The sequence below is a fragment of the Algoriphagus sp. AGSA1 genome (assembly GCF_021390545.1).
Taxonomy (GTDB): domain Bacteria; phylum Bacteroidota; class Bacteroidia; order Cytophagales; family Cyclobacteriaceae; genus Algoriphagus.
On the sequence record NZ_JAJUWR010000031.1, the window covers coordinates 1 to 57,671 of the forward strand.

The window sequence follows — 57,671 nt, forward strand, 5'->3', positions numbered from 1 at the left end:
GGCAGGCAGGAGGGGCTTGATTCACGAGGGGTTGTGCGGCATGGCAGCGGGTACGAGTAATTGAACTAGGACTTTGAATTGTATGTATGTCTCTGACTCTCAATCGCACCATACAGGAATTGAAATTCTGCTAGATAGAAATTCATCCTTCCGGCAAATTCACTCTCAATCGCACCATACAGGAATTGAAATATTCAAACCCTAGCCAAAAACGGGCTTTGGTCAATCCTCTCAATCGCACCATACAGGAATTGAAATAAGTCAAAGTAATTTGCTCCCCAGATGATTTGGTTGCTCTCAATCGCACCATACAGGAATTGAAATCTTGAAGGCTTCCAGAGCGAGATCCAGCGTTCCGCTCTCAATCGCACCATACAGGAAATCAAGCTTGGCGATGTGCGGCAGGCAGGAGGGGCTTGATTCACGAGGGGTTGTGCGGCATGGCAGCGGGTACGAGTAATTGAACTAGGACTTTGAATTGTATGTATGTCTCTGACTCTCAATCGCACCATACAGGAATTGAAATTAGATGAAGACCAGTCTGTTTGGCTTGTGCTTGTAGCTCTCAATCGCACCATACAGGAATTGAAATTGCCCTCACATCTATCTTAGTCATGACCACAGCAGGCTCTCAATCGCACCATACAGGAATTGAAATTGTAGATCATTTGATCGATATGCTTAAATGGGTTTCTCTCAATCGCACCATACAGGAAATCAAGCTTGGCGATGTGCGGCAGACAGGAGGGGCTTGATTCACGAGGGGTTGTGCGGCATGGCAGCGGGTACGAGTAATTGAACTAGGATTTTGAATTGTACGTGTATTTCTACCTCTCAATCGCACCATACAGGAATTGAAATACGATTTCAACCCATCTGTTGCCGTGAAATTCAAAGCTCTCAATCGCACCATACAGGAATTGAAATTCAAAGAGCCATGGGCGGGGACACTTGGAAAAGTGCCTCTCAATCGCACCATACAGGAAATCAAGCTTGGCGATGTGCGGCAGACAGGAGGGGCTTGATTCACGAGGGGTTGTGCGGCATGGCAGCGGGTACGAGTAATTAAATTAGGATTTTGAATTGTATGTATGTCTCTACTCTCAATCGCACCATACAGGAATTGAAATTTCCATCTAAGCAATTGCCCTACTGTCTGTCCTGTTCTCTCAATCGCACCATACAGGAATTGAAATTCAAGTTTAAGTGACTTAGTATCAGAGGTACAGCTTACTCTCAATCGCACCATACAGGAATTGAAATAAATGTACTTTAAGTCAATACTCAGATCAAAAACAACTCTCAATCGCACCATACAGGAATTGAAATGCCATTTGGCAATTTCCTCCATAGCCCAAACCTACACTCTCAATCGCACCATACAGGAATTGAAATATGCCAAGTGGGTAATCGACGGTACGCCACTGCACACTCTCAATCGCACCATACAGGAATTGAAATTCTACTTCCCCTCCCGGACTATCCATATAGACCATGCTCTCAATCGCACCATACAGGAAATCAAGCTTGGAGATGTGCGGCTGACAGGAGGGGCTTGATTCACGAGGGGTTGTGCGGCATGGCAGCGGGTACGAGTAATTGAACTAGGATTTTGAATTGTATGTATGTCTCTGCTCTCAATCGCACCATACAGGAAATCAAGCTTGGCGATGTGCGGCAGACAGGAGGGGCTTGATTCACGAGGGGTTGTGCGGCATGGCAGCGGGTACAAGTAATTGAATTAGTATTTTGAATTGTACGTGTATTTCTACCTCTCAATCGCACCATACAGGAAATCAAGCTTGGCGATGTGCGGCTGACAGGAGGGGCTTGATTCACGAGGGGTAGTGCGGCATGGCAGCGGGTACGAGTAATTAAATTAGGATTTTGAATTGTACGTGTATTTCTACCCCTCAATCGCACCATACAGGAAATCAAGCTAGGCGATGTGTGGCTGACAGGAGGGGCTTGATTCACGAGGGGTTGTGCGGCATGGCAGCGGGTACGAGTAATTGAACTAGGATTTTGAATTGTATGTATGTCTCTGCTCTCAATCGCACCATACAGGAAATCAAGCTAGGCGATGTGCGGCAGACAGGAGGGGCTTGATTCACGAGGGGTTGTGCGGCATGGCAGCGGGTACGAGTAATTGAATTAGTATTTTGAATTGTACGTGTATTTCTACCCCTCAATCGCACCGTTCTGGAGTTGGAATATCCTTGGAACAGGATCATACGATTCCCTTTCCATTTTTCATCCTAGGGGAGAATTTTTGAAAGGTGTCATATGCCTGACAATTGAATTCTGAGGAATCCCGGAGCTTGTAGCAAAATTCCCATTTATGCACTTTAACAAAAAATTCGGAACGCACGGTTTGCGCCTTTTCTTGGCTTGGTCCTGCATTGGAATAGACTATCAAGACGACGCTTTTTTGGATCCTGTCATCGAACTGGCTGCGGAACAAACGGAAACAGCGCTCCGGGTGCTTCATTTTCATCTTTTGGCGACATGGATTTGGGCGTGAAATATGGCTGGTTCCAGGATAAACCTGTTGTACTCGCTGCCTCATTGATTTTCGGAATCCCGTCAGGAAAAACTGGTGGAGGTGAGACCGGAATTCTTCAGACGGGAGACTCTGAGTTCAATCAGAAGTTGCGCACTGACCTGGGTTTTTCCCTCCCAATTTCCATTTACTTTTCAGCTTTCGGAGCTATCAACAATCGCACAAGAGACTTTTCGGACGAAATCTGGTATGGGTTTGACCTGGGCTATGTTGAGAAAAAAGTTCTGGTTGCCTTTCACTTCATAGCCATCCAATCGCTCGAAAATGGAAATGCCGAAAATGTAAACATCGGAATCTTTTCCAACAACCTTGAATACTTGCTTCCTTCCCTGGAAATAGGTTGGTTTTTCCCAAATAACCTTGGGATTTCTGCCTACGTCAATCATGTCCCCCAAGCTCAAAATATACTAAACGGCCCCGGTTACGGTATGGGTCTTTTCTATCAACTTAAAAAAACACCTTAAATTAAATCCAATTCTTATGAAAACGTTCTTACTCCTGGCTTTCGCCTTTTTTATCCAAACAGTAGCTTTCGCCCAAAAATCCGAAGTTTACCTCGCTGATGGTAAGGCAATCGGAGGCTATGATCCTGTTGCCTATTTTACTGAAAAGAAGCCTGTCAAAGGCAAAGAAGAATTCAAATCGGTTTACATGAATGCCAATTGGTTCTTTTCAAGTGCTGCCAACAAAAAGCTTTTTGACGCAAATCCCCAGACTTATGCGCCTCAATATGGCGGCTATTGTGCCTTTGGCGTGGCAGGTGGATACAAAGCAAAAATTTCTCCGGATGCATGGACTGTGGTGGACAACAAACTTTATTTAAATTATAACTTGAATGTCCAAAAAGACTGGCTTAAAGACCAAAATGGGATGATCAAAAAAGCCGATCATAACTGGACTACCGTCAAAAAACAGTAAAATGAACATCATAGAGGTAACTAATCCAAGCTTCCCGATCAACGCAAAAACCAAGGATCAGGCTTTCTTCGACCCAACTACTGAGACCAATCCTTTTGAGTTTTGGCCTGCCTGGACAATTCACCTTCCGATGTATGTGCTTGGGATCTACTGGGGATTCCGACTTCAGAATCTCAATTACTTTCAGGCCCTGAACCCGGCTATTGAGAATGGAGGGCTTTTCAACTATTCAAAATTCGACTCGATGCTTGACCTTGCTGAGGAAAATATACCCAAAAGCATTCTCAGTAATCCACCCCATGACTTAAATGGATTGTTGGAAAAAGCGTTGAAAAACGGAATTCACTTCCCTTTGATCCTCAAACCTAATATAGGAGAGCGAGGCCGAGGGGTACGGAAAATCACAAATCAAACCGATGTAGGGCATTACCTCGAAGCATTCGAAAACGAATCCTTGATATTGCAGGAGTTCATTTCCAAAAAAGAAGAATATGGAATTTTTATCGTAAAAAATCCTGAAACAGGTCAGCTGAGCATTCCGTCCATCACTCAAAAAATCCCGCTCCAAGTCATCGGAAACGGAGTGGATTCTGTACGAATGCTCGCAGAAAACCACCCAAGAGTGAGGCGGTATTTACATGAAATACAGAAGGAGCTTTTAGAAATCATCCCGGCAAAAAATGAAATCTTCCAACTCAGTCATAGTGGGAACCATTGCAGAGGCGCACTGTTTTTGGATAGATCGGAGCTGATTTCCCCAAAAACATTACTGGCTTTTGAGCAAATCTGTCGACCGCTATCAGGCTTCTACTATGGTAGATTTGATGTGAAAGTGGAATCTTCGGCAGATCTCGAAGATGCCTTTGCAATTTCTATTCTGGAAGTGAATGGTGCCAATGCAGAGCCGATTCACATCTATTCGCCGGGAAACTCCTATGTCGCTTCGCTAAAAATCATTGCAACATTCTTCAGGGAGATGGCAAAAATCGCCAAATTTAACCTGAAGTCCATGCCAACCAAGCCTGGTCTTTCAACCTTGAAACACAGTTTCCAATCTTATAAACGCCTCACAAGGGACACCAATGAGTGATGAGATTAAATTTTGGCACTTGAGAAATCATCAGCTGTTTTGGGTGCTGAACAACTCGCAGGTGAAGCAACTTTGCATCATCACCAATTTCAAGCGCGCCAAGAAGGGCGAAATGATAGATTTTGGAGACAATGAAAGCTCCAGAATCTTCCTGCTCAAGCGTGGTAATCTGAAGATTGTCCAAGTCGATGAGGAAGGGAATGAATTGATCGTGGATATTATCCAAAAGGGGGAATTGTTTGGTTCTCTCAATCTTGATAAAGACGAAAGCATTTATGAATATGCGCAGGTTTTGACCGATAGCGTGGTGCTATGCAGCTTTAACACCGCGGACTTTGAACGCTTGCTGGCAGAGAACCCAACCTTGGCTATATCTTACACCAAGCTCATCGGCTTTCGGCTGAAGCGGGTCAAAAACAATTATTCCAATCTCTTTTTCAAAAACACGAAAGGGCGACTTATCGCTTTTCTTACAGATTGGGCGAAGCGTGAGGGCCGGTTCACTGGCAATCAGGTCAGCATCGACAACTTTCTCACCCATAAGGAAATCTCCCAAATCATCTGCAGCTCCCGGCAAACCACCACCAAACTTTTCAACGAATGGGAACAGCAAGGTTTGATCACCTACTCTAGGAAAGAAATTAGGATAAAAAACCTGCGCGAGCTCGATTAAAATTGCTCAAAGTGTAAGTTTTATGACAATTGGAGCCAGTTGGACACTGCATCTTTGAGGCATAGAACCATGAAATCTTAAGACTATGCTGCATGGACCGGGCTTTCCGCCCAAATCATTTATAAATGCCAAACGCCTCAGTTGGGGACTGCGGATTTTGGCGGCAATAATTCTGATTCAATCACTGATTTTTAAGTTTGGTGCGCATTCGGATTCTGTTATGCTATTTACTACTTTGGGTCTCGAGCCTTTCGGGAGAATAGGTCTAGGGGTGATTGAATTAATTGTGGCCATCTTAATTCTAACACCAAAAGCCACACTTCTTGGAGCAATTTTGGGGACTATAATTATGGTTGGAGCGCTCGGAGCGCATATCTTCCAACTGGGAATTATATTCAATAATGATGGAGGAAAGCTATTCGGACTTGCATTGGTCTGTTTTCTGGCTTGTGTGGGGCAGGTGATTATCCTAAAAAATCAATTGATCAGTTTTATCAAACATCGGTATGCTATATAACTCATGCGCTAATCAGCTCGAGGAGCTCAATGATCTTCTGCTGCAACTTTCTCCCCAGGATTATTCCCAATTTTCTCCAGTATTTCGAACCTCCTCAATTGGTCAGCATGTACGGCATATTTTGGAACTTTTCGAATGCTTGGTTTCTCAGTATGACTCCGGCGAAATCAATTATGATCTCCGAAAAAGAGACTTAAGGATGGAGCAGGATCCTATCTTTGCTTTGGAGAAGATCAGGCTAATCCAACATCAAATCATTCTTCCGGACAAGGATCTGCTATTGTATCGGGATCAAAATCAGGAAACTGAGGGAATCAATACAACCTATTTCCGGGAGCTTTTGTATAATCTGGAGCATTGTGTCCATCACCAGGCATTGATAAGGTTAGCTTGTCATGCTATTCCCGGAATATCGATTTCTGAATATTTCGGAGTAGCAAAATCGACCCTTACTTTTAATTCCAGAGGAACTGTGAACTATCATTAAACCCGAAATAGGCATTAGCAATTCTACGCCACGGCGCACAAATTATTACCGCCATTACATTGCTGTTTTCAACCCTGCCTACCGGCAGGTTCACCATATCCGCCGACGGGCTCAGTCTCCAAACAACTTGATTTTCTTGCAATTAATGCCTTTTCCGATAAATCGGGAAAACCTAATGCATAATTCGGGTTGAACCTCATACCATGACTTTGCAAGAGTATTTTCACAAATACAACTGGTTCCTTTTCACTCTTGACATAGGGCTGCCACTGACCGGATTTAAGTTTGCGTCACATCAAATTTTAAACGGCAATAAAATGACAGGCGTAACCGGCAAAGGGTTTAATCCAATCCAATTCCCAGTCCCCACGATGATTTCAGTGAATGCTGTGAACTGGAAGTAGTTATTGCTGGCCGCATAATGGACAGAAAGCGATATAACCAATTGAAAATTGGTAGGGATATATGGGTAGGGCAGGGCGGGAGGAAATCTTCCAGAGAAGGGCCTAGCGTTAAGAATCTTTCCATTGAAAGATTTAGCTAGAGCCTGTCCCGTAGCGCAGCGTATCGGGAAGCCAGTCTGCAGGGAGGGGAGCCTTGGGCCAGCTTGTGGGGCAGGCAAACTTCACCCAGTGCCACGAGCTAAATGACTGCGCCGAGTGGGTGTATGCAAATCACGCTCAGTTCCAGTAGCAATGTAAATACGCCGAGAAGGGAAAGATAATTTTTTAATAATAGAACAAAAATTTATATTTGATGAATGTACGATACTAGAGAAAAAATCCGGTTTATTGACCTTTTTTGCGGAATAGGAGGCTTCAGGATAGCGTTTGAAGAAGCTTGTAAAGAAACTGACTTAAATGCCGCGTGTGTCTTTTCCTCTGATATTGACAAATTCTGTCAGGATTCTTACGAAGCGAATTTTGGAGAGCGTCCTTATGGAGATATCACCAAAGTAAATGAAAAGGACATACCTGATCATGATATTCTATTTGCCGGATTCCCTTGTCAGCCGTTCAGCATAATTGGCCAGATGAAGGGGTTGAGTGATACCCGAGGCACTTTATTTTTTGATATTGCCAGAATTATCAAGGAAAAGGAGCCTAAGGCCTTCATTCTTGAAAACGTCAAGCAGCTAGTAGGACATGACCAAGGGAATACGTTAAAGGTGATTTTAAAGACCCTGAAAGAGCTTGGTTATCATGTGCAGTATAGTGTTCTTAATGCACTAGACTATGGTCTTCCCCAGAAAAGGGAAAGAATAGTAATAGTAGGCCATAAGGAATCAATTATGTTTACTTATCCTGACCCCATCCGACCTTATAAGCCTCTGACTGAAATTCTGGAAAAGGGAGTAGATGAAAAGCATTATGCTTCCCAATACATCCGAGAAAAAAGAGAGGAAAGTCACAAATCTTCATTCTATCCTTCAATTTGGCATGAAAACAAATCAGGGAATATTTGTTCTTATCCGTTTTCATGTGCGCTAAGAGCAGGGGCTTCATATAATTACCTTCTTGTGAATGGGGAAAGAAGGTTGACACCTCGTGAAATGTTTAGATTGCAGGGGTTCCCTGATTGGTATAAAATCGTGGTAAGTGACGGGCAAGCCAGGAGACAAGCCGGAAATGCAGTTCCGGTTAATATGATAAAAGCAGTCGTACAAAAGCTTCTTCCCTACGTTGCCAATTCGCTGGATCAATCTGCCGTTTTAAGAGAATATGATTTAAAATATAATCCTAGTTAATGGCTAAGTTATCCCCAAGACTCAGGACAGTAAACAAATCCCTTCCTCCATATACGCTCAATGAATTTGGTCCTGATTTCCCGTATATTCTGGGAAGGGAAATTGTTTATTTATTGGCTTCAAAAGGAAAAGGAGTTCTAGAAGGATCTGAATGGGAAGAGATTTTCGCACATTGTATCGGAGCGGACTGGAAACCTTCAAATGTAGGTCTTGATGATGTTGTGTTGGGCAATACTGCATGGGGAGCGAAAACGGTGAAATCAGGAGTCAAGGATTTTAGAGAGTTAAAAAAGATTCGTCTGATATCAGGTAGAAACTCCATAGTGTACTCTTATGGCGGAATTATTGATACTTCGGCCGACCCAAACGAAGTTGGCGGACAAGTGCTGGAAATTTGGAACGAACGGGTGTCATCGATAAGGGAAAAGTATAAGCATCTAAGAACTGTGGTACTTGTCAAATCCAATGACTTATCCCAAGTTGCTGTTTTTGAATTTGACACTATTCGCTATGATCCTGAACTATTCGACTTTTCATGGAATACAAATGGGAATCTGGTAGGGTTTGACCGAGGTACTGACAATAAGCGTTTCGTTTGGCAGCCACACGGCTCTCAGTTCACAATCATAGAGGAAGTGCCTAAGTGCAGTTTGATTTTAAAACTGAAACAGCCTGAAGTTCTTGATAAAGCAAAAATCTTAGATGCAATCGGTTTTGATAAGTCGTGGGTAACAGTAGAGAAAAGAGAATAGAACAACAGGCTCAAACTAGACGTGCTTGATCTTTGTCTCCTGCTTAGCGATCAGTCTTGATCCATCTAGGTAAGTGCTACCATCCATCCTGACTGACCACCTGTATTTTTTCAGTTATCGATTGCTTAGGGCTTGATCCATGAGAAAGTTATCGAGTCAAGCCGATCACCCGCATTCCAGATCTTCAACAGGGTCCAATGATCCGCTCTCTGTTTATGCCTGCCACAGAGCGATGCAGATAATTCCGCTGATCCACCGAAAAACACCGCAATTTCCTCCCATTTTCCCAAAAAATACCCAGTACATGGTATGTTTTCATATCATTTTTTTTCGTTTCTTGCTCATGCCTTTTAATTATTGAAAACAACCAACCTACTTCTTATCTCTGAATAACCTCTGGAGCAGGATCGATCGCCTCCTCTTTAAGAAGGAGGTAGGGAAGAGGTAGGTACAACAGCCAACTTTTAGCACACCTTCTGGGCTTAAATCCGGAAACCATCAAATACCTTTTGAAACTGAAATAATAAGGTATACCAAACGTAACCCCCCTCTTCAAGGAAGGTTAAGGTTATTATTAACTTGGTCTCAGAAGAACTCGGAGGCCTGTGGGCAATGGCGATTGCGGGAGTGTTATACAATTATTTGCAATAAAATAAAACCAGAAAATTATGAGTGACACGCCTGAAGAAAAGAAAGAACAACCAATTGTAAAAACATCTAGCTCCTTGGTTTTTATAAGTCACGACACCAGAGATGCAGAGATTGCAGAAGCTTTTAGCACCTTACTCAAACGAGTGAGTGCTGGAGTACTGAAGTCATTTAGATCATCTGATAAAAAAGGTAATCAAGGTATTGAATATGGTGTTGAATGGTATCCAGAAATAATCAAAAATATTCAGGGTGCAACAGATGTCGTTTGTTTGCTGACCCCTAATAGTGTCGACCGACCTTGGATACTCTTCGAAGCAGGAATGGCAAAAGGGAAATTAAACACACCTATTTTAGGAGTTGCCCTTGGATTACCACTAACTAAAGCTTCAAGCGGTCCATTCGCCCAGTTTCAAAATTGCAGTGGAGATGAAGATTCTCTATGCAAGTTGGTTTTTCAATTGGTTGATAGAATACCGAATTCTGAACCTGATGAAGAGACTATTAAATTTCATGTTCAAAAATTCATTACTTCAATCGAAGAAATATTTACAAAAAGGAAAGAGAGTCCTGAAAATGAGAGCATTGTAGAGTACAATGAAAATGAAACACCTAAGCTTTTCGAGGAAATCAAAGTTATGTTTCAGGATCTGCCATCAAGGATTGAAAGTAGAATAGACCCGGAATTCAGAGATAGAAAGAGGAGAAGACGAATCCATCCAATAATGATTGAAGAATTAATGCACCTGACTCCGAATCCCATGATTGGAATGCTAATGGCTTTAGGATTAATAAGAGATAAAATGCCCTGGTTGTATGAACTTGGAACTGATACAATCAAAACTTTGAAATCAGATTTTTCTATAAAAGAGAAAGAAAAGGCGGTGATGCAATTTGAAGAAATGGTTGAAATAACAACTCATCATCCTATGATGGAAGAGATGTTCATGTCGAATTCTAAAGAGGATTACATATTATATAGAGAATTACCAAGGATGTTGCGGAAAAGCATGCAACGTCTAATAAATGAAGAATAGAGCAAATCGAGATGGCAGTTAGCTATAAGCCTAGGGCGAGATGTGCCGCTCAATACTACCTTCCTTTCAAAACCCCAGCTATCACAGACTATTTCTTTTATAATTTGGATAACTTTCTGGCTTTCACCAAAAATCTACCCTGTCTCTAAATTCGGAAACACATTTAATTCTGAATCAGATAGTAAAATGATAGCAGGATCGATCACCTTCTCCTAGAGTGCCTGTCCCGATGAGCATCGCGATATCGGGAAGAGGGAGGGGTGAGGTAGAACAGCCAATTGTAAATTGGTAAGGATATAATGGTGGAATTACAAATCCCACCCAGTCAAAATGACTATTCGACTACAGCCTGACAGGGGTAATCTGGTTACATCCAGAGAAGGAGCGATTTAACTACACTTGGATGGTTGGCATTTATTCCTAATAGCATAAAAAAATAATCAACTTTATGTTCCAAAACTTTAATTTTATAGATTGTGAGAGCAGATAGTTTATATAGAAGAAATATTATTGATTCTTTAAAAATTCGCTTTAATCATGTTGAAGATTCATTACATCAAATTCAATCCAGAACTGTAAGTATTCCTAATGCGAATCTTAACCTGTATTATGAAATTTCCTATTTTGTCGAATCTATTTTTCAAGATGAGTTAACTCAGAAACTATTTTTAGGGTTACTTGCATATGAAAAGTCAATTCAAAATAGCGAGGTGTACATGAAGGCAATAAATGAGATTAATATAATTGTGCTTGATATAGTGACTAATCTTTCTGGTCATATAGGGTTAAAGGAATTTTCTAGTGCATCTAATACTTGGAAGAATCCATTCTACGGAATTAATGGGCAATCCTTGACCTGTGAATTTAGTGATCTTCTTGGTAAATTGAGAGAGCATTTTGAGGTACACAATAATTATAAGATATCAGATGAAACTTATGGCGTATTGTCAGAAGCAGTAGATCGTTGGTCTCGTCATTTACATTCTAAATTTGAGCAGGTGTTACTTGATGATTTGAACAGGTTTTACAGAATTCTCAAAGAATTGGAATATCATATTAATTTCAGAAATAGATTTTTGTATGCACAGTCAGCTCAAAATATTTATAGTATTTACTTTGCTTTAAATCCCAAGTTGATAAGCGAGGATCTCATTACATTAATGTCAATTGAGAACCTTAAAAAAGGGGAATGGCATGTTAATAATCAGGAATTAGGCCTAGACTGTAAGAAAATTCTCAATTTTATAGAACTAGAGTTGAACAATAATCTTTCTCTTGAACTGGTTGTATTGAGGTTTAAAGCATTCATGGAATTGTACCAACTAGGTGATCAAGCAAATGAAAGAGAATGCCAAAATGAATTTGAAAGATTTTTATTTCTCAATGGATACTATCCAGTTACTGAAGCTCGGTTAGGATCGGGAAGATTAGACTCATTGGCTTTTGATATTGAAAATGCCTTTCTATATGAACACAAGTTTGTTAAGAATGTAAAGGATCTAATTAGAAAATTGAAATCTTCAGCTATTCAAGCCAGTATATATCATTCAAGACTAAGAGGACTCCCTCGAATTTCAAATATTGTTTATATAATTATATTTACACTTAAATCATTTGAAATTGATGGCTCAAATTCAGTTTTAATTAATGGAGTGACCTTTAATGTTGCAGTGGTAAGTTTAGATAAGACGTCTCCATCTAGTTTTAAAACTATGCCGAGAATTGCTGTGAAGGATGTTATAGAAGCTACTTAAACCGAGCCCGACATGACAAAATTGGCGGATAATGAAATCGTGCTAACAACAACTAGCCTTTTGTTGTATTTGCCAAATTCAACGTCCTCATTTAAAAATTCAGAATCAGATCATGAACCCCACTTTCTATTTTCATCTGCAAAAGTGCACAGAGGGATACTGATAATTCTGCTGATCCACCGAAAAACACCGCAATTCCTTCACATTTCCTCCCATTTCCCAAAAATTACCCTAGGATCGACTGTTAAGAAAATGTCCGGTGGACATTTTTAAGGAGAGGCCAGCTTGCAGGGCAGGAGGATCGAGCGTAAAGAAAATGCCCGCCGCGGCGGGCATTTTTAGCGAAGGGGCCAGCCTGCGGGCTGGGATGGTGTCATTTTTTTTCGTTTCTTGCTCATGCCTTTTAATTATTGAAATCGAAGATCCCGAGAGCAAAGCGATTCGGGAACAACCAACCTACTTCTTATCTCTGAATAACCTCTGGAGCAGGATCGATCGCCTCCTCTTTAAGGAGAGCCTGTCCCGATAACGCAGTGTATCGGGAAGGACGGGAGGAGGTAGGTAGAACAGCCAACTTTTAACACACATCTGGGCTTAAATCCGGAGACCCACTTAATTCTGAATCTGATAGTAAAATGATAGCCGATCGCTCCCGATAGCGCAGCGTATCGGGAGAGGGGAGAGGTAAATAAGCCAATTGCAAATTGGCAAGAATAGTAGGGTTGAATTACAAATTCAACCCAGTGCCAGGAGCTATATGACTACACCGAGCGGGGGAGTAGAGATGAAAGAATTTTAACTAGGTGGATTTACAAATCCCACCAAGTCAGAACGAGCATTTTGACTACACCTAGAGGATTTAATTCAATCACCGAACAACAGATCATGAACCTCACCTTCTGTTTTTGTCTGAAAATGGATGCGGTGGGATGCAGATAATTCTGCTGACCAACCGAAAAACAGCGCATTTCTTTCATTTTTTATCGCATTTTCACAAAATATACCCTGTACATGGTATGTTTTCATATCATTTTTTTCCTTTTCTTGCGTACAGCCTTTTAGTTTTTGAAAACGACCAACCTACTTCTTACTTTTCAGCCCATCTGGAGCAGGACCATGCTCCCTCTCCTAAAGGAGAGGGCTGGGGTGAGGTAGAACATCCTTCCGGGCATAAATCCGGAAACCCACTTAATTCTGAAGCAGATAGTAAAATGATAGCAGAGCCAAGCGCCCTCTCTTTAAGGGCAGGGTAAGGGGTGAGGTGGGAAAGCCAATTGCAAATTGGTAAGAATATTAGGGTGTAGTTGCAAACTCACCCATTGACGCGAGCAATTTGACTACACCGATTGGAACGAATTCAAAAAAGATTTCTCGGCTGTGATGTTCGGTGTGGTGAAAGAAATTAAAGAAAGGATTAAACTTGAATCCTTAAAATTAGCTTAGTGATTAGGCTAAAAGGGGAAGAGAACAATCTGGGGAATTTTCGACTATTTCTAGGATTTGTTTAGCTATTGATAAATATCCCGACATTTTCTGTCAAAGATGTTGGCTGTTAATAGGCTGTAAATAATATTCTGCTAGATTTATCCCATGTTAACTTTAACTGTTAATTATGATACAATGGAAAATATGATATTCAATATCTACTATATAAATTTCGATAAAGTTTATGAAATAAAGATGATGCTAAGTAATATTGTGTCTCTTGGTAAAGAAAAACAAACTGAGTCTTCTGATGGAAACGATTTTGAAATGAGAAGTAGACTTGGGGCAAGATTTCTTAATTTCTTTGGTGCAGAATTGGAGGGCAAAGCAAAAAGCACAGGATCTGACTCCCAAAAAGTTTTAGAGACATTTGAAATTAAAACCACAAAATCAATAATACTAAATGAGGTTATAGAGAAGAGTAGAATTATTTCGACTCTGGAAAGCATCAAAGAAGGAGAATTAATTCAAATAAATAATGTTAATTTATCGCTTGAAAATGAAGCTGAATTAAGAATAGTGAAAATGTTTACAAGCGGTTCATTCAAGGGACTTACTGTTCCTGGAGCCAATGGCCTTGATTTTACAAATCTCTTCAATTCTATGTTTAAAGATTATGCTTACAAAATGAAAGGTGATCTTGATGGAATCGAAGAAGAATTACTAGTTAAGATACCGGTTACATTTGAGAGTGAATTTGAAAGTTCTTATAGTGTTGATGATCTGTTTATAGGAAAAGTGACCATAGTTGGCTTATATAAGGGGAAAATTAAGATTGATTCCTTACGTAATTCTTTCGAGTTCTACAAAGATTTGGGTGAATTTGCAAATTTTCAAAATAATGTAAATCACCCAGATGATGAAATTCAGGATAGCCAATATAGTAAGGATACTCAAACACACTCATTTAGAAGCTCAAAATTCAACGATAAAGAGTATCATTATATTGATCTTTTGGCAATAGTTCAAAATGTGAACATTCCATCTTAAAAATGGTGCAAATATTATGAAAGATAAATTGCTTTTTTATGAAAGAGAAAACTTTTATGAACTAAAAGAAAGTAAGGGAGTTGAAGGGTACGAAATTTTGAGCATTACTGATTTTATCAGGGAGAACGATTTGGCTCAAGTACTTGATTATAATACAAAGATAATTGACTTGACAGCTTTAGCAACATATGTCCAAATACAATATATTGCTGAAGGACTATTAAGGCTTTTTGATGATTCAACAATATTCATTTCAGATAAAAAACATAAAGAAGTTTTCAAATATGAATTAAGATATTGTTTCCAAGAATTTAAGGATATTGATGCCCTTGGATTTAAAGATCACTTAGAAGATGATATTAATTTGGAGAAATCGTCTAGTGAAAAAATAAAACATAGAAAGATAATTGATCTTACAGAGGAAGAATTAGGTGATTTTTTTGTAAAGTTGCGAGACAGTTTATATGGACATGAAAAGTTTAAAGATGAGTTTTATGAGTTAGTTAAAACTTTTAGGATTTTCAACAGAATAAAAGAGCATAAGATTCTATCTTTGTTTTTACTGGGAGAATCTGGGGTTGGGAAGACCGAAGTTGCGAGAACTATATATAGATGTCTTGGAGGCCAGAAAAAGATAGCGCAGGTGAACTTTGGGAATTATAGCAGTGAATTTTCTTTAAGCTCTTTGATAGGTAGTTCAAGAGGATACATCGGAAGTGAAGATGGTGAGATTTTTATTCGAGTTAGAGATACCGATATTGGTGTTATATTAATAGATGAATTTGAAAAATCAAATGCCTCTCTTTTTAATTATTTTCTAGATGTATTAGAGAGTGGTAAGATTATAAGTTCCTTAGCTGAGGAGATTAACTTAAATGGCTTTATTATAATATTTACTTCAAATATCAGTAAGCAAGATTTTCCACTAAAAATATCACCTGAGTTAAGATCTAGATTTGATTATAAAGGCCAATTTACATTGCTGTACGATGAAGATAAGGAAAAATATGTTGAGTTTAGAGTCAATAATATTATGAGTAAAGTAAATATGGAATATGAGATTCAATTACCAGACAATCTATTAGAGTACTTCTTGAATGAAATTGATGTGTCAAAATTTACAAATATGAGAGATTTAAATAAGAAGATAAAAAGAACATTTGTTGATTATATTGCTGATTTGAAAAGTTCAACAACAGAGTATGAAGATATAACATCTCAATCAAAAGTCAGTATTGGTCGCAAGCTATTAAATGCATTTAAACTTTAACTGCTATTTCCATTGTTCATGAAGCAAATAGAAAATAACAGTAGGTGGAATGCTTTGAAATGGATGGAGGATTAGTAAGGACCATTAGCCAGATCCTGCGCTGGCCCTAGAAGTTTCAGGAGAGCAGCTATAGTATCCATCTCCAATAAAAACATCCAAAGCCCTCTTGACGGTATTGACGGAATCCTTACTTTAGTCATAGTAGAACCCCGATGCCCTGTGGACAATGGAGATATGAACGCAATAAGGAAGTAGAAATACTGTAACCACAAGCGTTAGTTGCAAGCGTGCGGGACAGATTAAACAAAAGACAAGTGATGTGTGACAAATTAAAAGAATTCAGTTCAGAGGACTTTGATAACGTTGACACACCAATAATTTTCATTCGAAAGTTTGATGAATACGGGCTGAAAATTTGGGACGGAGGGAGTTCTTCAATTGTAATTGACTTCTGTCCGTGGTGTGGGGAAAAACTCCCTACTTCAAAAAGAGATCAATGGTTTGAAGAGATTGAAAAACTTGGAATAGATCCTTGGACAGAGGATGTACCTGACAAGTATAGCACTGACGCATGGTATCGAAAATGATAATAAAAAGTCCATTAGACTGTAAAACAGAAGAACTAGAGAATTTTCGGAATCTTGTTCTGGGGGGATGACAGGTTATTTCAAACGGACTGGAAACTAGAATAAGGAACTGCCAAACCTTAGCCTTTTACTACGAGGACAACGAATTAGTAGGAATTTCGGCAATCAAAAGAAAGAGTAGCGAAGTAGTAAAGCGGACTCAACTCAAGGCAAACATTAAAAGTGAGAGTATTCCGACTCTTGAGTTAGGATACTCCTACACAAAACAAAAATTCAGAGGACAGGGGATTAATAAAAAACTAAACGATCAACTTCTTCAACTAATCAATGGGGAGAAGGTCTACGCGACAACTGACAACGATACTATGAGAAAGTATTTGATAGATAAAGGATTCAAAAAACAAGGCGATTCGTTCAAGGGTCAATTTAACGGGAAATTGGATTATTTTGAAAAGTGAGGTAGCGCGCCAGCAGCTACCCATGATCGAGGTACTGTCATAAGTCCACAGCCTGTCCCGCTCAAGTGGGAGTGCCCTACGTCACGCTGCCCAGGTCTCACGCTACTGGATCCTTACATCTGCTACGGCTATTCAACAAGAAATGTGGATAACTTTCTGGCTTTCACCCAAAAAATACCTTGTACAGGGTATGTTCTGGTATCATTTTTTTCCTTTTCTTGTCCCTGTTCTTTATCTCTTGCGGCTCTCAAGTACCGAGACTGACAGGATCTGGGGACTACGCCAACTTTTATAGCATCCTTCTGGGCTTAAATCCGGAACGCACTTAATTCTGAATCAGATAGTAAAATGATAGCAGAGCCTATCGCTCCCGGAAGCGCAGCGTATCGGGAGGGGGGTGAGGTAGAAAAGCCAATTGCAAATTGGTTAGAATATTAGGGTGTAGTTGCAAACTCACAGAGGGGAGAGGATTTTAGCTAATTGTTATTTTAAATTGAACTAATGTAATATGGTTGATAAACTATTTTCAAAAAAAGGAATAATAATTATAGTTATACCCTTATTTGCAATTTTTTTGCAGCTGTTCCTTAGGTATATATTGGGTAAGGATTTTAATACTATTGGTATCACACTTGGAGCACTAGGTTTGGGACAAATTCTTCCATTTTTTTATTTTGATCATTTTGTGGCAAATAAAATTTTGGGAATTACTCCAAATTATGAGTATAGTAATGGTAAACTTTGTGTTACATATGACGTTACAACTAATATACCAAAGGAGGATATTGATAAGTTGAAGAATCTTTTTATTATTGCTATTTTCCTGAACCTTGGCTTATTTTTAATTACGGTATACTTTGGACTTACTGACAAAATATTGTTGCATACAATTTTTGGAACTATTAGTTGTTTTGTGTCATGGTTTCTTTTAATTTTTAAATAATGATAGATAATGTTTTAATTTTCCTTGGGGCGTCGCTGTCCGTTGGTTTAATATATATTAGCTGTTTAATATATTATTATTCTTCAAAATTAAGAAACAGTCATGATTATTACAATGATGATTTAGGGTTAACAATGCTTAATACATCACCGCATTATTCATTTAGTCCTACTTTGAAATTTATGTTTGAAAAAATTAGTACAAATAGGCATACTTTTTCAATCAATAAGGAGAGTTATATGAAAACAATGCTGATGACAATGTTTAATTTAGTTAATAAGGAAGATGAAATGTATTCATTTCCTAGTCTACCTGTTTGGTATAAGGATCAAGAATATTTACTTAGGTCTAAATTTAATGATAAACTGAAAATTAATCAAATAGTAATTCTTGATAAAGATATTATTTCAAGGCCTAAAAGTCATGAACATGAAATTAGTTTAATTAAAAATAAGGTTAATGATATCAATGATAGTGTTTATTTTCATTCTCAAAAATTTTTAATTTCTGATAAATTCTACAATTACATGAATAAGGATTATTTGACTTATGTAGTATGTGATAATAGGCTCACACCTAAAGTATCTTTCCGTTTGCTGTTTGATGGGGCTAATGTAAGATATATATATATTAATTATATTTCTATTAATTCAAAAGAAGTTCAAAATGACTTGCCTTCATTTGACGATTTAATTAGTGAATTGGATAACTTAAAAACAAATATGGAATTTAAAAAAATCATAAAGAAATTAAATATATCTGATACAAATGACTAGTTTTTTCTTGTCAATTTTATAATAATTTTTTGATTGATTAATAAGTCTCATCCAATACAGCAAGTTATCTGACTAAACCAAGAAGGGGGGAATCATTAAGCAAATTGCAAATTTGAATGATCGTATGGTTGAATTTTGAATTCAACCCAGTACTTCGAATATTATGACTACACCCAGACGGGGGAAGTTTTCTGCAATTTGATTGTAAGATGATTCGTAAGTCTAAAGTGCGTATCAATGGGGAACTTCCAAAGCTTGATTTCCACAACAAAATCCAACGAGGTATTCAAGATTTGGCTAATACAATGCTGAATCCAAAGATTCGAGGATGGGTAAATTATTATGGGAAAATCAGTAGATGAAGTTCAAGACCTGTGTTTTATTACCTGCACAACCGAATGATCAGATGGATCCTGAACAAGTACAAAAGCTTCAAAGGAAGCAAGGTCAAAGCAATTAAGTGGCTTAGGCAAGTGACGGTTTCTTATCCAAACCTGTTTTATCACTGGGAACTGGGGTACAAATTAGTCTAACAAAATGGACTATCCGACTGCCTAATAAGAGTCGTATGAATCGAGAGATTCACGTACGGTTCTGTGAGAGGTTTAGGGGTGGAATTCCCTTTACCTCGATTATGCGCTGAATTTTTTAAGATACTTTTTGTAGTCATCTGTAATGTCAGGTCTTAATTTTAGGCTCAACAAATTAATTTTACTTGGTTCAAAGTCTCTAATTATTCTTATTTCAGTCTTTTCGTCTATAAATAATTCAAATAAAACATCTTCGAAAATGATAAATAGGTATTGTCCAATTTTCCAATTTTCTTGACTTAGTTTATGATTTAAATGCAATTCATAATGTTGAAAATTTAATTTTTTCATTTCGTGAATGTTTACTTCATCATCAAGCCAATACATCTCATCAAAAATTCCAGCACCGCCTAATTCATCATAATTTTCTTTGAATTCTTGGAATGAAGTCAGTTCTACATTTGTTACCATATCCTTTAAATGCTCTAATACTCGATTAATAATCTTATCGTCAAAGTCTCCATAGTAATCATTCCTTGTTTCAAAATATTGATATTGACCAAAGAAATTCATAAGAATAAACCCTATATCTTCTGTGTCAAGTTTTTTCAGGTCAATATTTTCAATGATTTCTTTCAATATTTCATAACTAGGGTTTATGTTGAATTTACTTCTATAATCCTTAATGTCTTTTAGCATTTGGTCATATCGACTAAGAGAAAAATATCTTTCTACTAGGTCTGGGTAGTTTAGTAGTCTTTCTTTTAATTCTTCGCCTTCAATGCAGATTATATCGTATTGTTTTTGCGCTATTATTTTATCAAGCCAAGTTCGAGCACCATTACTCAAATAAGAACTTAAAAATAGTACAAGTGAATTGGGTAATTCTGCGTCTGCCCAAACTATTTTTGAGTTAAGGCGTTCAGGAGGAACACCACCTGAAGTGTAGTGTTTACATTCTATGAACCACTTTGTTTCCTTATTTCTAATCGTGTTGTTAAATGTAAAACTAGCTTCAATATCTCGCCCACTGTCAGCCCCACCTTCTCTCCATATCAGATTATGGAAATTATATTTTACTAGTAAGTCATAGCAGAGATTCTCAAAACTTCTAGGACTTATTTTGTCAAAATTTATATCTTCTTTAGTGTACTTCATGTCTTTCTAATTTTGCGCATAACTTTTTTATTGTTACATATTTGTTGTGACTAGCTGACCATTTTGGCTGGATAGTCTGAGGTTTTGTCTCTTTTATAGATCATCGAATTACGATCTGATAGCACTAAGGCTTTTCTGACCAATTATTCTTCTATTGATTCCAGTCTACTCCACTTTGCTTCTAGCTTTTTCATGTATCGGGAATCTTCCTTGCCTCCCCGTTGCTCATCCGTCAGTCCTTCCCATTTGACTTCTGGTGTATCCATTCCGATCAAACGGATTTTCTCGTTTTTCCCGGCACCCATCTTCACCCAGAAAGTATCGCCATCTACAAATTTATGAATCTTGTATGGGCCATGTCGTTCTTGGGCAAAGAGTAGTGCGAATGTGGTGAATAAGAAGATTAGAGTTAAAAGAAATTTCCTCATGACAGTAAAGCAGGTTGTACTATCAATTTAAGAAGAAAGTTTGAATACTTTTTTCTGTGAATCATTTGGGGAAGCAAGGCGGTAATTGTTTACCCCTCCCCGCCAGATTTCTGCCAGCTTTTTCAACCATTCATTGAAGCTGTATGATTTGGTTTTCTTGGTAAGCTGTTTAAACTTGCGTTTGAACTCTACATCAACATCTGCACTCACTTCTATCCACATAGGTTTTATTCCCATTGCTGTTAATATAATAACATCCGCCCTTCGGTCCCACATGTAAAGCATTTCCATTATGGTAGCAAGAAATTGATGGGAGAGCATCTTCTTCATCTCCTCCGCAACTAAAGCATGTCAGCATTAAGGCGAAGGCCAATATTTTAATTTTCATTTTATCTATTAGTTAAGTACCAATTATTTATTTTTTCTCATTTGAAAGCACTTCACCTGTTCTAAATTTTAGGGCTACAAGCCTTACCTCTTCATTTAACTTTACCTCGACTGTAATAGTATCCTCAATCTGGTTAAGCAGCTTAATAGAACTACTACATCCAGGACAGGTGGTTACACCATAAAAGTCTAATATATTTTTGGTCCAGGATTGGCAGATTAAGTAATCAAAGCCTTCCACTGAATTCTCCCATACGGCTAAAAAGAAATCTACTTCAAAATACAATACTCCCAGCGGAGGAGAGTAGGGCGCTCTGCATTCCCAACGAATGCTTTCTGAAAAATCGCTGCTTATAAATTGAGTATAGGATACGCCATAGTCATTAATCTCTCCGTTATACTCTAATAAAAAACCACCTTTCCAGGGTCTTACATAATCGAGAAAGGGAAACGCATTTCTAGGGATATATTCAGTTGTGGATTTAAGCTCCCAATTATCATGGCTAATCCTTAAAAGGCTTTTAGAGCTGATAGCATCCTCATTTAGGACTGTATTGGAAAAACCGTAAATTTCGAAGAATTCAAAGTCCCAAACCATATGGGAATGTAGAATGGGATTATAGATTGCTTCTGGGATAAGAGAATCCGGATCCAGGTCTATAGTATATTCAGTTATTTTTTTATCTGGTGATTCAAAAATACCCAACCAGAACTCTCCATTAGCACCTCCATAGAGATAAGTATGTTTTGTGGCTCCATACTCATATAATCCCAAGTAATCCAAGTCCTGTACATCAATTAGGGAACCATAGATGGCAATTAAACTGTCTCTAAATGCAAGTTGTGGATCGATTGGACTGCTAGGTTCATGAGATTCCTTACATGCTGTGCAAAGTACTGCAAACGCAAAAAGGAACAGGATTTTATTGGTAAAAATCTTCATAGACCGATTTCTCCATAATATTTACTATTCGATACTATTTCCCTGCACCTGCCTAAAAAACTCCACATACCTCACATTCGGAGGATAAGTCGCCAGTCTCGCCAGTCCCATTTCCAGCAGATGCGCATTTAGGAATGTACTGTCCTCCAGATACACATAAGCCAGAGTCCTTCCATACCTGTCATATTTTTGCACATCATATTCCAGCAGTACTTTCTTCCCCTTCAGCAGGTTCTTCACATATTCAGAGGCTTCCTTTCCTCCCGGCTGCTCGTCTGTCAGTCCTTCCCATTTCACTTCTGGTGTATCCACACCGATCAATCGGATTTTCTCGTTTTTCCCGGCACCAATCTTCACCCAAAAAGTGTCTCCATCCACGAACTTGTGAATCTTGTATGGACCATATCGTTCTTGGGCAAAGAGTAGTGTGAATGTGGAAAATAAGAAGATTAGAACTAAAAGAAATTTCCTCATGGCAGTAAAACAGGTTACACTATCAATTTAAGAAGAAAATTCGAATCATTATTGGTCAAACTACCATTTTTGTTACTTTTAGGATATGGATAGTAAAGGGAAACTTACATTTCTACCGGAAGGTAAAAGACAGCAAATTTTTGAAGCACGGGATCTAATTATTGAAAAAGTTCCAGAGGTTGAAAAGATTTTTTTATTTGGTAGTTATGCAAAGGGTAAATGGGTGGAAGACAGATATTTTGAAAATGGGATTCTTTATGAATATTTGAGCGATTATGATTTTTTAGTGGTTACAAATAGACCTCTTGGTTTAGTAAATGAATATTTCTATCAAGACAAAATTGTAAACAGTTGGAAGCATAAAATCCCTATTAACCCACATGTTCAGGATTTTGGTAGTGTAAATGAAGGCCTCGAGCTGGGGCAATATTTCTTTGTGGAAATTTTGAATGATGGAATTCTTCTTTTTGATTCTACCCTTCATCAATTTTCGAAACCTAAGCTGTTAACTGAGGAACAAATAAGAGCCTTGGCATTAGAAAAGTATAAAAAATGGTATAAAGGCGGATTAAGAATTTTGAAATATGCCAAAGTAGGTATGAGTGTTTCCATTTCTGAAAAGGAGGAATTAAAGGATATAGCTTTTCTCCTTCATCAGGCAGCAGAACGATTTTTTAGCTGTGTATTATTGGTGTTTGGAAATTATAAGCCCAAAACACATAACCTTTCTAAGCTCAGAGAATACGTAAAGGTCTATTCGAAAGAATTGTATCTTTTATTTTCACCACTTCCTGAAAATCCGAAAGAATATTATTTATTTAACCTATTGAAAAGCAGTTATATAGATGCTAGGTATAAAGAGGAGTTTCAAGTGTCTGAATCAGAACTTAATTTTTTGATTGACAAAATTGAAAGGATGGGAAAAATAGTCAAGGAAGTATGTGAAACTAAGATCAGTTAATCTTATAGTACAAATACACTCGACCTTTAGCGGCAGGCTTTTTTGAAATAACTCCATTTTTCACAAGTTCTCCTAATGCTCTTGAAGTAGAACTGCTTTTAATTTCGACTCCTAATTCCTTACTAACAAGATCTAAGATTTCACTTACTTTTTTTGGGGCGTGTAGTTTCCCTTCTTCTACAAGTTTTATCAGTATGGGTACTACAGGTTTCCTTTGAAGTTGATCTTTAAAGTTTTGGTTTAATGGGAGTTCAACCTGTACATCAAATAAGAATTTAGGGTAATATCCCAGCGCTACTGAAACGTTTATAATAGTAGTTAAGGTTGTGCCACCTACTCCTGATTCAAGTCTTGAAATCTGAGCTTGAGTTACTTTTGCTAAATGAGCTAATCCTTCTTGCGTAAGTCCTCTTTCTAATCTAAGTTCTTTAGCCTTTTCTCCAAATTTTTTCTCAAAATCTCTATATCGTTTCACTTCAGAAATATGAGGTGGAATAGCTATTTTTATTATATCGATTTTTGTATATTGAGATTATCTATTATATTTGATTCATACTGAGTCTCTTTACTGATGCCTGAGAACAACAGCGTTAGAGACAATGGAAGATTTTCAAGTATTTGATCATTTGATGAAATTGAGGGTTGGGACTCCTTTAGTCTCAACCGGCATCTCAGGCCTCAGTACAGGCTGGAGTCCTGCCCTCGATAAATCAAGTCCTAGAGGTACCCGTTTCGGGTGCTGTGGCGAATGCTTGGACCATCTTCAAGTAATAGATTTGCTTACATCAGTAAGCTCTTTTGAATTACTATTCAGAAGGAAACCCAAGAATCCGATTTAAATATCGGGACACTTTTTCTCCTTGATTGCCCCGCCGTGGCGGGCTATCCATTCAGATCAGGGAGTGACGAAACTCACGATGGAAGATAGTCCGACTCGCGATAAGGACATCCGGTAGCCCATCACATTACCTATTTCTTATATCATTTTAAAAAGCCCTTTGGGACTTGCTGGAAGAACTATGCGCTGTGGCGTAAGTATGTTCTTTTCTCAAGGCTTCGAAGGCATTTACTGGCATGAAAAAACATCTATTCACATGCTTCCTGGCATCGCTATTCCTGTACGGAAGTGAATTAAAGGCACAGGTTGATGTGTCGCCCATAGGGGCGGATTTTCTTCATAGGTCTGTGCCCCAAGTCTCCCCTGAACAAGGAGACCTTCATCGGGGCGGGGAGACCCGTCCCGATACTCTGCCGGAGGATGGTAGTTTGGTTGATTACTCCGGAATCCATGGGCAGGAGGGCGAAAGTCCTTCTGCTTTTGATACGCTTGGGTCCGCTGTGGTCTGGGGGATGGTGTCCGAATATTCTGACAGGGACGTAGTTTTTCTGGAGGTTTATCAGGATTACTATTTCAATTCGGCCAATGCACCCGAATCCAGTTTTGTCACCATGCCGCTGGCGCCGGGGAAACTGATGGAAGGGGCTTATCCCAAGGATAAAATCTTCCAATACAATCTATTGGACATGGAGGGGAATCACTGGCTTTCCCTGAAACTCAAAGGCTCTGGATATATCCTGGACAGGATGCTGATACAGCCGGGTGATTCTGTCCAGGTCTATATTGATCTGGAAAAAACACAGGTGATGTTTGCCGGTCCCCAGGCAGATAAATTCAAGTTTCAATATGGATTGCAGTTGCTGGAGCGGGAATATTATTTGGACAGGGACCGTGTCATGGTTACCGATGGGGTAGAGAAAATCATGAATGATCCGGTGCATGGCAAAGATTACCGAGAGGTGATGTTGGGTGCAGGACCCAAAATGACATTTATCACCAGAGGAGCGGAGGAACTGACCAGAATAAGAAGTTTTGATCCCTACGCCAAAGGAGGGGTGCTTGCTGTTAAGGCCGCTTTCATTGAGACTTGGGAAGACCGCCTAGACGGAGATTACCTGGCCTTCTTTAAAAGAGAGGGGCAATTGGATGAGTGGAGAAAGCATCTGGGCAAAATCAACAACGCTTTGAAGTTTGCGGAAATCCGTGGGGACAGTTCGATGATAGCCTCTTTGACCACCCTAGGGAAGGAGCGACTTCAGTTGGCTGAACAGGAAGTGGAGAATTGGCTGTTTGCTTTCTCTGCTGAGCTGATGGAATATACCGACCTGAAGACACGGCTAGCCAGCCGGTTGTCCGGTAAACCTGATCTGGATATTATCCAGTCCATCACACCTGACTGGCTGAGGGAAAAAGCACTGGTCAGGAAGTTCTATAAGGCGTATGAATCCATCGAGAATGTGGATGCCTCCCTACTGGATGCACTGGGTACAGTGAATGGGGGAGATGCCCATGATCTGCTTACTGCACTTGCCAAACTCAAAAGTACCGGGTCACCGGTGAGCGGATTTGAATTTCTTTCCAGGCAAGGGGATCCGGTGTCTCTGGAAGAACTGGACGCCGAACTGTTTTTTGTTGAGTTCTGGATTACCGGTTGCAAGGCCTGTGTGGCATTCAAAGAAAATACACTTACGCAGATACAGGAAAAGTTCGGGGAGGATCCCAGGCTTAAGGTGATCACCGTGTCTGCAGATTTTACCCGGGAGGTATGGGAGAAAAGCCTGCAGTCGAATAAATACACCCTGCCTGGATTCACCAATTTATATACAGGAGAGGGAAACAGAAAACATCCATTCCTGAGGGAGTATGGCATCAGAACATTCCCGAACAGAATTATTCTTGATGGAGAAGGCAGGATACTAATGGTTTCCAATGTGCCTTTCAGCGGAGATGAACTGATCCCGCTGATACAGGGATACCTGGAGAAATCCTCCCTGTCTGTTTCTGAATCTGAACTACACAACAAACAAACCATAGAATGAAAAAAATACTACTACTCTGCTGTTGCCTAGTCTTGGCATTGGGTTACAGCCATGCCCAGGAGCTGTTCCCGGTGAACGGCACAATTATGATCGAAGGGGAAAACGAACCCCTGGCAGGAGCCACCGTACGGGTGAAAGACACCGATATACTTCTTATCACAAAAGAAGACGGCTCCTTCAGTATGGAGTTGGAAATGGGAACGTATATGTTCCAGGTTGGCTTTATTGGCTTTGTTGCCAAAACAATTTCTGTGGAAGTGCCTAGCTCCGCTCCCTTGGTAATTTTTCTTACGCCTGAACTGCTGAGCCTGGAGGGGGTGGAAGTCTTGTCCACGGGGTATCAGGAACTGCCCGCAGAGCGCGCGACAGGTTCATTTTCCCAGGTGGACAATGAGCTGTTTAACAGGAGTGTAAGCCCTGATTTTATTTCCAGGTTGGAGAATGTGACTTCAGGACTTGTATTCAACACTACAGGAGGACAGGCGGACAAGATAAGCATCCGAGGCAGGAGTACCCTGTATGCCGATACGCAACCTTTGGTGATACTGGACAATTTTCCATACGACGGGCCATTGGAGAATATAAACCCCAATGACATTGAATCAGTGACTGTGCTGAAAGATGCCGCGGCAGCTTCCATATGGGGAGCCAGGGCAGGCAATGGGGTCATCGTGGTCACCACCAAAAAAGGGGGATACGGCCAGCCTCTACAGGTATCCTTCAATGCAAATGTAAACATCCGCGAAAAACCGGATCCATACTACCAGCAAAGGATGACATCCGCTGAATACATTGAGGTGGAGCGCCTGCTTTATAGCAGGAATTATTACAGTTCCGCAATTTCATCCGCGGCTAAATCACCGATCACACCGGGAGTGGAAATCCTGTACGGTATGGAGCAGGGAACAATACCCGAACAGGAAGGAGAAAGACAGTTGGCGGCACTGGCAGCCCATGACATCAGGGATGACTTTAACAGCTATTATTATAAGCCTGCTGTGTTTCAGCAGTATGCACTTCAGCTATCAGGGGGAACTGGAAGCCAGCTTTTCGGACTTTCAATGGGATTTGACAACAGTTCACTTGACCTGAGGGAAAACAAGGATAGCAGGGTCACAGTCCGTGCAAACCATGAGATAAATTTCCTCAAGGACAGGGTGAAATTCACAAACCTGATAAACCTTGTCCAGAACAGAAGCCAAAAAAACAATGAAGGTCCAGGCTCGGTTGTCTTCACCGGCCTTATCGATACCTATCCTTATGCACGTTTATCTGATGATCAGGGAAACCCGCTGTCCTTGGTAAGGGATTACCGGGCTTCCTATGTGCAGCAGGCGGAAGATTTGGGACTGTTGAACTGGGAATATAATCCGCTGAACGAAATAGGGCTTTCCCCGGAAACCGGCACTGCCCAGGAGATCAGATTGACATCGGGCATGAGTGGGCAGATCGCCAAAGGATTAACCGCTGAGTTGTCCTATCAGTACTGGAACAGAACGAATTATCAAAAGCAACAGTACTCCCAGGCAAGCTATTATACCCGGAACCTGATCAACTCATTTACCCAGCAGGATGGGGAGGGAGAGTTGTCCTATGCGATCCCTAAAGGGGATATCCTGGATGAATCGAATACCCGGGCTGAGAGCCAGCAGTTCCGGACTATGCTCCGTTATTCCGCTGTCTGGGGGCGTCATGAGCTGAATATGTTGGCTGGCTTTGAAGCCAAAAAGATGCAGACAAATTCCTCCTCTCACCGATATTACGGTTACCTGCCTGAACTTGCTGCATCTGGTTTGATAGATTACCAAACTCGCTTTCCGTATTTCCACAATCCAGGAAGGTCTAGTACCATTTCTTCCGGTGACGGACTTTCGGATTTGAGTGACAGGTTTCTGTCCTATTATTTCAATGTAGGTTATTCTTACAATAACTTATTGGACTTTACTTCAAGTCTGAGACGGGACCAGTCCAACCTTTTTGGCGTGAAATCCAACCAGCGTGGCGTTCCTTTGGGGTCGGTAGGTCTTGGATGGACGCTAAGTCAGATGGGCTTTTATATATGGGATGCATTGCCTTATGTTAAATTGAGATCCTCATTTGGATATAACGGTAATATCGACAGGACGCTTACGGGGGAAACCACCGCCATATTCCTGACTTCCTCAGGTTCTTCTGCCAATCCCGGACTTCCCTATGCCCGAATCTTAAATCCTCCCTATCCCAATTTGAGATGGGAACGAATCAAGATCATCAATACGGGACTGGATGTGGAAAGTAAATCCGGTAGGATAGGAGCCAGTCTGGAATTTTATTGGAAACAGGGACTGGACTTGATCTCTGATACCCCTTTGCCTGTTTCCAGTGGATTGGACAAGTTTCGGGGAAATGCGGCCAATACAAGAAGTCATGGCGTTGATTTGCTATTGAATACCATTAACCTCCAAAGCGCTGTGACATGGAGTACCCAGTGGCTGTTCAGCACAAACAAGGAGGTGGTCAGTAAGTATCTATTGGAGTCGACACCGATAAATATTCTTATTGATGGAGGTGGAGGCAGCGGAGTCTTTTCCCCCGTAGAGGGCTACCCTCTCTTTCCAATATTCAGTTATAAGTGGGCCGGATTGGATCCGGACACAGGCAATCCAATGGGTTACCTCGATGGAAATCCCTCGGATGACTTCCTGTCCATCTATAGAAGTTCAACAACAGATGATCTGGTCTACCACGGTTCAGCTAAGCCCACTGTATTCGGGTCTGTAAGAAACACCTTCAGTTACGGTGGATTCAGCCTTTCCTTTACGCTATCTTACAAATTTGGATATTACTATCGAAGGGAATCTGTACGGTATAGTTCCCTGCTTACCGGAACACCGGGGCATTCGGATTATAGCAAAAGATGGCAAAATCCTGGGGATGAATTAGGGACCAGTGTACCCTCACTTCCTGATGTGAGGAACAGTGTCAGGGATTACCTATATCTCTATTCAGAAGCTTTGGTGGAAAAGGGAGACCACATCCGATTACAGGATATCAGCTTCTCCTATAAATTCCCCGGTTCATCCAAGGGCAAGGTCTTTTCCAATCTGGAAATATACAGCTACCTGAATAACCTGGCCATACTCTGGAAGGCATCTGACGATCCCTTGGATCCGGACTTCAGGACAATGAGACCATTGCGCTCAGTTGCTTTTGGAATCAGGGGAACCTTCTGACGGGGTTCCCGGGAAACTCCCTTTACAGGCAGTATGGAAGTTTCTTACACTTTCCGGGGACCTTATTTATTTCTGGTAGGGGAAACTTCCGGTTGAATTGACTGAAGTACCCAACATCAATGAATTTTATGCTGAGCATATCAACAAAATTGGATAAAAATGAAAACACCTATAAAAAATACCTGGCTGATCGTATTGATCACCCTATCTTTCGCCTGTGAGGGATTCCTGGATGAAAGACCGAATAAGAAAATTCTTGTACCCACCACATTGGAGGATTTACGGGCAATGCTGGACAATACTTCTGACATGAATGTGGTTCCGGCTTTTGGGCTGTTGGGTTCGGATGACTTGCTTATCTCGGATGCTGGATGGGCAGGCCTGTCCACCACTTCTGAACAGAACGCCTACATTTTTGCCGAAGAAGTGTTTGAAGGGACCACTTCGGCAGATTGGGCACGTATGTACAGGCAGATTTTTGTGGCCAACGTAGTCATTGGTCAAATTGGTCCCGGGCAGCAAACCAATGAGTTGTTCGGAGAGGCGCTTTTTCATAGAGCCCATGCCCATTTTATGCTGGTCCAGCTGTTTGCTGCACCGTACAATTCCCAGACAGCTGGGCTTGACCTGGCAATTCCCCTCCGTCTTAATCCAGATATGCAGGAAAAGGCACCACGAGTGGATATGGCGACATACTATAGTCAAATACTCACTGACTTGGAGGATGCGTTTGAAATGCTTCCTGCTTATTATTCCATTAAGAGCCGGCCGTCAAAAATTGCAGCAAAAGCTTTACAGGCACGGGTTTATCTGACTATGGGAGAATATGAGAAGGCAGAACTGGCAGCAGACTATGTTTTGGGTTCCCCAGACCATGAGCTGTTGGAATACGGTAAACTGGACTCCCTTAAGACCTATCCCTTTGCTACCTATAATGCTGAAGTAATCTTCCACAGCTCAGTGCTTTCCCATAGTTATCTCAGTGATGGAAATGTCAATGTTTGGATCCATCCTGATATTTACGGTTCGTATGCTGTAAATGACTTAAGGAAAAATCTATTTGGGAATAAAAGAAGTAATGGGGGCGTATCCTTTAAGGGTCAATATACGGGTGATTTTTCCAGGTTTGGTGGATTGGCTTTGGATGAGGTTTACTTTATAAAGGCTGAATGCCTGGCACGCTCAGGTGAAAATTCAAGTGCTTTGGAAGTCTTGGATCAAATTCTGGTCACCAGGTATATTGACGGTACCTATGTTCCATATTCTGAAAATATGCCGGATGATGTGCTGGGTGAAGTATTGAATGAAAAAAGGAAAAGCCTGATCTACCGAGGAGTAAACTGGATTGATTTGAGGAGATTGAATATGGAAAGCACGTATGCCAGAACAATTAAAAGGACGGTTGAACAACAACAATACATCCTGACTCCAGGAAGCAAAAAGTATGTATATCCTATTCCTGACAGCGAAGTGAACCTCAATCCTATTCCAAACAATGACAGAAGTGGCTAATATATAAGTGGTTAATACAGAGTTAGTTAATAAAAGGGAGGATTTCTCCTCCCTCCTTTTAAGGTTTCCAGGCAAAAGTACCTGATTCAATTACTGTCCCATTTGGAGCATCGTAGAGACACTCTCCGTCATCTGAGCAGGTATAATCCACCCCCAATGTAAGTTCTGTGACATTGATGAATTCCATAGGATCATCTGGGTCACGGGCATATTGTTCGGCTGGAAGTGGGTTTGCGAAATTCATGGCCATGGCCAGTGTTGCTCCGAACACTAATCCCAGTGCGGGGAGCAGGTTTTTTAGTGATTTCATAATTGAGTGGTTTTTGGGAGTTGCCTCCCAGTTAAACATAAATTATATTTAATCCACTGATCCGGAGTCCCTTCCGAGGACTTTATCCTTCTTGAGGAATCCGCCCAAGGACTCCGGTCCAGCGGGTGAACCGTCCGGGTAGCCCCGGTCTGGGAGTCGGTCCCGCTCCCCGCACCGCCGAGTGTGGACTGGCCTTTCTACTCCCAGTCTTAGAAAGGAGCGGTGCACTGATCTTGCTAATGGGAAGATTTATATCCCATGAAAATGCTATTTTTCTGGGTTGGGGCCTTCAGCAGCCCTGCCCTTTTTTTAGTTCTTGGTATATTGGATTCTTATAACTATCTTATAGTGTGAGAGTTGCTTGATTGCCCTGTGATCACCTAAGCAGGGGACTTTTCAGAGTTCCCTGTTTTTTTATGCTGATCGGGATTTGTAATCCCGATCCCAAACCGTAGGATTTCCAATCCGATAATTCACAAACGCTGCAGACCTCCTCGGGACAGGCTTACGTACTGCCACCATACTTCATGTCCGAGGCAATGGCCTTATTATCTTTTTTGACCTAGGGTTACACCCTTCGTTCCTCAGGTCTCCACCCTAGGCTATTACAAGTCACCCCGTTGGGGTTCTCCTAATTTTTCAATCCGCCACGGCGGACTAGTTCTTCAAACCAGCTCGCGCAAGTCTCCTGACTTGTGCGGTGGATAATGCAGTCTCCCGACTGCTTTTAGTTGATAGGTAAACTTTCCAATTCAACATGTATTTGTTGCTCGACTTCCGATAATCGTTGTGATGTTATCCTAGGATTTCCAATCCGATAATTCACAAACGCTGCAGACCTCCTCGGGACAAGCCTTTGTCTTATCACTATGTCCCATGTCCGAGGGGCAATGGCCTTTTGGTCTTTTTTACGCCGGGTTAAAACCCGGTGCTCCGCCACGGCGGACAAGTTACAACATCTGCCATGCCTACGGCATTGCTCCGTTTCCACAGGGTTCTGAAGATCAATCAATCCAAATTTTCATCACCTGTCCAGCTTAACCTTTAACTTTTAACCTTTAACTTTTAACCCTTAACTTTTAACCCTTAACTTTTTTATCCTATAAGATCTCCGTGCTCTTCATATTTCCTCTGTGCTCATTTACCACCAATCCCCACACCGCCACCCCAATAAACCCCAGATTCAACCAAAAATGCGGCGCCCAGCCCAGACTCTCCAATATCCCCGCACAGTTGCACGGTACCCTGGGAAATGCTCCTACCCAGATCAGTCCCACATAAGTAATAAATACGGTCAGCAGTAAGGTGCTGCCTAGGTATCCCCACCAGCGCGTCACCGAAAAGAGCAGGAGCCCGGCGACCAGCAACTCTGTTAGTGGCACTGCATAAGCCAATACTTCCGCTAGCTCAGCTGGAAAGGTTTGATTACGAAAAGCATTCCTGCTTGCCCCAAACCGAAGGAGTTTGTCCATGCCGGTATAAATCCACAAGAGGATTAATAGTGCAGGGGGTAATTTTGATAGGTTGTCCATTATTGTCGGTATTGTCCATGATATTCGTGTGGCTTTTATGTGTGTATTTCTTTCTATTTTCTTTAACAAGCTGTAAATCAGTTGTCAGTGAAGGTAGTTTTTGGTTTTTATGCTGTAATAAATGTCTGGAGAAATAGAATCCAATAGCAAGGATCTGGCGAACATGGCGGGCTTTTAGGTGAAACTTACACCCACACGTTCTTTTTGAGCTGATGCAACGTATGGTATGAGTTACTATTTTTGGCAGGATGGCGTCTGAATCCGGATCATTTTCTATGAATGACCGCCATAACTGATTAAAGATTAGTCAATTGAACTGTTATACGATTCAGAATTTGAAGAAAAAATATTGTGCAGTAAATTATAGTGATTATCTTAGTTTGATTTAAAGTTTGATTACTTTTTCGGACTAATCATTCCTTGTAAAGGTGGAACTTCATGGGAATGGTAAGGTGGATCTGTCTGAAGTATGTTGCTGAGTCTGTCGGAATCGAGCTGTATAGACAGATAGTGGCTGAGGAATTCTTTCTTCCCATGCTACTGCACAGGGATTTTCCATCTGTTTCCTTAAAAGTAGCCAGCAATTTTAGTGTGCAACTGTCAGTACTATAGCGCACTGTTGGTAGTGTATAAAAAAACCTGCCCCGTGGCAGGTCTTTTAGAACCGGGGATTTTTTGATGTTTATTATCTTAAAATATACCGGTACAGCTGTTGACTTCAGCAGAAGTCCTTCTAAAACATATCAGTTCGGATGCTCCGATTAAGCACGGGTAATGGTAGTACGGCACTCCCTGAAGAAGCTTCTTGTAGCCTTTCCTTTGTTGTTGCTTTTTTTCTGATAACTGATTTTCCTGATGGATAAGAGTGCCTTTTGACATTCATCCAATGATTGTTTGTTGATCATAACGTATAATTTTTTGTACCATGGAAACTAGTAACTCTAAGAAGACCCCTGACCGTTCGGGTGTAAGTGGCAGGGTTCTGGGTGTAATTGACATGCTGTTCAAGCCTACCATATACCCCCTCTACCTGCTTTTCCTAATTTTTCTTTTTTATGCATTCGTTGATCTGGTCGCCACATTCATAGAATTCGGTGAAGTTGACGGATGGTTGATGGCCCAATACCACTTTACAGCAGGATATCTGATCTGTGCTTTATATTTTAAGCTGGTAATCCCTGAGTTTATTAACCATAAAAGAAGGCTTCGTGCGGTGTTTTACTTTCTGCTACTATTTTCCAGTTTAGTAGCTGTGAAACTGTTTGTACATAATGTGTTTCTGGGTACACTTTCTCTTTCCAAAAGTTTCCTTGTCATTGAATTCACCCGATTATTCCATTTTTTGATTTTGACCTCGGTGGTCTGGGCCTATTATAATAATCTTGAACTAGGGAAGAGTAAGTATGCCGTGGAAATCAATCATGAAAAGTTGAAGGTAATGCACAGGTCTATGCAACTCAGCTCCCATTTTGTGTTGAATTCTTTAAGTATCTATCAGGCGAAAATCATCAAACTGTCGCCGGACTTGGCGAGAGAATTTTCCCATTTGACTTCCTTGCTGAGGTATAGTTTCAAGGAACTAGATGAGCCTAATTTCCTGAATGAAGAAGTAAAAGCAGTGGGAAAATACCTTCAAATCCAGAGAATGAGATTTCCACAGCTTTCCTTACATGCAGCTATAGATGCGCCTTCTATAGCCGACAAGCTTCCAATGCCCAAGCTGTGCCTTCTGACCTTGGTTGAGAATGTGTTTTTTCACGGGGATTATACCGATGCAGACCATCCTTGTATGATTAAGTTCCTACTTGTTCAGGAAGATTTAACAGAGGGTTGGGTGTTCAAAGTCAACATCACCAACAAAGTCCAAAACAGGGGGATAAAGCCCCGGTCAGGATTTGGTTCCTCCTCCGTTTTCCGTGTGCTGGGACATGAATTCGGGGATGGATTCCATTACAGGGTAGAATCAGATAAGTCGAATTATTCCTTACTACTAAGAATACATTATGGAAAAACGATACAAAGTAGGTCTGATTGACGATGAAAAACATATCCTGGATATACTGATCCAAGAAATATCCATGCTCCCCGACTTTGAGGTGGGATTTTCTACAGTTAATCCGGTGATGGGATTGGAATACATACAGGATGGAAAAGCCGATATACTGATTACCGATATTCTGATGCCTGAACTGGGAGGACTGGAAATATCCAGAAAACTGATCGATTCAGGAATTCCGGTGATTATCTGTTCCGGACACTCCAGATATGCTTCGCAGGGGTATAAAGTTGAAGCACTTGATTTTTTGGTGAAACCGCCTGAAACCATTGAATTGACTGAGGCACTGGAAAAGGCAAGGAAGAAAATGGATTCCCTGTATTGGGTCAGAAAAGAGTTGGAAGGAAACATTCGGGTGATAAGCGATAAATTGGGGTATAGGCACCAGGTGGTATGGCCTGCACAAGTTTTATACATGGAACAGCAAAACAAAAAATCCATCGTAAAACTGGATGATGGAAGTGAATTCGTTATGGTCTCTTCCTTTACAGAAAGCCTCAAAAAGCTCCGATCCAGGTATATGGTCAGGGTACACCAATCATTTGCAGTAAATATCCTGAAGGTAAGCAAACTCCATCCTGAGGAATGCGAGCTTGTCTCGGGAGATAAGGTAGCCATGAGCAGAACCTATAAGGAAGAAGTTAGGCAGATATTTGAGAACAGAAGGATTAACTGAAAGGGACTTTTTCAGGGTGTTCTGTTTTAGCTAGCGTTCGCATAGGTTGTTGAAATGCATAGACTTGTCTTCCTGCTTCTCTGTAGAGTCTATATCTGATCCTCTGCTCATAATGATGGGTTTCCAGAGGGAAAAACCGGTTGATCATCACGTGCAGGTGGTTGAATACCAAAAGGATCCCGGCATCTTCCCCGTTTTGAAAATACTCATGGGAGCAAATGAGTGCCAGGTACTTTTCTGATTCAAACCCTAGGGTTTCAAAAGTTGTAAGATACTCGAAGCTGCACCTGAATGTCTTTACCTGGTCAAAAGGCATTCGTTTCACATCGTCTTTAAGCATGGTAAATATACTGGAGTAATGGGGGGATCGGTAAAAAATGATTCTCCACAGGTGGACAATGAGGTCTTCTTTAAATCCGGGGGGATAGCAGAGGTTAAGCACTCCGTTGGATTTGCAGGCCATAAATTTAGATTCTAGGTGAAAAAGCTGGTGTGAAATCTCCAATCCTGAATCTCCGTATTTTGCTGTTTCAGGAAAATAGGCAGCTGTTTTCCAATCCAGGTTTTCCTGGGAAAGGAATTCGGAAAATGAGGCTAGAAGTGGCCTTTTATTAAGTGGGTCTAGATCCAGCAGACGTAGGCGGATTTCTGTGGCTTTGTTTTTTCCATAAAGCAAATAGAAGTATTTAGGGGATTGGGACAGGACTTGGGGGTCTTCCAGGTGATAAAGTAGGCGTTCCAATACTTCCGGTATTTCAGTGTGGCCTACGGTGACAGTAAAGCAAAGGCAGTTTTGACGGCTATGGGTAATGGGATTGAAGGACCATTTTTCCTTGGTTGTTAGCTGTGGTCTGGAAAGCTGGAACACAAACTGGGGATAGGAAGCGGTAGTGTCTTGGGAGCGGAAAAGGCCTGTAGGAAACCAGGCAGGGTCACTCAGGGTAAGGGTTTTGTCACGTTGAAGCTCCTGCCAGAGTATTTTTAGATCATCGGGGTTGCTTCGGGTAAGCAAGAGCTCCCTGTCCGCATAGCCAGCCAGTACATGCTGTGGAATTGCCAGTTCCTCCAGCTTTTGGCTTAGCGCTGCTGTGGTAGATACACTTTCCCTGTCCAGTTTCCATTTTCTGCTCTGAAGACGCAGGTTGCCCCAGTTGAGTTGGGGGCAATAGGGGAGCTGGGAAAGGATCCTGCTTTGGTAGGGTAGAAATCTAAACTTTTCCTGATGGGCTGCTTCCCAGAGCAGGCGCAGGATAGGGTGGGTGATCTGTTCGCCGTTCAGCGGATGCAGGATCACCGGTATTACGGTTTTTTCCGTGGACTTATGGATAAGTTGAACATGGTTTTCCCAGATTCCTATGTAGAGTTCATCAAATCCAAGTTCATTTGGGGCACTGGGTTTAAATGGGGTGATTTCAAAGTCAAAAACATTTGCCACATTACAGATATGCTGGACCGGTACTGATTCCAGAAGCTTCACATGGGCATAGCAAATCCGGGTATCTGCATAAATGTTCTTTTTGATCTGTTGGCAGAGGCCTTTTATTTCGGGATCTCTGTTGAACCTCCCGGTATAGACAAAGGGCCGGTTGCAGACTATATTTTCGATGATCGGATTTCCTAAAGCATCCAGCCGAAAGAGAAGTTGGATATCGTAAATTCCTTCGTCCAACTTTTTTAGGGGCAAGAATTCCTTTAAATCCATGGGGTGTTGCGTGTGATGCCCCATGAGGATGGGATCAATATCATTGGTTAAGAATTCCTGCTGCGGCTGTAGAAACTGGCCACTAAGGAATTCACCATAGGTCAGAAGACCACTTAACCGGATGTGTCTGTCATCAAATTGAGTTGTAAACCATTTCTTAAAATCCCTCATATAGGTACTTTCCTCCTTTGAGAATAGACTGCCTGCGGTAGTTGTAAAATCTTTCAACTGTTCCCTCAGGTTTCCCGGTAGGGTTAGGCGGTTTTTCACCAACATATCTATCCCTGGCTTTGTCATTCCGGTTATAGTTTCAGGGACTAAGAAACCAGAATCCAAGATCTGTTCCCAAAGGAACTTCTGCTGGGCTGTTGAGATATCTGATTTCATTGGACTGATTAGTTGTTGGAATTTTTTGAAGTTTAAGGGTTCTTTTTCCCCGGTTTTGATCAATCCTTCAATCAGGGGGTTGACCGGAAGCTTGCACCCTTTCCAGCTATGGCTTGTAAGCTCAAAAATCAGGGCATGATAATACATGTGCCTGGTGTAGATCCCGGGAATCAGATGGTAATTGGATTGAAACGGATCCGCAACAGTTGCTGGCGTGGGCTGTTCCTTTGTTTGGTTATCGATTATTTCAGTTTGATGGAGAGGAAACTCAAGCATTATTTCCTTTCCCCAGGTTCCTATTCCTACCCCGGCAAACCTTCCGAATGGGGTGGGGCGGAAGCGGCCTCTCAGCAGGTATTTTCTGAGTTTGATCCTTTGCTTTAGGTTGAGATCTTTAAAATCTTTCTCTTCCAATTCCTTATAGAAGGACGTGGAGGAAAGTTTGATGGAATTGAGGATGATATCCCAGTGTTGGGCTATGCTTGCCGGATCTTCATGGTCAAACTGGAAAAGGGGGAGTCGGTAGAGAAATGTCATAACGTAATGCTATTTTTCATCAATCCTACCTGATTTTGGGATTAGGATGTATTTCTTGGTGAAGAAGGAGGGGATTTGGGTGCAACTAGCATTCTATAGGTTGATTGTAGCGTCGAACTTGCCCTTGTTATTTCTGCCTTTTCACATTCACCGATTTCTAAACATACCCAAAATGGCATAGGGGTTATTTTAGAGGAGAACCCACGTGTATTTTATTTCCGACAGTATGATCAGAGCGGGGTAGGCTTACGCTCATCTTTTGATCCATTCCTTGAATTTACCACCCCTGTTCTGACTGACAGTGACTTCTTCCGGGAAGGCGGGGGATAAATGAAGAAGGAGTTTTCCATGACCGTTGGATCTATAATCCTGACAGGCACGGTAATGGATAATCATTTTTCTGCTTATCCTGAAGAAATCACGGCTTGGCAATCTGTGCTCCAGTTCATCTAGGGTTTCATTGAGGAAATAGGTGGACTGAGTTTCCGTAACCAGATAGTTCATCCGGTCTTTATGGTAAATAAACCTAATTTCCTGTAGTTGTAAGGGGATCGTTTTGCTACCCTGTTGTACCAGCAGAATTTCCATCTCAGGTTTGTTGTGAATAGGACTTTCCCGGTTTCTTAATATATGGTAATAAAACAGGTAGTAGATATTGATCAAAAAGATAGGCATTAGCATCGGAGGTATAGTGCTGTTGATGCTTGATGATCCAATATGTGCAAGACCAAAATACCATTGATAGACTGTTAAAAACAGAAAATCAATCACTCCAGGAAGAAGTATGCCAAGGGTAAACTGTAAAGTGAGTCGAACCAGCGGTCTTTCTTGCCAGTCATAGCGTTGGTCAAGACGAACGGTCACCCAATGGATGAATTCGATAAAGAGACAACAAATTAAGAACGCGGCAAGAAGCTTGATGAAAAATGAATTTTGGGACAGTGAGTCCAGAAAACGGGCGCCGGTGCCGTACATTGCAACAAGTAAGCCTGCAATCACACATAAGAGAATGCGTATCACTTGGTCGTTGTAACGTACTGGTAGTTTTCTTCTCGCCAAAACACACTATTTAGTTTCCCTTTTTCGATTATAGAATGTGTTGGATCTTATGAAAACTTAGATCCTAGGTAGATAAGTTAATAAACTCTTCGGTATTTGTGGAGCATTTAAGCCAATTGGTTACCTAAATGAGGTTAAATAGCGCTTTTAAACAAACAGGTGAGGTTTTGATGGGGTGGTTCAGTGCTTATTCAAATCGGATATGTGGTGTTCCATACATTTATTCACCTGATTCATTTTTTAACTCCCTGAGATATAGCAGTTTTTTTTAGTGTCCAATCTATGTTTGTAGCCGGCCTATTTGGTACCCAGGCCTGTAAAATTATCAACCCATGGGAAGTATTAACCGAGGGAGAACCCTCTTTAACCTTACAGATCATGAATTACAATGAACAGTTTAATCATCTTTTCCTAAAAATGAGGGAAGAAATTGCAGCAATCAGCCTAGCGTCTTCCAACCGGCTCCTACTAGCCGAACAAGCCTATCTTACCGTTTCAGGTAATTATAATCAGGTAAATACGGCAGCCTCTTTTGATTCGCTGGGGGCCGAAGTTGAATTTTATAAAAAAATCAACTCCGCTTTTGAATCCGAACCAACCTATTTTGCTGAGCTTTATTACATGTTTGCCTCCATGCCTGACGGAAAGAAGGAGATTATCAAATACATTAAAAATCAGCTGGAGCAGGCATCCAAATTTTTATTCTGCCTTTCCAATGATTTACCCTCATTCGAATGCCATCGCAAAACCCAGTGAATGGATAATGAGCTGGTAATCAGACAGATCAATACTGGGGTCTCTGATGTTGAATCCTGCCGGCATGGGGCCTACCTGCTGACAATCTTAATGGATGGTTTTCTGGAAATGATAGCTGAACTCAGGGATGGGATAGAGACGGGTAAGGAACTGGCCGGGCAATTACTTCTCTTACTTGGAGACTGTAATTGGTCCGAAGAAAATGCACTTCGGTATGGAACTACGATAAACGGATTTAATAAAAACTAAATCAGGAAGGAGATAATTGATAAAGATGAAACGATGTGTGATCTATGCAAAGGATGTACAACGGATCACTGGGAGAAGTGAGCGGTACAGCCATGACGTGCTTCGCAAAATCAGAGTGAAGTATGAAAAAGGAAATAAGCAATTTGTCACGGTAGCTGAATTTGCGGCATTCTCTGGAATACCTGAGGAGAAGTTGCGGGAATATTTAACCTATTAGGCGCTCCTGCTGTGCAGTCAGGCTTAGTATCCAGCCCATAGTATGGGATCATAGCATGATGCTGGTAGCCAAAGTCATACTTCCGCCCTTGATTCTCCCTTAATCCTCCCTTGCAGTTCCCTTGATTCTCCGTGTGATTAAGGAAGGTTCTAGGGAGCTGGATGGGAGTAGCAATGCGGTTGCTATGGGACTGCCATTGGTAATCATATACTGTCAATTTTAACAAACTACTATCATGGGAAAAGTAACAGATTCACTGCTAAGCGGTGTCACCGGCAAGGTCGGTAATCTAGTGTTATACAAACAGAAGGGGAAGACTTTTATTAAGCAGGTAGCGAGGAGATCCACTGAATACAAACCTTCCAAGCTACAGCTGTACTCCAACAAAGCCTTTGTGGAGGTTCAGCGATTCCTCCTTCCCATAGAATCCGTATTGGCGGTAGGCTTTGAGCGGTTTGCCTCAGGTGGGAAAAGGGGGATCCATCTGGCAATGTCCTGGGCATTGAAGCATGCCGTGGAAAATGAAGATGGCATTCCAAGGCTGTATCCCGGGAAGGTCAAAGTTTGTGATGGGGATCTGGACCTGTCTCCAGGGTTGAACCTGGTTCAGGAGGGTGAAGGGGGATATTCCATTTCATGGATTGCAGAAGAAAAGGGAAGAGCACGGCATTCGGATCTTTGCTGGGTGTTGGTCTATCATCCACTCAGCAAAAAGTATCAATTGATAGATGAGGGGGTATTTAGAAAAAGAGGCAAGATGCAATTTACCGTAAGTCCTCTTATAGATCCGCTGGGGGCATACGTGTATTTGTCTTTTTATAGATCGAAAAAGTACAAAGGCAGGTCGTTTTCTGAGTCAATTTGCTTAGGGACACTGGCATGAGTTGCCGTTTCCGATTTGGTGCAATTAATCCTGTTTACTGTGGAATAGTCTCACCCCTCCGGGGCTTGGCTGCTTATAGTTGTCTTCGTGGCCCCCGGCTTCGCCGAGGGTTATGAAAAGTTACGACCCTTCGGGTTTTTCTTCTTGGTAAAAAAATTAGTTGGGAAGCACCGAAGGGGTGGGATTATGATCATAAAACTTAGCTCACCCTAATCTTTAACCAGTTAAATTCTATAATCCCGGATGTTCCGGGATTTTTTTATGGACTATGTCATCAATTAAACAGCTAGAACCTGAAGTTACAGCAGATTCGGGTTTAGACTGCACATTCAATTGAATACCAGTGTGATAAGTCCGAATTTCCCTGCATGTTTAACCTAAACCCCATATACATATGGCAAAACAAACAGGAGTAATTACACTGAACGGTAAGGTGGGAAGACTGTCTTTCTACAAAACCAAGGACGGGCATATGGCTCGGGAAAAAGGAGGGGTGAGCAAAAGCCGCATCATGAACGATCCGCGCTTTGCACGCACCCGGGAAAACCTCAAGGAGTTTGCGGACAATGCCAGCTCGGCCAAGCTCTTCCGGGATGCGCTGCGCCCGGTGATCGCCAAGATCGGGGACAGCAGACTGTCGCTTCGCATCACCCAGGTGATGATGAAGGTACTGAAGTCCGATCTGCTCAACAACCGGGGAGAGCGCATGGTGCGTGCCGGGGACTGGGGTCTGATGAAGGATCTGGAACTGAACGCGTCCAGTTCCCTGGGCAGCACGCTCTTTATGGACATCAGCTATGCAGATTCCCCGGCTTCTTGGGATATAGGCATTGAGCCCTTTACCCCGCAGGACTTCGTGGCAGTGCCGAAGGGTGCCACACACCTGCGGATCACGGCCACCGGTGTAGGGCTGGACTTTGAGACAGGTGGGAGATCAGTGCAGACAGTCAGCTCGGATCTGCTTCCGGTGATAGACCCTGCGGATGCGATCAGCCTGTCGGTTCCCAAGGCCTCCCTGTCGGGTACCCATCGGGCCTTTGTGCTGAGTGTGGAGTTTGTGCAGATGGTGAACAGCAATGAGTACTCCATCAACAACGGGGCGCACAATGCTGCCAAGATCACGGGCGTAGAGCAGGTCTAAGATGAGACTGGTACTTCACCGCAAGTACAGGGCAAGTGTAACCCTCGGGAGATTGTTTCTGGGAAAGCAGCAACTCTGCTTTACCCGGGAGCCTCCCAGGGCTTGCTTTGGTACAGTATATCAATCAATTCAAGAAGAATTGAGTGAAGCCCCCAGCCGCCTGGGGCCGTGTCTTCACGGACCTATAAGTTGCCTGGAGGAAGGGGTCTATGAACTGGAACCCATCCATTCGGAAGAAAAAGGCTGGGAGATAGGAATTGGTGATAAAGGCAAAATCTGCGGGTATGCTGGAGAGGAAAAGCTGGAATCTTGTTCTATCTATCCGGTCACCTGTTACCGGGCAGACGGCACGCCCCTGTTCACCAAACTGGCTTTCCTGAAATTGATGGGGCGGCTGGAGCGGGAGTGGGAGCGGGGAGAGGTGGTAGAGCTTCAGGTTATTTCAGAAGGAATCCCATATCTCTTGGAATCATGTCTGGAGCAGAGCTTTTATTAAGTTTGGCAGGGGTGGTCACCATGATGCTGCTGTCGGTGATCGCCTACTTCCTGAAGCTGCTGATCGAGGATACCCGTCAGTTGCGGGATGAGTTGGCCAAACTGAAGGAGCTCTTTATCCGCCTGGAGGCAGAGCAGGCTTTGATCAAGACCGTGATGCAGCAAACTAGAAGCCCGCCAGAGTAGTACGTCATTGCGAGGAGGCCAAAAGCCGACGCGGCAGTCTCATTGTATTGGTTACTTCAAAGGGTGAGAAGATCCCCGTCATTTCCAGCCAAGGGCTGGCAGGCGACGACCGAAGGAGCGTGCCTGCCGAAGGCATGGAAATGATATAAACGGCCGTGGTCTGACAGACGGTGGTCAGTGGACATCCAAACATCGGACACCGGACACCCAACATCTAACATCAAACAACAAAAACCATGAACATACTCACAGAAATCTCCGACCGGGCCACCGCGCCCACACCGCCTTTCTTCCAGCGAGTAAAGAAGATCGGCCTGATCATCGCAGCCGTGGGCACGGCAGTACTCACCGCACCAGGTGCCGTCCCCGCCGTGTTGCTTACCTATGCGGGATATGCGGTCACGGCAGGCACCGTCCTGGTCAGCATCTCTCAGCTCACCGTAGATGGGCAGAAGCTGAACGGACAGCTGATGGCTGTAAAGTAAGTACTATGATTCATAACCTTAAACCCGGGCAGGACTCTTGTCCGGTTTTTTTTAACCTTTGAGGTTTACAAAACCTCAAAGGTTTATGCCCCAAGCCCTTGCCAAGGGCAAGGCCTGTAAATGCCCAGAATGCGATTCTGGGTCAACGAAGTCTATATGTACCCAGAGTGCCAACGGCACGATCAGTGGGGCAAAGACCGGCTGGCAGGCCTGGGCAATATTGGTTTTAGTCCGGAGGCTTATCCATTATAGAGGCCGGTTCAATTCAAGATATTGTGTGCCTGTGGCTTTGCCTGATCATATAGCCAAATCCAGAAAAACCTGCCAGGTTCACCTCTTCGCGTCTTGATGAAACCGCTGTTGGTATTCACTCCCAACAGGAAAACCTGGCAGGTTTGGAGCAGTGGTGGCAATTTAAAATTACGGGATAGGAACCTTCGGTGGAGACCATTTCCTTTTCAACTATTAAAGGGCTTTTGCAAGCTCGGTTTCGTCGCTGATCTGGATTTGTAATCCCGATCCCCTATCCTAGGATCTGAAATCCGGGAAGAGGTGCGGAATACCGCGACTTCCCCAAATTCCTGCCTGTCCGACGTGGCGGATCCCCGTCCCCGAATGACGTCCATGGGCAAGCTTTGACGGAACTCTGTACCACCAGCCCTAGGTTGTGGCGTGCCTTTTTACCGTCAGTAAAACGGCCTATGATCCTGAAAATAATTTTTCCAGTAAAAACCCCGAAAAATTTCATACTGATAATCAGTATTTTACGAAAAACAGGCTTTTGGGATGATTTTGGTATCTACTCACTTTTATGCCGAATATATACCTGATTTGACGGTTCGTGATCAACTGGTTTTTAAATGATTAAAACAATACCCTATATAGGGTAATTTTTTTTATGGAAAAATATGATTTGAATTGCGGGATTTTATTCAGATATAACGCTATGACAACCAAGCTATTGTTTTCCCTCACGCTGTTATTGATAGGATTAAATGGCTATGGGCAATCAAACCTCCAGAAGATCCCGGCAGAAAAAGAGGAGTTGGGAAATGGGGTGAATCGCTCGGCAATGACGCAGAAGCTGCTGGAAAAAGTAGAGGAACTGACTGTTTATCTGGTGGAGCAAAACTCCAAAATCAAAGCATTGGAGAATGAATTGAATGATTTAAGGATCAAACAATAACGATTAAGAGATATGAGTAAAAATGTACTTCTGCTGCTTTCTGTCCAGATCATTTTTTCTGTTTCGGGCTTCGCACAGGTTTATACTAATCCCAGCACCGGGGATGTCGGTATAGGGACAAGTTCACCTGTCAGAAAACTCCATGTGGTAGGAAATACCAGGATTCAACGGAGTAATGATTTGAATTATTTGGATTTTTTATTTGATGCGGGGTATACAACTATCATGGCAGACCATCCCGGCACAAACCAGAAAAGCCTGATTATAGGCGTGGGCCCATCAAGTTCTTCGGGGACAGACCGCCACATCTATTTTCAGGCGGGCAAATCCTCGGGGGTTATGCAGACCAGAATGATTATCCGCGGAAACGGGAATGTTGGGATTGGGACTACCAGCCCGACATATAGACTTGAAGTGACAGGTAATTCCAAGTGGACGGGGAATGCTTCCAGTTATACTGAAGTGAACTCTAACACAAATGGACAGTACCTAAGACAATATGGAAATGATGGCTCAACCCAGAGCTGGTTGATTAGAGGGTATGCCGGAACGGATGGGGTTCAGGCATTTTTTGATGACGGTGGGATAAATGTAAACGGCACGGTAAAGACAAAAGAAGTCAATGTCACGGCCACCGGCTGGGCGGATTATGTCTTCAGGCCAGAATACAAACTGATGCCCTTATCAGAACTGGAAACTTTTATACAAAAGAACGGTCACCTTCCCGATGTGCCCACTGAAGCTGAGGTAATGGAAAACGGGGTCAATCTGTCAGAGATGAATGTGAAGCTGTTGGAGAAGGTGGAGGAGCTGACGCTGCATTTGATACGTCAGGAGGAGTTGATAAAGGATTTATATAAAAGAATTGATAGCAATGAAAAATAGAGTCTGTAAGGTTGTATATACATTTTTGTGCTTAGTAACAAGTGTTTCACTTGGATACGCACAGACGAACTTATTTCCGCCTTCTGGAAATGTGGGCATAGGTACTACCTCTCCAACTGCTCCACTTAATATTCAAAGGGGGACAGCTACAAGTCAATATCCTTCTGTGACAAGTTTGGGAAACGTAATGCAGAAACTTGATTATGGGGACAATTCCATAGAATTAGGAGTAGCTGCGGCCTCTAATTCTCGAAGAATGTGGATTTTAGCCCGTCATAAGAATTATACTTCATATGGTAAATATTACGGGACACTCCACTTGCAGCCAGATATTGGGGACAAATCAAATTTTAGGGGAATAGGCATTGGATATACAGTGGGAACGGCAGTTTCTATAGGAACCCATCTGGCCGTAAATGGAAAAGTGGGGATAGGTGTAAGTGCTCCTACAGAAATGCTGGAGGTCAATGGCACTATAAAGACCAAAGAAGTCAATGTCACCGCAACCGGCTGGCCGGACTATGTATTCAGATCCGGATATCAGCTGATGCCCTTATCAGAGCTGGAAGCCTTTATCCAAAAGAACGGCCACCTTCCCGATGTCCCCACTGAGGCTGAGGTAATGGAAAACGGGGTCAATCTGGCGGAGATGAACGTGAAGCTGCTGGAGAAGGTGGAGGAGCTGACGCTGTATGTCTTGGAGTTACAGAGAAAGAGTGAAGAGCAGGATGAATTGATTAGAAAACTAATAAAGCAAAATCAGAATGAGAAATAAGATATTATACAGCTTGTGTTTTTTGTTTATAACCGGAATTGCTCGTAGCCAGACTAATAACTTTCCACCTTCTGGAAATGTTGGGGTGGGAACCCTAAATCCCAGCAATGTCCAAGGATGGAACAAGGTGTTGGAGGTTTATGGAAATAGCTCCGCCAAATTATTGGTTTCAACAAATCTTGAATCGGTTAAGGTGGGATTGTTTGCACATTATAACTGGTCTGGGGCTAGAGGAATTGTCGGAACAGAAAGTAGCCACGACTTGTCAATTCAAGCCGGATATAGTGAAAAAATAAGAGTAAAACTTAACGGAAATGTGGGAATCGGGACGAATAATCCAACCCATAAGCTTGCGGTAAACGGAACAATTCAGACAAAAGAAGTCAACATTACCACCGCCGGCTGGGCGGACTATGTATTCAAGCCTGAGTATAAGCTTATGCCCCTATCAGAGCTTGAGGCCTTTATCCAAAAGAACGGACACCTTCCCGATGTGCCCACTGAGGCCGAGGTAATGGAAAACGGGGTCAATCTGGCAGAGATGAACGTGAAGCTACTTGAGAAGGTGGAGGAGCTGACGCTGCATTTGATACGTCAGGAGGAGTTGATAAAGGATTTATATAAAAGAATTGATAGCAATGAAAAATAGAGTCTGTAAGGTTGTATATACATTTTTGTGCTTAGTAACAAGTGTTTCACTTGGATACGCACAGACGAACTTATTTCCGCCTTCTGGAAATGTGGGAATCGGAACAACAAGCCCTATTACATCCTCGAACTATACAATTCTGGATATAAAAGGTAAAGCTGCAAATCAGGGAGGGTATATCCGCTTCGCAACTTCCGACAATTCCGGGGAAGCTAGGATTTTTGTTACCCATGAGCGTTTGCTTTATGATCTACAGAAATCCGATATGTACTTCCAATGGAGGAATTCCAACAATACACAGGTGCATAGATTAGGGAGTGATGGATCGGCCATATGGAACGGAAATGCATCCAGCTATACGGAAATCAGATCCAATACCAAGGGTCAGTATATCCGACAGTATGCGAATGATGGGACAACTTCTAGCTGGCTTATTAGGGGTTATGCGGACAACGGGATCCAGGCAATTTTTCATTCGGGTGGAATTCAGGTCAATGGCACGGTAAAGACAAAAGAAGTCAATGTCACTGCCACCGGCTGGGCGGACTATGTCTTCAAACCTGAGTATCAATTGATGCCCTTATCAGAGCTGGAAACTTTTATACGAAAGAACGGGCATCTTCCCGATGTGCCCACTGAAGCAGAGGTAATGGAAAAGGGGGTCAATCTGGCGGAGATGAACGTAAAGCTGCTGGAGAAGGTGGAGGAGCTGTCATTATACATCATTTCATTGGAAAAAAGAATTCAAATTTTGGAGGATAATTAGGATTGATACTAATAATGAAATTCATGGATTTTTGGAGTTGAAATTATAGTTTAAAAAATTACTTAGTTAAAAATTTAAGATGAAAAATATTTTATATGTAGGCTTCTTCTTTGTGTGTATGGATGTCTCCTCAATAAATATTGATAGGCAATTCCAAAACGCAACCCTTGATAGTATTAAACAAGATACTGTTTCAACAGATAGTACGGAACTTTTTGTAAGTAAGAGCTCAGTAAGTCAAAATAGTTACAATCCTGGAATTGAAAAAGTTATTCCTCCTTCACCAAATGCAGCATCGTTAGCAAAATATGGGAGCATCCCAGTAGGCTTATCTACGGGGATACCATCTATTTCCATCCCTGTTTATGATTATAGCTATCAGGATATGTTGAATTTATCTGTTTCCCTATCCTATCATGCAGGAGGAGTAAAAGTAGATGAAATGTCGTCTAATGTGGGGATAGGTTGGAGTTTGTTTGCAGGAGGAGCCATTACTCGCGTCATGAAAGGCATTCCTGATGAAACAAATACTTATGGTTTTTGGAACTCAGCTAACCTTCCTGCAAATGATTTTGAAGGAAATGACGGGAATTCCCCAAATATGCGTAGATACAATAGGATTAATGCAGGTGAGGAAGACAGTGAAATAGACGTGTTTAACTTTAGTTTTAATGGGATTTCAGGAAGATTTGTTTTCGGCAAGAACAATGATTTTTTGATGCTGACACAACAGAATTTGAAAGTAGATCGCACCATCCAACAGGTGTCCGGGAATGCTCGCATAACAAGTTTTACAATCACTGATGATAGGGGGATAAAGTACATTTTTCGGGATGTAGAAAGAAATACGTCTAATTGGATCGCCTATGGGCCGGGCAAAAGTGCTGATTCAGCTTGGTATTTATCTGAAATTCAATCCCCTTCTGGGATTGATAAGATAAGCTTCACCTATGAATCTTCAGCTTATATGTACAATATTACATCGACCCTTACTTTTGGCGTAGCTGTAGTTGGTGCCAACTTGCCGGCAGCACCTGGCAATGCCTCTAATTTGCAGCAAAGTGTTGCAGGAAAGAGGCTTAAGAGGATAGATTTTCCTACAGGCGAGTATATGAGTTTTACATATAATTCTTCTCAAAGGACTGACCTGCCTGGGGATTATGGGCTTCAGAAAATTCAGTTAATATCCCAATTTGGACAGAAAGGTGTCAAATTAGTTCAGAATTATTCGTTGAACAGGCTTACCCTTACTGCCGTCCAATTGACACAGGGGGCAAGTGAATCTGTTATTGGAACTTATTCTTTGGATTATTTTAACTCCTACAATCTGCCCGACAGACTCTCCGCCAAACAGGACCATTGGGGGTTTCATAATAATAACACTACGACTAGTTTAATTCCAGCGGAAACTTTTGTCAATCCGGTTGGAGGATATTATTCACTTCCAGGAGGTAATAGAAATACCGATCCACTTAGAGTAAAAGCAGGATCCCTAACTAAAATCACATATCCCACTGGGGGATATACCCTGTTTGAATTGGAATCAAATACTGCTAGCGATAATAGGATTGGGACAAATGTCAGCGTAGGGGGACTGCGAGCAAAGAGAATCTCTGACTACGATAAAAACGGGATCCTGCTACAGGCAAAGGAGTACGAATATGTATTGGAAGGTACTTCTAATTCTTCGGGGACTCTTGGGATTTTACCCGTTTATTCATACGGTGTTTTTTATGATTTTGAAACTCCTACATTTCCCCCACCTTTGCCATCCTATGCATTTGGACAACATAATCAGGTAATGCGATCTGCCTCTCCGATAACTGAGATTTCTTATGTTAACGGAAGTGCGGTTTTGTACAAGCGAGTGGTTGAGAAACGAATTGAAGGTAGTAATCATGAAGGGTATTCTGTTAGCTACTTCAGCAATTATACGGATGCTCCAGTAGTTAATTTCAGCACTTTCCCCTTTGTTCCGCCTAACTTTAGAAGTTGGACGTTTGGGTTGCTCCAACATGAAGATGTGTTCGATAAAAATGGAGTTTTGCTTAGAAAAACCACAAATGACTACAATCATATAGCGGACAATTACGCAAATAATCCCGTTAGACGGAATAATTTCCTATCGTTATCCCTTGCGCCGGTTAAATATCTATATACAGGGAATTCAGAAGCGAATCTCCATGATTTTTGGACAAGTCAGGGAGGGATAATGTTTATTATTTCCAAGGATTATTTACCGGTCTCAGGAAGAAGCCAACTTTCTAAGACTACAATTGAAGATTTCTCTGTCAATGACCCTTATGTAAAAACAATTGACTATACCTATGATAATAATTATTTCATGAAACTGTCAGAGACTATTCGAAACAGCAATGGTGAATTGATAAAAACAGAAATTACTTATCCTCATCAAAAAGTTGCTTTGGGCCAAGATCCCTCCGGCGTGTATGCCGAAATGATCCAAAGGAATATTACCTCGCCGGTAGTTAAGGCGGAAGTTTACAAAGGCTCAACTTTTTTAAACTCTACAAGGATAGATTATTTTAAACCTCATACTGGTGTTTATGTGCCCCAATATGTCTATGAAAAAAAAACCTCCAATTCTGAATATGGTACGTCAGTTTTTTCCGAGTATGATAATACTGGCAGATTAAAAAAATACAAGGCAACCCCAAATTCTAATTTCAGTTTTTTTCTATGGGATACTTTTGGCAAATATTTAATGGCAAAAGTCGATAATTTGACCAACTCCGACAAGGCGTATTATTCATCCTTTGAAACCAGTGAAAAAGGTGGGTGGTCGTACGCTGGATCTACATTAACCACTTATAGTAAAACAGGAAGAAGAGCTTATTCTCTATCAAATGGGGCGATATCAGCAGCAGCAATTCCTGCCAGTAATGCCAACCCCTATAAGATAGCATTTTGGGCGAGGGCTACTGGGACATCAGCAACCGTTAGTATATCTGGTCAGACCCAGGCTTTGACTTCAGCCTGGTTGTTTGTGGAAAAAACAATTACAAACACTAGTGTTAATATTTCGGGGTCAAATGTGATTGTGGATGAATTGAGAATGCATCCATTGAATTCCATGATGACTACTTATACATTTGAGCCAATTTCAGGAATAACGTCCACTACAGATTCAAGAGGACAAATTCTTTCATATGAGTATGATCCTTATTATCGTCTTAAAACCATCAAGGACGAGGACGGAAACATATTGGAGCATTACGAATACAATTATTCCACCGGTAACTGATTTTTAGAATGAGACACTATCTGTTTACTACCCTTTTCCTGTTTTTGGTAGCCATCACATCCTCAATTGGCCAGACCACCGAGAACTTTGTCAAGACATATAAAGCCCGTATAGGAACCAGTTCCACCGCTACGGTGACGGGCGGTACGCCGGGTCAGTCCTACAAGACTTTTACTTACTTTGACGGCCTTGGCAGGCCAAATCAGACAGTGGGCAAACAGTCCACGATCACTGGCAAGGATCTGATTACACCTATTATTTATGACGGTTTCGGGCGACAGGAAAAAGAGTATCTGCCTTATATAGAGAATTCGGGCGCCCAAGATGGTAGGTTACGTACAAATGCCCTTTCTTCCCATGCTTCGTTTTATGCAGGCAAATATGCCGGCGACACCTACGGCTATTCCCAGACCCTGTTTGAGCCATCGCCCCTTAACCGGGTGGACAAGCAGGCTGCTCCTGGCAATGCCTGGAGAATGGGCACTGGGAAGGAAGTGAAGTTCGGCAGAAGGACAAACACCTCAGGGGAAGGGGTTAGGATATTCACGGTAAACAGTTCAGGGCTTCCCGTGAATCCCACAGCTACTCCCACCTACGGGAACAACCTGCTCTGGGTAGAAATAAGCCAGGATGAGGACAACAAGACCACTGTACAATACACCGACAAGCTGGGCAGGGTAATCCTGAAAAAGGTGCAGAATACCGCCACCCCTACGGGAAACGGACACACAGGCTGGCTCTGTACCTATTATGTGTATGATGACCTGGGGCAGCTCCGTGTGGTGATCCCGCCCCAGGCCACCCAGATCATGTTGACCAAAGGGTGGAATCTTTCTACGAATGCGACACTGGCCGCTGCCCAATATTTCCGCTATAAATATGACGGGAGGGGGAGACTGACCGAAAAGTATGTTCCCGAAAAGCAAGTGGAATATTACCTGTATGACCTTCAGGACAGACAGGTTGGCTTTCAGGACGGAAATCTGAGGAGTGAAAGTAAATGGCTTTATACCAAATATGATGCCTTGGGAAGGGTGGTGATAACAGGACTTACTACAGTGCCGACTACGACCACATTCGCTGCCCTGCAGACCACACTGAACACGTCCGGATCAAACAATGCGACAGTCAAGGCGAACACGGCAAAGATAAAGACCGGGACTTCGATCACCTCTGCCAAGTATGACGGCTATCAGGAGTATGTGGCCTCAAGTTCCATTACCCTCAAGCCCGGTTTCACCATGAAGGCAACCGGGAACCAATCCTTCACGGCCAGGATCGGAACGCCTCCGGCATCCGGTGCGACAGGCGCGTGGCCACCTGACGAGGGGGAGATCCTGACGGTCAATTATTATGATTCTTACCAATACATGACCGGTTTTTCTTACGATAACCCGGGCTCATCCTTTCCGTCTTCTGCCAGTACAAGGGTCCACGGACTGCAGACGGGCAAAAAGGTAAAGAACCTGGAGACGGGTGAGTTCTACACCAGTGCGTTCTACTATGACAACAAAGGAAGGATGATCCAGTCGCTGGGACAGCACCAGGCAGGGGGCACGATACGTGCTTCCACGGCCTATAACTTTGAAGACCAGCCGACCAGAAGCCTGGTTACCAATTCCCTGTCATCAAGTTACAATGTCCTCCGCACCTATAACTACAATGTGATAGGCCAGTTGGCATCCATCACCCACCAGGTAGGGAGCGGGGCCGTGAAGACCCTGGTACAATACACTTACGATGACCTGGGCAGGCAGACAGGCAAGACCTTCCCGACGGTGGCCTCCAATGCCAACCAGACCAGTACGTATAATATCCGGGGCTGGCTGACAGGACAGGGGTCAGGATTTACAGGGATCTTCAAGCAGACATTGTATTACAACAGCGGGGCGACCGTCAACAGGTTCAACGGAAATATCGCCAGGGTTTCCTGGACAGGGGGACAGGAGACCACCCCGATAACGCGTACCTACAACTACGCCTATGACAATGCGAATAGGATCACCGCGGCCACATTCACTTCCTCGACCAGCGGGGAGAACAGCCGCTACAACCTGAGCGGGATCACGTACGATGCCAATGGCAATATTAAGACAATGACCCGCCGGGGGGAAAGGGCCGCAGGGAACTATAACATTGTCGATGCGCTGACTTACAGTTATGCGACCAATGCGACCTTTGAGGATACCTATTCCAATAGGCTGTTAGGCGTGGCGGACGGACAAAGCTCCAATACCTTTACCTCCAAGGATTTCAAGCCCAACGGCGGGGCACCGGGGAATTATCTATACGATGCCAACGGGAACCAGACGGTCAACAAGGACAAGAGAATTTCGGAGACCAAGTACAACCACTTAAACCTACCTGAGGAGATCAGCTTCTCCACGGGAGGAAAGCTGAGGTTCGCCTACGATGCCGAGGGAAACAAACTGACGCAGAAGGTGTACAACAGCAGCGGATCCCTTACCAAGACACAGGATTACATCGGAGAGTTGGTGCTTCTGAACGGTGCCCTGGATTACCTGGTGCATGAAGAGGGAAGGATAGTAGCCGAAAACAATGAACTCTGGACTGAATTCTATGTGAAGGACCATCTGGGGAATGTGCGTCAGGTACTGCGCAGCCCGACTGTGCAGTCCTTTATGGCCACCATGGAGACGCAGCATGCGGAAACAGAGGAAATGGAGTTTTCCATGGTATCCGCATCCAGACAGACCGAACCGGAGCATAACGTCACCCAGGGAGGGAACCAAGTGGCCTGGCTGAACGCGGACAGAGGCAGGATGGTAGGCCCGGGCAGAACCCAGGAGATCTATGCGGGTGACAGCCTGAAACTGCAGGTTCACGGCAAATACCTGGAGGACAAAAACCAAAAAGTGAACGCCGCAAGCTTTATGGCAGCCGGGGGCAGGGAAAGACTGGTGGCAGACCTGAACGAACTTGCGGTAAGCAACCTGCGGGCGGGCGGACCAAACCCGATCGCTTTACTGAACCTTGCTGATATTTTGGCAAAAGACCTCCAAAAAAAGGAAGCTCCTGAGGCGTATCTGATGTACGCATTGTATGACCGGGACAGTAACCGATATGAGGTGGGCAAGAAAGTCCTTTCTAAAAATGCGGCAAACCAGCATGAAGTCTTGGAGGAGAATATGTATATTTCCAAGGACGGATATATGGAGACCTTTGTGGTAAACGAGACCTCGGAGGATGTCTGGTTTGACAATATGATGGTGATGAGTGTGAGTTCGGCCATCGTGCAGGAGACACACTATGACCCATGGGGATTGGAGCTGACAGGACTGGGTTTTCAATATGGTGGAATCAAGGCGAACAAGTACCTCTACAACGGAAAGGAACTGATTGAGGATGAAGGTCTTCAGTACTATGACTACGGGGCTAGAATGTATGATGCTACTATTGGGAGATGGGGTGTTGTCGATCCGCTGGCGGATATAGCACCTGACAAAACACCGTACCACTTTGTAAGCAACAATCCCATCAACAGAATAGATCCATTAGGTTTGACGGATTACGCCTTGAACAGGAAGACAGGGGAAGTTACACAGGTAGGGGATTCCAATGATGATCCGGATAGGATACTGAGGACAAATAACAAAGGAGATGTCAAGTACAAGAAAAATGGAGAAGCGAAAGTTGCGATCGGAGGCATAGAACAGGGAATATTGCAGGATGGCCAAAACTTCAAAACACAAGATAACATAATCCAAGTTGGTGGAGAGGGGCAACCGAGTGAACAAGGGGTGGAGTCATTTGCACTAAGGTTGTCTGATTATGTGGGCAAGGAAATAGCCGGGGCGTATTTTTCAAATGATGGGACTGATAAAACGTCTCACATCACCATTGGCAGGTATATAAATAATGAACACAAAAAAGCGGTAGGGAGCGGACATGTTTTGGGCATGAAGCAGGGGCTGGATATAACGGGCTTTTTCCATACCCATCCGGGCAATGGCCGGGATATCAGTAACTCAGATAGGTTAGTGCCTTCTACACAGGATTTAAATAGCAGGGACAATGCGCTTCAAATGATACCAAGCCTGAAGTTCTTTCTACTTACCCAGCCTGTTAATTATGGGGATAAATACCCTTTGAAGATAAATTACACTACCGGTTATTCACCGAGGCGATGATAACAAGTTTTATACTGAAAACTATGAAATTATACTTCTTTGTTGTATTTGTGTTCCTAGTATTCCTGGTAGGATGTTCTGCATTTAAACATGGGATGACTCAATCGGGAAATCGTGACGAAGCCATTCAAAACGCCATTCTGGATTTTTCAAGCACCAGTAGTTTATATAGGAAAGATTCCGTGTTCTCCGTATCGTTTTATGATACTATGGGTAGAATGGTCTTGGACGAAAACCATGAATGGATTCTTGGTGAGCCCTATGAAGGCGTGGTGGCTGTAAGCATAATTGTGGCTAACAGCAGATTGCTTTTAACATCGGATACTAAAGCTGGAAGCAAGGGAGGAAAGCTACCGACCCGGTTTGTTGAAAAAGGGGGGAAATTGTTCTTTTGGTGGGATGATGAACATGCCCTAACAGAAGAGACCCTTGTAGTCTATAAGAAATATAACCTTCTTCAGGACGATGAGGGAGGTTTGGTCACAATCCCTGACTTTACTATCGATGATGCCCAAAAAGGAGTGCATTATTACTTCTGTAAAAAAGACCTGTCCAGGTATAAAAAAGTAATCACCAACAAAGGGATAGGTTATTATGATCCTCCAAAACTAAAATGCAGTCACTAAGAAAAACAAAACGCCAGGCTTAGCAGCTTGGCGTTTTTCATTATAATGCTGCCACATTTTTCTGGAAGAAGTCTTTGAATTTTTTGTTGGTGAGCATCTTGTCGATCAGCTTGAATATGGTCTGCCTGTCCTCGTCATCCAATTGCTGGATAAGCCTCAGCTGTTCGACGGCTGTCTTGTCCTCGATAACGACTTCGGACGGGATGTCCCCGTCATATGCAAGTATTTGGTCTGTGGTCATGTTGAAGAGCTGTGCGGCTTTGTAGAGTTCATCCACGGTGATTGCCCTGGTTCCCCCCGCCTGAGCGTAGAATAAGCATGGGACTGGGTGTATGTCTATGACTACACCCAACTATCCTGCTGAATTTGTAATTCAAGAAGCCTTGGATAAGCTCCAATGTCCAGTCCTTTATGGCCACCATGGAGACGCAGCATGCGGAAACGGAAGAAATGGAGTTTTCCATGGTATCCGCATCCAGACAGACCGAACCGGAGCATAATGTCACCCAGGGAGGGAACCAAGTGGCCTGGCTGAACGCGGACAGAGGCAGGATGGTAGGCCCGGGCAGAACCCAGGAGATCTATGCGGGTGACAGCCTGAAACTACAAGTTCACGGGAAATATTTAGAGGACAAGAAACTGAAAGCCAATGCTGCAAGCTTTATGTCGGCCGGGGCTGCGGACCGGCTGATCAACGACCTGAACGAACTTGCACTGAGCAACCTGCGTGCGGGAGGTGCGAATCCGATCGCTTTACTGAACCTTGCTGATATTTTGGCAAAAGACCTCCAAAAAAAGGAAGCTCCTGAGGCGTATCTGATGTACGCATTGTATGACCGGGACAGTAACCGATATGAGGTGGGCAAGAAAGTCCTTTCTAAAAATGCGGCAAACCAGCATGAAGTCTTGGAGGAGAATATGTATATTTCCAGGGACGGATATATGGAGACCTTTGTGGTAAACGAAACGGCAGAGGATGTCTGGTTTGACAATATGATGGTGATGAGTGTGAGTTCGGCCATCGTGCAGGAGACGCACTACGATCCATGGGGGCTGGAGCTGACAGGGCTGGGATATCAGTATGGGGGGATAAAGGCGAACAAGTACCTCTACAACGGGAAAGAGATGATGGATGACCAAAACCTCAACCTGTATGATTACGGGGCACGTTATTACGACCCTGTAATAGGACGCTGGACAAGCCCGGACCCCATGGCCAGTGAAAGGGAATGGGTATCACCTTACAATTTTGTACAGAACAATCCGATGTCACGGATAGACCCAGATGGGATGTTTGACATCCGGATACACGGGGAGAACAATTCCAGTGTGACCATCGTGACCGACCTTATCGATATCGATGTCAATGCGGGAAGGATAGTTGGGGATCTGGGAGGCAATTATTCTTTGCAGGGGGATGATATCCTCAGTGCGGCTTTGGATATTGTCGGAGTGGTTGATCCTACAGGTATTGCTGATGGCCTGAATGCGGGCTTGCAAGCAAAGAACGGTGACTGGCT

55 protein-coding genes and 2 CRISPR repeat arrays (1 of these 57 running past the window's edge) are annotated in these 57,671 nt (G+C 42.5%); of the genes, 43 read left to right on the forward strand and 12 right to left on the reverse strand.

All coding sequences use genetic code 11. From position 1 onward, the window contains the following. The first annotated feature begins 96 nt into the window (after positions 1 to 96). A CRISPR array of direct repeats spans positions 97 to 388; the repeat unit is 30 nt; unit sequence CTCTCAATCGCACCATACAGGAATTGAAAT. Positions 389 to 614: 226 nt separating this feature from the next. From LZF95_RS20830 to LZF95_RS27805, 19 genes are all read left to right on the forward strand, one after another. Further along, positions 615 to 755, forward strand: a complete 141-nt coding sequence (locus LZF95_RS20830; RefSeq protein ID WP_233757098.1) for a hypothetical protein — start codon at positions 615 to 617, stop codon at positions 753 to 755. Between the two features lie 129 nt (positions 756 to 884). Beyond that, complete coding sequence (locus LZF95_RS20835) at positions 885 to 1,025, forward strand: hypothetical protein (RefSeq protein WP_233757099.1); 141 nt, start codon at positions 885 to 887, stop codon at positions 1,023 to 1,025. A gap of 74 nt (positions 1,026 to 1,099) precedes the next feature. Further along, a CRISPR array of direct repeats spans positions 1,100 to 1,527; the repeat unit is 30 nt; unit sequence CTCTCAATCGCACCATACAGGAATTGAAAT. 981 nt (positions 1,528 to 2,508) lie between these two features. Then, positions 2,509 to 3,027: a hypothetical protein gene (locus LZF95_RS20840; RefSeq protein WP_233757101.1), complete on the forward strand. Its 519-nt coding sequence runs from the start codon at positions 2,509 to 2,511 to the stop codon at positions 3,025 to 3,027. A gap of 16 nt (positions 3,028 to 3,043) precedes the next feature. Next, positions 3,044 to 3,481: a YHS domain-containing (seleno)protein gene (locus LZF95_RS20845; RefSeq protein ID WP_233757102.1), complete on the forward strand. Its 438-nt coding sequence runs from the start codon at positions 3,044 to 3,046 to the stop codon at positions 3,479 to 3,481. Between the two features lies 1 nt (position 3,482). Then, positions 3,483 to 4,571, forward strand: coding sequence for a RimK family alpha-L-glutamate ligase (locus LZF95_RS20850; protein ID WP_233757103.1), 1,089 nt, complete (start codon positions 3,483 to 3,485; stop codon positions 4,569 to 4,571). Positions 4,572 to 4,590: 19 nt separating this feature from the next. Continuing rightward, positions 4,591 to 5,244, forward strand: coding sequence for a Crp/Fnr family transcriptional regulator (locus LZF95_RS20855; protein ID WP_233757104.1), 654 nt, complete (start codon positions 4,591 to 4,593; stop codon positions 5,242 to 5,244). Positions 5,245 to 5,329: 85 nt separating this feature from the next. Beyond that, entirely contained in the window at positions 5,330 to 5,761 is a 432-nt protein-coding gene (locus tag LZF95_RS20860; RefSeq protein WP_233757105.1) for a DoxX family protein, read from the forward strand. Next, positions 5,751 to 6,248 carry a DinB family protein gene (locus LZF95_RS20865; RefSeq protein ID WP_233757106.1) on the forward strand — a complete coding sequence of 166 codons (498 nt, stop codon included), beginning with the start codon at positions 5,751 to 5,753 and terminating at the stop codon, positions 6,246 to 6,248. Before LZF95_RS20860 ends, LZF95_RS20865 begins: the two co-directional genes overlap by 11 nt. A gap of 760 nt (positions 6,249 to 7,008) precedes the next feature. Continuing rightward, the gene (locus LZF95_RS20870) at positions 7,009 to 7,995 is read left to right on the forward strand and encodes a DNA cytosine methyltransferase (RefSeq protein ID WP_233757107.1); all 987 of its coding nucleotides are present in this window, start codon (positions 7,009 to 7,011) and stop codon (positions 7,993 to 7,995) included. Next, the gene (locus LZF95_RS20875) at positions 7,995 to 8,747 is read left to right on the forward strand and encodes a hypothetical protein (RefSeq protein ID WP_233757108.1); all 753 of its coding nucleotides are present in this window, start codon (positions 7,995 to 7,997) and stop codon (positions 8,745 to 8,747) included. The genes LZF95_RS20870 and LZF95_RS20875 overlap by 1 nt, the downstream gene beginning before the upstream one ends. Positions 8,748 to 9,415: 668 nt before the next feature. Beyond that, the gene (locus LZF95_RS20880) at positions 9,416 to 10,432 is read left to right on the forward strand and encodes a toll/interleukin-1 receptor domain-containing protein (RefSeq protein ID WP_233757109.1); all 1,017 of its coding nucleotides are present in this window, start codon (positions 9,416 to 9,418) and stop codon (positions 10,430 to 10,432) included. Between the two features lie 476 nt (positions 10,433 to 10,908). After that, complete coding sequence (locus LZF95_RS20885) at positions 10,909 to 12,186, forward strand: hypothetical protein (protein WP_233757111.1); 1,278 nt, start codon at positions 10,909 to 10,911, stop codon at positions 12,184 to 12,186. A 1,016-nt stretch (positions 12,187 to 13,202) separates the two neighbouring features. Continuing rightward, complete coding sequence (locus LZF95_RS20890) at positions 13,203 to 13,439, forward strand: hypothetical protein (RefSeq protein WP_233757113.1); 237 nt, start codon at positions 13,203 to 13,205, stop codon at positions 13,437 to 13,439. 367 nt (positions 13,440 to 13,806) lie between these two features. Then, positions 13,807 to 14,661 (forward strand): hypothetical protein, encoded by an 855-nt coding sequence (locus LZF95_RS20895; RefSeq protein ID WP_233757115.1) that lies wholly within the window; start codon positions 13,807 to 13,809, stop codon positions 14,659 to 14,661. Between the two features lie 16 nt (positions 14,662 to 14,677). After that, positions 14,678 to 15,931: an AAA family ATPase gene (locus tag LZF95_RS20900; RefSeq protein WP_233757116.1), complete on the forward strand. Its 1,254-nt coding sequence runs from the start codon at positions 14,678 to 14,680 to the stop codon at positions 15,929 to 15,931. 317 nt (positions 15,932 to 16,248) lie between these two features. Beyond that, the gene (locus tag LZF95_RS20905; protein ID WP_233757118.1) at positions 16,249 to 16,518 is read left to right on the forward strand and encodes a hypothetical protein; all 270 of its coding nucleotides are present in this window, start codon (positions 16,249 to 16,251) and stop codon (positions 16,516 to 16,518) included. A gap of 966 nt (positions 16,519 to 17,484) precedes the next feature. Then, positions 17,485 to 17,919 carry a hypothetical protein gene (locus LZF95_RS20910; RefSeq protein ID WP_233757120.1) on the forward strand — a complete coding sequence of 145 codons (435 nt, stop codon included), beginning with the start codon at positions 17,485 to 17,487 and terminating at the stop codon, positions 17,917 to 17,919. Beyond that, positions 17,919 to 18,695, forward strand: a complete 777-nt coding sequence (locus tag LZF95_RS20915; RefSeq protein WP_233757122.1) for a hypothetical protein — start codon at positions 17,919 to 17,921, stop codon at positions 18,693 to 18,695. Before LZF95_RS20910 ends, LZF95_RS20915 begins: the two co-directional genes overlap by 1 nt. Before the next feature lie 209 nt (positions 18,696 to 18,904). Then, a complete protein-coding gene (locus LZF95_RS27805; RefSeq protein ID WP_368670794.1) occupies positions 18,905 to 19,057 on the forward strand; it encodes a group II intron maturase-specific domain-containing protein in 153 nt (50 codons plus the stop codon). A 270-nt stretch (positions 19,058 to 19,327) separates the two neighbouring features. On the opposite strand, the gene LZF95_RS20920 is transcribed toward LZF95_RS27805, so the two are convergent. The 5 genes from LZF95_RS20920 to LZF95_RS20940 form a co-directional block, all read right to left on the reverse strand. Beyond that, complete coding sequence (locus LZF95_RS20920; RefSeq protein ID WP_233757124.1) at positions 19,328 to 20,383, reverse strand: restriction endonuclease; 1,056 nt, start codon at positions 20,381 to 20,383, stop codon at positions 19,328 to 19,330. 143 nt (positions 20,384 to 20,526) lie between these two features. Next, the gene (locus LZF95_RS20925; protein ID WP_233757125.1) at positions 20,527 to 20,811 is read right to left on the reverse strand and encodes a thermonuclease family protein; all 285 of its coding nucleotides are present in this window, start codon (positions 20,809 to 20,811) and stop codon (positions 20,527 to 20,529) included. A 27-nt stretch (positions 20,812 to 20,838) separates the two neighbouring features. Further along, on the reverse strand, positions 20,839 to 21,141 hold the full coding sequence (locus LZF95_RS20930) for a hypothetical protein (RefSeq protein ID WP_233757127.1): 303 nt from the start codon (positions 21,139 to 21,141) through the stop codon (positions 20,839 to 20,841). Positions 21,142 to 21,226: 85 nt separating this feature from the next. Then, complete coding sequence (locus LZF95_RS20935) at positions 21,227 to 22,141, reverse strand: hypothetical protein (protein WP_233757129.1); 915 nt, start codon at positions 22,139 to 22,141, stop codon at positions 21,227 to 21,229. 24 nt (positions 22,142 to 22,165) lie between these two features. Then, positions 22,166 to 22,615, reverse strand: coding sequence for a thermonuclease family protein (locus LZF95_RS20940; protein WP_233757131.1), 450 nt, complete (start codon positions 22,613 to 22,615; stop codon positions 22,166 to 22,168). Positions 22,616 to 22,700: 85 nt separating this feature from the next. Here LZF95_RS20940 and LZF95_RS20945 point away from each other — a divergent pair, with 85 nt between their 5' ends. Further along, positions 22,701 to 23,576, forward strand: coding sequence for a HEPN domain-containing protein (locus tag LZF95_RS20945; protein ID WP_233757133.1), 876 nt, complete (start codon positions 22,701 to 22,703; stop codon positions 23,574 to 23,576). Here the strand turns inward: LZF95_RS20945 and LZF95_RS20950 are convergent. Further along, positions 23,569 to 24,051 (reverse strand): helix-turn-helix transcriptional regulator, encoded by a 483-nt coding sequence (locus tag LZF95_RS20950; protein ID WP_233757135.1) that lies wholly within the window; start codon positions 24,049 to 24,051, stop codon positions 23,569 to 23,571. The genes LZF95_RS20945 and LZF95_RS20950 overlap by 8 nt on opposite strands. A 599-nt stretch (positions 24,052 to 24,650) precedes the next feature. Here LZF95_RS20950 and LZF95_RS20955 point away from each other — a divergent pair. The 3 genes from LZF95_RS20955 (at position 24,651) to LZF95_RS20965 (ending at position 31,177) form a co-directional block, all read left to right on the forward strand. Continuing rightward, positions 24,651 to 26,453 carry a thioredoxin family protein gene (locus LZF95_RS20955; protein WP_233757137.1) on the forward strand — a complete coding sequence of 601 codons (1,803 nt, stop codon included), beginning with the start codon at positions 24,651 to 24,653 and terminating at the stop codon, positions 26,451 to 26,453. After that, positions 26,450 to 29,665: a SusC/RagA family TonB-linked outer membrane protein gene (locus LZF95_RS20960; RefSeq protein WP_233757138.1), complete on the forward strand. Its 3,216-nt coding sequence runs from the start codon at positions 26,450 to 26,452 to the stop codon at positions 29,663 to 29,665. The genes LZF95_RS20955 and LZF95_RS20960 overlap by 4 nt, the downstream gene beginning before the upstream one ends. A 159-nt stretch (positions 29,666 to 29,824) precedes the next feature. Beyond that, entirely contained in the window at positions 29,825 to 31,177 is a 1,353-nt protein-coding gene (locus tag LZF95_RS20965) for a RagB/SusD family nutrient uptake outer membrane protein (RefSeq protein ID WP_233757140.1), read from the forward strand. Positions 31,178 to 31,235: 58 nt separating this feature from the next. Here the strand turns inward: LZF95_RS20965 and LZF95_RS20970 are convergent, their stop codons facing one another. From LZF95_RS20970 to LZF95_RS20980, 3 genes are all read right to left on the reverse strand, one after another. Continuing rightward, positions 31,236 to 31,487: a hypothetical protein gene (locus tag LZF95_RS20970; protein ID WP_233757142.1), complete on the reverse strand. Its 252-nt coding sequence runs from the start codon at positions 31,485 to 31,487 to the stop codon at positions 31,236 to 31,238. Between the two features lie 1,100 nt (positions 31,488 to 32,587). Further along, positions 32,588 to 33,019 (reverse strand): MauE/DoxX family redox-associated membrane protein, encoded by a 432-nt coding sequence (locus tag LZF95_RS20975; protein ID WP_233757144.1) that lies wholly within the window; start codon positions 33,017 to 33,019, stop codon positions 32,588 to 32,590. Between the two features lie 761 nt (positions 33,020 to 33,780). Then, positions 33,781 to 33,924, reverse strand: coding sequence for a hypothetical protein (locus LZF95_RS20980; RefSeq protein ID WP_233757146.1), 144 nt, complete (start codon positions 33,922 to 33,924; stop codon positions 33,781 to 33,783). A gap of 20 nt (positions 33,925 to 33,944) precedes the next feature. On the opposite strand from LZF95_RS20980, the gene LZF95_RS20985 reads away from it, so the two are divergent. Further along, entirely contained in the window at positions 33,945 to 35,054 is a 1,110-nt protein-coding gene (locus LZF95_RS20985; RefSeq protein WP_233757147.1) for a histidine kinase, read from the forward strand. After that, positions 35,023 to 35,751 carry a LytTR family DNA-binding domain-containing protein gene (locus LZF95_RS20990; protein ID WP_233757149.1) on the forward strand — a complete coding sequence of 243 codons (729 nt, stop codon included), beginning with the start codon at positions 35,023 to 35,025 and terminating at the stop codon, positions 35,749 to 35,751. Before LZF95_RS20985 ends, LZF95_RS20990 begins: the two co-directional genes overlap by 32 nt. On the opposite strand, the gene LZF95_RS20995 is transcribed toward LZF95_RS20990, so the two are convergent. Both LZF95_RS20995 and LZF95_RS21000 read right to left on the reverse strand, forming a co-directional pair. After that, on the reverse strand, positions 35,744 to 38,377 hold the full coding sequence (locus LZF95_RS20995; protein WP_233757150.1) for a lantibiotic dehydratase: 2,634 nt from the start codon (positions 38,375 to 38,377) through the stop codon (positions 35,744 to 35,746). The two genes, LZF95_RS20990 and LZF95_RS20995, sit on opposite strands and share 8 nt — an antisense overlap. Positions 38,378 to 38,629: 252 nt before the next feature. After that, complete coding sequence (locus LZF95_RS21000; RefSeq protein WP_233757151.1) at positions 38,630 to 39,436, reverse strand: LytTR family DNA-binding domain-containing protein; 807 nt, start codon at positions 39,434 to 39,436, stop codon at positions 38,630 to 38,632. A 378-nt stretch (positions 39,437 to 39,814) separates the two neighbouring features. On the opposite strand from LZF95_RS21000, the gene LZF95_RS21005 reads away from it, so the two are divergent. The 17 genes from LZF95_RS21005 (at position 39,815) to LZF95_RS21085 (ending at position 56,151) form a co-directional block, all read left to right on the forward strand. Beyond that, on the forward strand, positions 39,815 to 40,192 hold the full coding sequence (locus LZF95_RS21005) for a hypothetical protein (RefSeq protein ID WP_233757152.1): 378 nt from the start codon (positions 39,815 to 39,817) through the stop codon (positions 40,190 to 40,192). Next, positions 40,193 to 40,441 carry a hypothetical protein gene (locus LZF95_RS21010; protein ID WP_233757153.1) on the forward strand — a complete coding sequence of 83 codons (249 nt, stop codon included), beginning with the start codon at positions 40,193 to 40,195 and terminating at the stop codon, positions 40,439 to 40,441. A 25-nt stretch (positions 40,442 to 40,466) separates the two neighbouring features. After that, the gene (locus LZF95_RS21015; RefSeq protein WP_233757154.1) at positions 40,467 to 40,658 is read left to right on the forward strand and encodes a hypothetical protein; all 192 of its coding nucleotides are present in this window, start codon (positions 40,467 to 40,469) and stop codon (positions 40,656 to 40,658) included. Between the two features lie 235 nt (positions 40,659 to 40,893). Then, a complete protein-coding gene (locus LZF95_RS21020) occupies positions 40,894 to 41,541 on the forward strand; it encodes a DUF6266 family protein (protein WP_233757155.1) in 648 nt (215 codons plus the stop codon). A 394-nt stretch (positions 41,542 to 41,935) separates the two neighbouring features. Continuing rightward, a complete protein-coding gene (locus tag LZF95_RS21025) occupies positions 41,936 to 42,682 on the forward strand; it encodes a hypothetical protein (protein ID WP_233757156.1) in 747 nt (248 codons plus the stop codon). A gap of 1 nt (position 42,683) precedes the next feature. Next, positions 42,684 to 43,178 carry a hypothetical protein gene (locus LZF95_RS21030; RefSeq protein WP_233757157.1) on the forward strand — a complete coding sequence of 165 codons (495 nt, stop codon included), beginning with the start codon at positions 42,684 to 42,686 and terminating at the stop codon, positions 43,176 to 43,178. After that, positions 43,154 to 43,363: a hypothetical protein gene (locus tag LZF95_RS21035; protein WP_233757158.1), complete on the forward strand. Its 210-nt coding sequence runs from the start codon at positions 43,154 to 43,156 to the stop codon at positions 43,361 to 43,363. Before LZF95_RS21030 ends, LZF95_RS21035 begins: the two co-directional genes overlap by 25 nt. A gap of 236 nt (positions 43,364 to 43,599) precedes the next feature. Further along, positions 43,600 to 43,848: a hypothetical protein gene (locus LZF95_RS21040; protein WP_233757159.1), complete on the forward strand. Its 249-nt coding sequence runs from the start codon at positions 43,600 to 43,602 to the stop codon at positions 43,846 to 43,848. 85 nt (positions 43,849 to 43,933) lie between these two features. Then, on the forward strand, positions 43,934 to 44,197 hold the full coding sequence (locus LZF95_RS21045; RefSeq protein WP_233757160.1) for a hypothetical protein: 264 nt from the start codon (positions 43,934 to 43,936) through the stop codon (positions 44,195 to 44,197). Positions 44,198 to 44,794: 597 nt separating this feature from the next. Beyond that, positions 44,795 to 45,034 (forward strand): hypothetical protein, encoded by a 240-nt coding sequence (locus LZF95_RS21050; RefSeq protein ID WP_233757161.1) that lies wholly within the window; start codon positions 44,795 to 44,797, stop codon positions 45,032 to 45,034. 12 nt (positions 45,035 to 45,046) lie between these two features. Next, complete coding sequence (locus tag LZF95_RS21055; RefSeq protein WP_233757162.1) at positions 45,047 to 45,919, forward strand: hypothetical protein; 873 nt, start codon at positions 45,047 to 45,049, stop codon at positions 45,917 to 45,919. Further along, positions 45,909 to 46,694, forward strand: coding sequence for a hypothetical protein (locus LZF95_RS21060; protein WP_233757163.1), 786 nt, complete (start codon positions 45,909 to 45,911; stop codon positions 46,692 to 46,694). Before LZF95_RS21055 ends, LZF95_RS21060 begins: the two co-directional genes overlap by 11 nt. Next, positions 46,684 to 47,343, forward strand: a complete 660-nt coding sequence (locus LZF95_RS21065) for a hypothetical protein (RefSeq protein ID WP_233757165.1) — start codon at positions 46,684 to 46,686, stop codon at positions 47,341 to 47,343. Before LZF95_RS21060 ends, LZF95_RS21065 begins: the two co-directional genes overlap by 11 nt. Continuing rightward, positions 47,333 to 48,109 carry a hypothetical protein gene (locus LZF95_RS21070; protein ID WP_233757167.1) on the forward strand — a complete coding sequence of 259 codons (777 nt, stop codon included), beginning with the start codon at positions 47,333 to 47,335 and terminating at the stop codon, positions 48,107 to 48,109. The genes LZF95_RS21065 and LZF95_RS21070 overlap by 11 nt, the downstream gene beginning before the upstream one ends. 79 nt (positions 48,110 to 48,188) lie before the next feature. After that, positions 48,189 to 51,374, forward strand: a complete 3,186-nt coding sequence (locus LZF95_RS21075; protein ID WP_233757168.1) for a hypothetical protein — start codon at positions 48,189 to 48,191, stop codon at positions 51,372 to 51,374. Between the two features lie 8 nt (positions 51,375 to 51,382). Next, positions 51,383 to 55,525, forward strand: coding sequence for a DUF6443 domain-containing protein (locus LZF95_RS21080; protein ID WP_233757170.1), 4,143 nt, complete (start codon positions 51,383 to 51,385; stop codon positions 55,523 to 55,525). A 23-nt stretch (positions 55,526 to 55,548) separates the two neighbouring features. Then, positions 55,549 to 56,151 (forward strand): hypothetical protein, encoded by a 603-nt coding sequence (locus tag LZF95_RS21085; RefSeq protein ID WP_233757172.1) that lies wholly within the window; start codon positions 55,549 to 55,551, stop codon positions 56,149 to 56,151. A 40-nt stretch (positions 56,152 to 56,191) separates the two neighbouring features. Here LZF95_RS21085 and LZF95_RS21090 read toward each other — a convergent pair whose 3' ends face one another. After that, complete coding sequence (locus LZF95_RS21090) at positions 56,192 to 56,428, reverse strand: transcriptional regulator (protein ID WP_233757173.1); 237 nt, start codon at positions 56,426 to 56,428, stop codon at positions 56,192 to 56,194. A gap of 134 nt (positions 56,429 to 56,562) precedes the next feature. Here LZF95_RS21090 and LZF95_RS21095 point away from each other — a divergent pair, with 134 nt between their 5' ends. Then, positions 56,563 to 57,671: the 5' portion of an RHS repeat-associated core domain-containing protein gene (locus LZF95_RS21095; RefSeq protein WP_233757175.1), read on the forward strand. The gene runs 427 nt beyond the window's last position; 1,109 of the gene's 1,536 nt are visible here — the first part of the coding sequence; the start codon lies at positions 56,563 to 56,565; its stop codon lies beyond the right edge, outside the window.

Coding starts and splice junctions, on each gene's coding strand:
- LZF95_RS20830 (WP_233757098.1), top strand. CDS start 615: ATGACCACAGCAGGCTCTCAATCGCACCATACAGGAATTGAAATTGTA.
- LZF95_RS20840 (WP_233757101.1), top strand. CDS start 2,509: ATGGATTTGGGCGTGAAATATGGCTGGTTCCAGGATAAACCTGTTGTA.
- LZF95_RS20845 (WP_233757102.1), top strand. CDS start 3,044: ATGAAAACGTTCTTACTCCTGGCTTTCGCCTTTTTTATCCAAACAGTA.
- LZF95_RS20850 (WP_233757103.1), top strand. CDS start 3,483: ATGAACATCATAGAGGTAACTAATCCAAGCTTCCCGATCAACGCAAAA.
- LZF95_RS20860 (WP_233757105.1), top strand. CDS start 5,330: ATGCTGCATGGACCGGGCTTTCCGCCCAAATCATTTATAAATGCCAAA.
- LZF95_RS20865 (WP_233757106.1), top strand. CDS start 5,751: ATGCTATATAACTCATGCGCTAATCAGCTCGAGGAGCTCAATGATCTT.
- LZF95_RS20870 (WP_233757107.1), top strand. CDS start 7,009: ATGTACGATACTAGAGAAAAAATCCGGTTTATTGACCTTTTTTGCGGA.
- LZF95_RS20875 (WP_233757108.1), top strand. CDS start 7,995: ATGGCTAAGTTATCCCCAAGACTCAGGACAGTAAACAAATCCCTTCCT.
- LZF95_RS20880 (WP_233757109.1), top strand. CDS start 9,416: ATGAGTGACACGCCTGAAGAAAAGAAAGAACAACCAATTGTAAAAACA.
- LZF95_RS20890 (WP_233757113.1), top strand. CDS start 13,203: ATGTTTTCATATCATTTTTTTCCTTTTCTTGCGTACAGCCTTTTAGTT.
- LZF95_RS20895 (WP_233757115.1), top strand. CDS start 13,807: ATGGAAAATATGATATTCAATATCTACTATATAAATTTCGATAAAGTT.
- LZF95_RS20900 (WP_233757116.1), top strand. CDS start 14,678: ATGAAAGATAAATTGCTTTTTTATGAAAGAGAAAACTTTTATGAACTA.
- LZF95_RS20905 (WP_233757118.1), top strand. CDS start 16,249: ATGTGTGACAAATTAAAAGAATTCAGTTCAGAGGACTTTGATAACGTT.
- LZF95_RS20910 (WP_233757120.1), top strand. CDS start 17,485: ATGGTTGATAAACTATTTTCAAAAAAAGGAATAATAATTATAGTTATA.
- LZF95_RS20915 (WP_233757122.1), top strand. CDS start 17,919: ATGATAGATAATGTTTTAATTTTCCTTGGGGCGTCGCTGTCCGTTGGT.
- LZF95_RS27805 (WP_368670794.1), top strand. CDS start 18,905: ATGATTCGTAAGTCTAAAGTGCGTATCAATGGGGAACTTCCAAAGCTT.
- LZF95_RS20920 (WP_233757124.1), bottom strand. CDS start 20,383: ATGAAGTACACTAAAGAAGATATAAATTTTGACAAAATAAGTCCTAGA.
- LZF95_RS20925 (WP_233757125.1), bottom strand. CDS start 20,811: ATGAGGAAATTTCTTTTAACTCTAATCTTCTTATTCACCACATTCGCA.
- LZF95_RS20930 (WP_233757127.1), bottom strand. CDS start 21,141: ATGAAGAAGATGCTCTCCCATCAATTTCTTGCTACCATAATGGAAATG.
- LZF95_RS20935 (WP_233757129.1), bottom strand. CDS start 22,141: ATGAAGATTTTTACCAATAAAATCCTGTTCCTTTTTGCGTTTGCAGTA.
- LZF95_RS20940 (WP_233757131.1), bottom strand. CDS start 22,615: ATGAGGAAATTTCTTTTAGTTCTAATCTTCTTATTTTCCACATTCACA.
- LZF95_RS20945 (WP_233757133.1), top strand. CDS start 22,701: ATGGATAGTAAAGGGAAACTTACATTTCTACCGGAAGGTAAAAGACAG.
- LZF95_RS20955 (WP_233757137.1), top strand. CDS start 24,651: ATGAAAAAACATCTATTCACATGCTTCCTGGCATCGCTATTCCTGTAC.
- LZF95_RS20960 (WP_233757138.1), top strand. CDS start 26,450: ATGAAAAAAATACTACTACTCTGCTGTTGCCTAGTCTTGGCATTGGGT.
- LZF95_RS20965 (WP_233757140.1), top strand. CDS start 29,825: ATGAAAACACCTATAAAAAATACCTGGCTGATCGTATTGATCACCCTA.
- LZF95_RS20970 (WP_233757142.1), bottom strand. CDS start 31,487: ATGAAATCACTAAAAAACCTGCTCCCCGCACTGGGATTAGTGTTCGGA.
- LZF95_RS20975 (WP_233757144.1), bottom strand. CDS start 33,019: ATGGACAACCTATCAAAATTACCCCCTGCACTATTAATCCTCTTGTGG.
- LZF95_RS20980 (WP_233757146.1), bottom strand. CDS start 33,924: ATGATCAACAAACAATCATTGGATGAATGTCAAAAGGCACTCTTATCC.
- LZF95_RS20985 (WP_233757147.1), top strand. CDS start 33,945: ATGGAAACTAGTAACTCTAAGAAGACCCCTGACCGTTCGGGTGTAAGT.
- LZF95_RS20990 (WP_233757149.1), top strand. CDS start 35,023: ATGGAAAAACGATACAAAGTAGGTCTGATTGACGATGAAAAACATATC.
- LZF95_RS20995 (WP_233757150.1), bottom strand. CDS start 38,377: ATGACATTTCTCTACCGACTCCCCCTTTTCCAGTTTGACCATGAAGAT.
- LZF95_RS21005 (WP_233757152.1), top strand. CDS start 39,815: ATGAATTACAATGAACAGTTTAATCATCTTTTCCTAAAAATGAGGGAA.
- LZF95_RS21010 (WP_233757153.1), top strand. CDS start 40,193: ATGGATAATGAGCTGGTAATCAGACAGATCAATACTGGGGTCTCTGAT.
- LZF95_RS21015 (WP_233757154.1), top strand. CDS start 40,467: ATGAAACGATGTGTGATCTATGCAAAGGATGTACAACGGATCACTGGG.
- LZF95_RS21020 (WP_233757155.1), top strand. CDS start 40,894: ATGGGAAAAGTAACAGATTCACTGCTAAGCGGTGTCACCGGCAAGGTC.
- LZF95_RS21025 (WP_233757156.1), top strand. CDS start 41,936: ATGGCAAAACAAACAGGAGTAATTACACTGAACGGTAAGGTGGGAAGA.
- LZF95_RS21030 (WP_233757157.1), top strand. CDS start 42,684: ATGAGACTGGTACTTCACCGCAAGTACAGGGCAAGTGTAACCCTCGGG.
- LZF95_RS21035 (WP_233757158.1), top strand. CDS start 43,154: ATGTCTGGAGCAGAGCTTTTATTAAGTTTGGCAGGGGTGGTCACCATG.
- LZF95_RS21040 (WP_233757159.1), top strand. CDS start 43,600: ATGAACATACTCACAGAAATCTCCGACCGGGCCACCGCGCCCACACCG.
- LZF95_RS21045 (WP_233757160.1), top strand. CDS start 43,934: ATGCCCCAAGCCCTTGCCAAGGGCAAGGCCTGTAAATGCCCAGAATGC.
- LZF95_RS21050 (WP_233757161.1), top strand. CDS start 44,795: ATGACAACCAAGCTATTGTTTTCCCTCACGCTGTTATTGATAGGATTA.
- LZF95_RS21055 (WP_233757162.1), top strand. CDS start 45,047: ATGAGTAAAAATGTACTTCTGCTGCTTTCTGTCCAGATCATTTTTTCT.
- LZF95_RS21060 (WP_233757163.1), top strand. CDS start 45,909: ATGAAAAATAGAGTCTGTAAGGTTGTATATACATTTTTGTGCTTAGTA.
- LZF95_RS21065 (WP_233757165.1), top strand. CDS start 46,684: ATGAGAAATAAGATATTATACAGCTTGTGTTTTTTGTTTATAACCGGA.
- LZF95_RS21070 (WP_233757167.1), top strand. CDS start 47,333: ATGAAAAATAGAGTCTGTAAGGTTGTATATACATTTTTGTGCTTAGTA.
- LZF95_RS21075 (WP_233757168.1), top strand. CDS start 48,189: ATGAAAAATATTTTATATGTAGGCTTCTTCTTTGTGTGTATGGATGTC.
- LZF95_RS21080 (WP_233757170.1), top strand. CDS start 51,383: ATGAGACACTATCTGTTTACTACCCTTTTCCTGTTTTTGGTAGCCATC.
- LZF95_RS21085 (WP_233757172.1), top strand. CDS start 55,549: ATGAAATTATACTTCTTTGTTGTATTTGTGTTCCTAGTATTCCTGGTA.